At 69.9% G+C, this 54,049-nt stretch carries 58 protein-coding genes and 1 pseudogene (1 of these 59 cut by a window edge); 41 read left to right on the forward strand and 18 right to left on the reverse strand.

What is annotated here, in order from left to right:
* Window positions 1–342 precede the first annotated feature (342 nt).
* The 11 genes from AB0B61_RS33615 to AB0B61_RS33665 all read left to right on the forward strand — a co-directional run bounded on the left by AB0B61_RS33615 (window position 343) and on the right by AB0B61_RS33665 (window position 9,780).
* On the forward strand, window positions 343–951 hold the full coding sequence (locus tag AB0B61_RS33615; protein ID WP_358440527.1) for a TetR/AcrR family transcriptional regulator: 609 nt from the start codon (window positions 343–345) through the stop codon (window positions 949–951).
* A gap of 164 nt (window positions 952–1,115) precedes the next feature.
* The gene (locus AB0B61_RS33620; RefSeq protein ID WP_358440530.1) at window positions 1,116–2,621 is read left to right on the forward strand and encodes a carboxylesterase family protein; all 1,506 of its coding nucleotides are present in this window, start codon (window positions 1,116–1,118) and stop codon (window positions 2,619–2,621) included.
* Window positions 2,622–2,916: 295 nt separating this feature from the next.
* Window positions 2,917–3,450, forward strand: a complete 534-nt coding sequence (locus AB0B61_RS33625) for a PadR family transcriptional regulator (RefSeq protein WP_358440533.1) — start codon at window positions 2,917–2,919, stop codon at window positions 3,448–3,450.
* On the forward strand, window positions 3,447–4,178 hold the full coding sequence (locus tag AB0B61_RS33630) for an ABC transporter ATP-binding protein (protein ID WP_358440535.1): 732 nt from the start codon (window positions 3,447–3,449) through the stop codon (window positions 4,176–4,178). Before AB0B61_RS33625 ends, AB0B61_RS33630 begins: the two co-directional genes overlap by 4 nt.
* 5 nt (window positions 4,179–4,183) lie before the next feature.
* Window positions 4,184–4,564: a hypothetical protein gene (locus AB0B61_RS33635; RefSeq protein WP_358440537.1), complete on the forward strand. Its 381-nt coding sequence runs from the start codon at window positions 4,184–4,186 to the stop codon at window positions 4,562–4,564.
* Between the two features lie 26 nt (window positions 4,565–4,590).
* Window positions 4,591–5,187: a hypothetical protein gene (locus AB0B61_RS33640; protein WP_358440539.1), complete on the forward strand. Its 597-nt coding sequence runs from the start codon at window positions 4,591–4,593 to the stop codon at window positions 5,185–5,187.
* A 72-nt stretch (window positions 5,188–5,259) separates the two neighbouring features.
* Entirely contained in the window at window positions 5,260–6,168 is a 909-nt protein-coding gene (locus AB0B61_RS33645; protein WP_358440542.1) for a class I SAM-dependent methyltransferase, read from the forward strand.
* Window positions 6,169–6,218: 50 nt separating this feature from the next.
* Window positions 6,219–6,344, forward strand: a complete 126-nt coding sequence (locus tag AB0B61_RS33650) for a hypothetical protein (protein ID WP_357957063.1) — start codon at window positions 6,219–6,221, stop codon at window positions 6,342–6,344.
* A gap of 88 nt (window positions 6,345–6,432) precedes the next feature.
* Window positions 6,433–7,395 (forward strand): SagB/ThcOx family dehydrogenase, encoded by a 963-nt coding sequence (locus AB0B61_RS33655; RefSeq protein ID WP_358440544.1) that lies wholly within the window; start codon window positions 6,433–6,435, stop codon window positions 7,393–7,395.
* The gene (locus AB0B61_RS33660) at window positions 7,392–8,423 is read left to right on the forward strand and encodes a TOMM precursor leader peptide-binding protein (protein WP_358440546.1); all 1,032 of its coding nucleotides are present in this window, start codon (window positions 7,392–7,394) and stop codon (window positions 8,421–8,423) included. Before AB0B61_RS33655 ends, AB0B61_RS33660 begins: the two co-directional genes overlap by 4 nt.
* Window positions 8,416–9,780, forward strand: a complete 1,365-nt coding sequence (locus AB0B61_RS33665) for a YcaO-like family protein (protein WP_358440549.1) — start codon at window positions 8,416–8,418, stop codon at window positions 9,778–9,780. Before AB0B61_RS33660 ends, AB0B61_RS33665 begins: the two co-directional genes overlap by 8 nt.
* Window positions 9,781–9,803: 23 nt before the next feature.
* Here the strand turns inward: AB0B61_RS33665 and bla are convergent, their stop codons facing one another.
* From bla to AB0B61_RS33685, 4 genes are all read right to left on the reverse strand, one after another.
* Entirely contained in the window at window positions 9,804–10,748 is a 945-nt protein-coding gene (gene bla, locus AB0B61_RS33670) for a class A beta-lactamase (protein WP_358440551.1), read from the reverse strand.
* Window positions 10,749–10,862: 114 nt separating this feature from the next.
* Complete coding sequence (locus tag AB0B61_RS33675) at window positions 10,863–12,914, reverse strand: prolyl oligopeptidase family serine peptidase (RefSeq protein WP_358440554.1); 2,052 nt, start codon at window positions 12,912–12,914, stop codon at window positions 10,863–10,865.
* Window positions 12,915–12,921: 7 nt separating this feature from the next.
* A complete protein-coding gene (locus AB0B61_RS33680) occupies window positions 12,922–13,746 on the reverse strand; it encodes a MerR family transcriptional regulator (RefSeq protein WP_358440557.1) in 825 nt (274 codons plus the stop codon).
* Window positions 13,747–13,803: 57 nt separating this feature from the next.
* Complete coding sequence (locus AB0B61_RS33685) at window positions 13,804–14,118, reverse strand: hypothetical protein (RefSeq protein ID WP_358440560.1); 315 nt, start codon at window positions 14,116–14,118, stop codon at window positions 13,804–13,806.
* 119 nt (window positions 14,119–14,237) lie between these two features.
* Here AB0B61_RS33685 and AB0B61_RS33690 point away from each other — a divergent pair, with 119 nt between their 5' ends.
* Window positions 14,238–14,408, forward strand: a complete 171-nt coding sequence (locus tag AB0B61_RS33690) for an SDR family NAD(P)-dependent oxidoreductase (RefSeq protein ID WP_358440563.1) — start codon at window positions 14,238–14,240, stop codon at window positions 14,406–14,408.
* A complete protein-coding gene (locus tag AB0B61_RS33695) occupies window positions 14,405–14,776 on the forward strand; it encodes a TetR-like C-terminal domain-containing protein (RefSeq protein ID WP_358440566.1) in 372 nt (123 codons plus the stop codon). The genes AB0B61_RS33690 and AB0B61_RS33695 overlap by 4 nt, the downstream gene beginning before the upstream one ends.
* Before the next feature lie 42 nt (window positions 14,777–14,818).
* Here the strand turns inward: AB0B61_RS33695 and AB0B61_RS33700 are convergent, their stop codons facing one another.
* Complete coding sequence (locus tag AB0B61_RS33700) at window positions 14,819–15,070, reverse strand: hypothetical protein (protein ID WP_358440568.1); 252 nt, start codon at window positions 15,068–15,070, stop codon at window positions 14,819–14,821.
* A 236-nt stretch (window positions 15,071–15,306) separates the two neighbouring features.
* Between AB0B61_RS33700 and AB0B61_RS33705 the strand changes: the two genes are divergently transcribed.
* Together AB0B61_RS33705 and AB0B61_RS33710 are read left to right on the forward strand one after the other, a co-directional pair.
* Entirely contained in the window at window positions 15,307–15,474 is a 168-nt protein-coding gene (locus AB0B61_RS33705; protein WP_358440571.1) for a hypothetical protein, read from the forward strand.
* Window positions 15,471–16,904 (forward strand): MFS transporter, encoded by a 1,434-nt coding sequence (locus AB0B61_RS33710; RefSeq protein WP_358440574.1) that lies wholly within the window; start codon window positions 15,471–15,473, stop codon window positions 16,902–16,904. Before AB0B61_RS33705 ends, AB0B61_RS33710 begins: the two co-directional genes overlap by 4 nt.
* A 233-nt stretch (window positions 16,905–17,137) precedes the next feature.
* Here the strand turns inward: AB0B61_RS33710 and AB0B61_RS33715 are convergent.
* Both AB0B61_RS33715 and AB0B61_RS33720 read right to left on the reverse strand, forming a co-directional pair.
* A pseudogene (locus AB0B61_RS33715) lies at window positions 17,138–17,815 on the reverse strand (aldo/keto reductase); the annotation flags it as partial.
* A 21-nt stretch (window positions 17,816–17,836) separates the two neighbouring features.
* Window positions 17,837–18,880, reverse strand: coding sequence for an NAD(P)-dependent alcohol dehydrogenase (locus tag AB0B61_RS33720; protein ID WP_358440577.1), 1,044 nt, complete (start codon window positions 18,878–18,880; stop codon window positions 17,837–17,839).
* 272 nt (window positions 18,881–19,152) lie between these two features.
* Between AB0B61_RS33720 and AB0B61_RS33725 the strand changes: the two genes are divergently transcribed.
* The 3 genes from AB0B61_RS33725 (at window position 19,153) to AB0B61_RS33735 (ending at window position 21,447) form a co-directional block, all read left to right on the forward strand.
* Window positions 19,153–19,530: a DUF2255 family protein gene (locus tag AB0B61_RS33725; RefSeq protein WP_358440579.1), complete on the forward strand. Its 378-nt coding sequence runs from the start codon at window positions 19,153–19,155 to the stop codon at window positions 19,528–19,530.
* A 118-nt stretch (window positions 19,531–19,648) separates the two neighbouring features.
* Complete coding sequence (locus AB0B61_RS33730; protein ID WP_358440582.1) at window positions 19,649–20,515, forward strand: TIGR03619 family F420-dependent LLM class oxidoreductase; 867 nt, start codon at window positions 19,649–19,651, stop codon at window positions 20,513–20,515.
* Window positions 20,516–20,757: 242 nt separating this feature from the next.
* Window positions 20,758–21,447, forward strand: coding sequence for a type 1 glutamine amidotransferase domain-containing protein (locus tag AB0B61_RS33735; protein WP_358440584.1), 690 nt, complete (start codon window positions 20,758–20,760; stop codon window positions 21,445–21,447).
* Here the strand turns inward: AB0B61_RS33735 and AB0B61_RS33740 are convergent.
* Window positions 21,444–22,382 carry an SDR family NAD(P)-dependent oxidoreductase gene (locus AB0B61_RS33740; RefSeq protein WP_358440587.1) on the reverse strand — a complete coding sequence of 313 codons (939 nt, stop codon included), beginning with the start codon at window positions 22,380–22,382 and terminating at the stop codon, window positions 21,444–21,446. The genes AB0B61_RS33735 and AB0B61_RS33740 overlap by 4 nt on opposite strands.
* Before the next feature lie 185 nt (window positions 22,383–22,567).
* Window positions 22,568–22,990 (reverse strand): hypothetical protein, encoded by a 423-nt coding sequence (locus tag AB0B61_RS33745; protein ID WP_358440590.1) that lies wholly within the window; start codon window positions 22,988–22,990, stop codon window positions 22,568–22,570.
* Window positions 22,991–23,169: 179 nt separating this feature from the next.
* On the opposite strand from AB0B61_RS33745, the gene AB0B61_RS33750 reads away from it, so the two are divergent.
* Entirely contained in the window at window positions 23,170–24,795 is a 1,626-nt protein-coding gene (locus AB0B61_RS33750) for a helix-turn-helix domain-containing protein (protein WP_358440593.1), read from the forward strand.
* A 61-nt stretch (window positions 24,796–24,856) separates the two neighbouring features.
* Here the strand turns inward: AB0B61_RS33750 and AB0B61_RS33755 are convergent, their stop codons facing one another.
* Together AB0B61_RS33755 and AB0B61_RS33760 are read right to left on the reverse strand one after the other, a co-directional pair.
* Window positions 24,857–25,381 carry a hypothetical protein gene (locus tag AB0B61_RS33755; RefSeq protein ID WP_358440595.1) on the reverse strand — a complete coding sequence of 175 codons (525 nt, stop codon included), beginning with the start codon at window positions 25,379–25,381 and terminating at the stop codon, window positions 24,857–24,859.
* Between the two features lie 290 nt (window positions 25,382–25,671).
* Complete coding sequence (locus tag AB0B61_RS33760; RefSeq protein ID WP_358440598.1) at window positions 25,672–26,076, reverse strand: RidA family protein; 405 nt, start codon at window positions 26,074–26,076, stop codon at window positions 25,672–25,674.
* Between the two features lie 126 nt (window positions 26,077–26,202).
* Between AB0B61_RS33760 and AB0B61_RS33765 the strand changes: the two genes are divergently transcribed.
* The 3 genes from AB0B61_RS33765 (at window position 26,203) to AB0B61_RS33775 (ending at window position 28,752) form a co-directional block, all read left to right on the forward strand.
* Window positions 26,203–26,583 (forward strand): helix-turn-helix domain-containing protein, encoded by a 381-nt coding sequence (locus AB0B61_RS33765; protein ID WP_358440601.1) that lies wholly within the window; start codon window positions 26,203–26,205, stop codon window positions 26,581–26,583.
* A 278-nt stretch (window positions 26,584–26,861) separates the two neighbouring features.
* Complete coding sequence (locus AB0B61_RS33770; RefSeq protein ID WP_358440604.1) at window positions 26,862–27,464, forward strand: TetR/AcrR family transcriptional regulator; 603 nt, start codon at window positions 26,862–26,864, stop codon at window positions 27,462–27,464.
* 70 nt (window positions 27,465–27,534) lie between these two features.
* A complete protein-coding gene (locus AB0B61_RS33775; RefSeq protein ID WP_358440606.1) occupies window positions 27,535–28,752 on the forward strand; it encodes a cytochrome P450 in 1,218 nt (405 codons plus the stop codon).
* A 22-nt stretch (window positions 28,753–28,774) separates the two neighbouring features.
* On the opposite strand, the gene AB0B61_RS33780 is transcribed toward AB0B61_RS33775, so the two are convergent.
* Entirely contained in the window at window positions 28,775–29,347 is a 573-nt protein-coding gene (locus tag AB0B61_RS33780; RefSeq protein ID WP_358440609.1) for a TetR/AcrR family transcriptional regulator, read from the reverse strand.
* Window positions 29,348–29,426: 79 nt separating this feature from the next.
* Here AB0B61_RS33780 and AB0B61_RS33785 point away from each other — a divergent pair, with 79 nt between their 5' ends.
* Genes AB0B61_RS33785 through AB0B61_RS33795 form a run of 3 tightly spaced genes read left to right on the forward strand, consistent with a single transcriptional unit; the run spans window position 29,427 to window position 31,636 of the window.
* Window positions 29,427–29,726, forward strand: coding sequence for an antibiotic biosynthesis monooxygenase family protein (locus AB0B61_RS33785; RefSeq protein ID WP_358440611.1), 300 nt, complete (start codon window positions 29,427–29,429; stop codon window positions 29,724–29,726).
* Window positions 29,727–29,780: 54 nt separating this feature from the next.
* Complete coding sequence (locus AB0B61_RS33790) at window positions 29,781–30,725, forward strand: CDGSH iron-sulfur domain-containing protein (RefSeq protein WP_358440614.1); 945 nt, start codon at window positions 29,781–29,783, stop codon at window positions 30,723–30,725.
* Window positions 30,726–30,775: 50 nt separating this feature from the next.
* The gene (locus AB0B61_RS33795; protein ID WP_358440617.1) at window positions 30,776–31,636 is read left to right on the forward strand and encodes an NAD(P)H-binding protein; all 861 of its coding nucleotides are present in this window, start codon (window positions 30,776–30,778) and stop codon (window positions 31,634–31,636) included.
* Here AB0B61_RS33795 and AB0B61_RS33800 read toward each other — a convergent pair.
* On the reverse strand, window positions 31,522–31,920 hold the full coding sequence (locus tag AB0B61_RS33800; protein WP_358441053.1) for an IclR family transcriptional regulator C-terminal domain-containing protein: 399 nt from the start codon (window positions 31,918–31,920) through the stop codon (window positions 31,522–31,524). The two genes, AB0B61_RS33795 and AB0B61_RS33800, sit on opposite strands and share 115 nt — an antisense overlap.
* Here AB0B61_RS33800 and AB0B61_RS33805 point away from each other — a divergent pair.
* From AB0B61_RS33805 to AB0B61_RS33820, 4 genes are all read left to right on the forward strand, one after another.
* Window positions 31,886–32,089, forward strand: coding sequence for a hypothetical protein (locus tag AB0B61_RS33805; protein WP_358440620.1), 204 nt, complete (start codon window positions 31,886–31,888; stop codon window positions 32,087–32,089). The genes AB0B61_RS33800 and AB0B61_RS33805 overlap by 35 nt on opposite strands.
* Window positions 32,090–32,119: 30 nt before the next feature.
* Window positions 32,120–32,533, forward strand: coding sequence for a nuclear transport factor 2 family protein (locus AB0B61_RS33810; protein ID WP_358440621.1), 414 nt, complete (start codon window positions 32,120–32,122; stop codon window positions 32,531–32,533).
* A 44-nt stretch (window positions 32,534–32,577) separates the two neighbouring features.
* The gene (locus AB0B61_RS33815) at window positions 32,578–33,486 is read left to right on the forward strand and encodes a helix-turn-helix domain-containing protein (protein ID WP_358440624.1); all 909 of its coding nucleotides are present in this window, start codon (window positions 32,578–32,580) and stop codon (window positions 33,484–33,486) included.
* Window positions 33,487–33,556: 70 nt separating this feature from the next.
* Window positions 33,557–33,952 carry a VOC family protein gene (locus AB0B61_RS33820; RefSeq protein ID WP_358440626.1) on the forward strand — a complete coding sequence of 132 codons (396 nt, stop codon included), beginning with the start codon at window positions 33,557–33,559 and terminating at the stop codon, window positions 33,950–33,952.
* A gap of 31 nt (window positions 33,953–33,983) precedes the next feature.
* On the opposite strand, the gene AB0B61_RS33825 is transcribed toward AB0B61_RS33820, so the two are convergent.
* Both AB0B61_RS33825 and AB0B61_RS33830 read right to left on the reverse strand, forming a co-directional pair.
* On the reverse strand, window positions 33,984–35,495 hold the full coding sequence (locus AB0B61_RS33825) for a carboxylesterase family protein (RefSeq protein ID WP_358440629.1): 1,512 nt from the start codon (window positions 35,493–35,495) through the stop codon (window positions 33,984–33,986).
* Window positions 35,496–35,628: 133 nt separating this feature from the next.
* Window positions 35,629–36,252 (reverse strand): TetR/AcrR family transcriptional regulator, encoded by a 624-nt coding sequence (locus AB0B61_RS33830; RefSeq protein WP_358440631.1) that lies wholly within the window; start codon window positions 36,250–36,252, stop codon window positions 35,629–35,631.
* A 54-nt stretch (window positions 36,253–36,306) separates the two neighbouring features.
* On the opposite strand from AB0B61_RS33830, the gene AB0B61_RS33835 reads away from it, so the two are divergent.
* The 3 genes from AB0B61_RS33835 (at window position 36,307) to AB0B61_RS33845 (ending at window position 40,650) form a co-directional block, all read left to right on the forward strand.
* Window positions 36,307–36,669 carry a GatB/YqeY domain-containing protein gene (locus AB0B61_RS33835; RefSeq protein ID WP_358440633.1) on the forward strand — a complete coding sequence of 121 codons (363 nt, stop codon included), beginning with the start codon at window positions 36,307–36,309 and terminating at the stop codon, window positions 36,667–36,669.
* 89 nt (window positions 36,670–36,758) lie between these two features.
* Window positions 36,759–37,160 carry a cupin domain-containing protein gene (locus tag AB0B61_RS33840; protein WP_358440635.1) on the forward strand — a complete coding sequence of 134 codons (402 nt, stop codon included), beginning with the start codon at window positions 36,759–36,761 and terminating at the stop codon, window positions 37,158–37,160.
* Window positions 37,161–37,230: 70 nt separating this feature from the next.
* On the forward strand, window positions 37,231–40,650 hold the full coding sequence (locus AB0B61_RS33845; protein WP_358440638.1) for a hypothetical protein: 3,420 nt from the start codon (window positions 37,231–37,233) through the stop codon (window positions 40,648–40,650).
* Here AB0B61_RS33845 and AB0B61_RS33850 read toward each other — a convergent pair.
* Entirely contained in the window at window positions 40,586–41,422 is an 837-nt protein-coding gene (locus AB0B61_RS33850) for a pentapeptide repeat-containing protein (RefSeq protein WP_358440640.1), read from the reverse strand. The two genes, AB0B61_RS33845 and AB0B61_RS33850, sit on opposite strands and share 65 nt — an antisense overlap.
* Before the next feature lie 339 nt (window positions 41,423–41,761).
* Here AB0B61_RS33850 and AB0B61_RS33855 point away from each other — a divergent pair, with 339 nt between their 5' ends.
* The 3 genes from AB0B61_RS33855 to AB0B61_RS33865 all read left to right on the forward strand — a co-directional run bounded on the left by AB0B61_RS33855 (window position 41,762) and on the right by AB0B61_RS33865 (window position 46,628).
* Window positions 41,762–45,544 carry a S8 family serine peptidase gene (locus AB0B61_RS33855; protein WP_358440642.1) on the forward strand — a complete coding sequence of 1,261 codons (3,783 nt, stop codon included), beginning with the start codon at window positions 41,762–41,764 and terminating at the stop codon, window positions 45,542–45,544.
* Between the two features lie 110 nt (window positions 45,545–45,654).
* The gene (locus AB0B61_RS33860; RefSeq protein WP_358440644.1) at window positions 45,655–46,014 is read left to right on the forward strand and encodes a metalloregulator ArsR/SmtB family transcription factor; all 360 of its coding nucleotides are present in this window, start codon (window positions 45,655–45,657) and stop codon (window positions 46,012–46,014) included.
* On the forward strand, window positions 46,011–46,628 hold the full coding sequence (locus AB0B61_RS33865; protein ID WP_358440647.1) for an SRPBCC family protein: 618 nt from the start codon (window positions 46,011–46,013) through the stop codon (window positions 46,626–46,628). Before AB0B61_RS33860 ends, AB0B61_RS33865 begins: the two co-directional genes overlap by 4 nt.
* 162 nt (window positions 46,629–46,790) lie before the next feature.
* Here AB0B61_RS33865 and AB0B61_RS33870 read toward each other — a convergent pair whose 3' ends face one another.
* Window positions 46,791–47,975, reverse strand: a complete 1,185-nt coding sequence (locus AB0B61_RS33870; protein WP_358440649.1) for an MFS transporter — start codon at window positions 47,973–47,975, stop codon at window positions 46,791–46,793.
* Window positions 47,976–48,075: 100 nt separating this feature from the next.
* Between AB0B61_RS33870 and AB0B61_RS33875 the strand changes: the two genes are divergently transcribed.
* Together AB0B61_RS33875 and AB0B61_RS33880 are read left to right on the forward strand one after the other, a co-directional pair.
* Window positions 48,076–49,161 (forward strand): DUF5937 family protein, encoded by a 1,086-nt coding sequence (locus AB0B61_RS33875; RefSeq protein WP_358440651.1) that lies wholly within the window; start codon window positions 48,076–48,078, stop codon window positions 49,159–49,161.
* A gap of 167 nt (window positions 49,162–49,328) precedes the next feature.
* Entirely contained in the window at window positions 49,329–49,712 is a 384-nt protein-coding gene (locus AB0B61_RS33880; protein ID WP_358440654.1) for a DUF4326 domain-containing protein, read from the forward strand.
* 161 nt (window positions 49,713–49,873) lie between these two features.
* Here AB0B61_RS33880 and AB0B61_RS33885 read toward each other — a convergent pair whose 3' ends face one another.
* Entirely contained in the window at window positions 49,874–50,449 is a 576-nt protein-coding gene (locus tag AB0B61_RS33885) for a DUF899 family protein (protein WP_358440656.1), read from the reverse strand.
* A 66-nt stretch (window positions 50,450–50,515) separates the two neighbouring features.
* Here AB0B61_RS33885 and AB0B61_RS33890 point away from each other — a divergent pair, with 66 nt between their 5' ends.
* The 4 genes from AB0B61_RS33890 to AB0B61_RS33905 form a co-directional block, all read left to right on the forward strand.
* Window positions 50,516–51,073, forward strand: coding sequence for a carboxylesterase family protein (locus AB0B61_RS33890; protein ID WP_358440659.1), 558 nt, complete (start codon window positions 50,516–50,518; stop codon window positions 51,071–51,073).
* Window positions 51,074–51,234: 161 nt separating this feature from the next.
* Window positions 51,235–51,990 (forward strand): SDR family oxidoreductase, encoded by a 756-nt coding sequence (locus tag AB0B61_RS33895; protein ID WP_358440661.1) that lies wholly within the window; start codon window positions 51,235–51,237, stop codon window positions 51,988–51,990.
* A 40-nt stretch (window positions 51,991–52,030) separates the two neighbouring features.
* Window positions 52,031–52,723, forward strand: coding sequence for a TetR/AcrR family transcriptional regulator (locus tag AB0B61_RS33900; protein ID WP_358440665.1), 693 nt, complete (start codon window positions 52,031–52,033; stop codon window positions 52,721–52,723).
* A 276-nt stretch (window positions 52,724–52,999) separates the two neighbouring features.
* On the forward strand, window positions 53,000–54,049 hold the 5' portion of the coding sequence (locus tag AB0B61_RS33905) for an alpha/beta hydrolase (protein WP_358440668.1). 363 nt of this gene lie beyond the right edge of the window; 1,050 of the gene's 1,413 nt are visible here — the first part of the coding sequence; the start codon lies at window positions 53,000–53,002; its stop codon lies beyond the right edge, outside the window.

Here is a 54,049-nt window from a genome sequence, read left to right on the forward strand (position 1 = left end):
GAGCGCCCCACTTCTTCTCCAGCACGACGTTGCGGCCCTTGGGACCCAGGGTCACCTTGACCGCGTCGGCCAGCTGGTTCATGCCGCGCTCGAGAGCACGCCGGGCGTCCTCGTCGAACGCGATCATCTTCGAAGCCATTTCCTGCTCCTGCTCTTGATAGGGGCGGTCCGGGACGGCGCCCGCGACGGACGGCCCACCGGCAGGCGGACCTCGCCGTCCCGGCACACCCGGCCGGTTGGCACTCTCCAGGGGTGAGTGCCAGGCGTCCCGTCGCACTCTACCCACAACTTGCGCGACACGCACATAGTGCGTCCCGCGCATCGTCAGATAGAGTCACTTCCATGAACGACGACGCCCCCGACCTCCGGGCGCGCAACAAGCAGGCCACCCGGGAGGCGATCAGCCACGCCGCGCTACGCCTGGCCATCGAGCAGGGCCCCCACGGGCTGGCCCTGGTGCGCGTCCATGACATCGCCACGGCCGCGGGAGTCTCATCCCGTACCTACAACAACTACTTCTCCAGCAGAGCGGAGGCGATCTGCGCCTTCCAGGCCGACCAGGCCGCCCGCGTGGGGCAGGCACTGCGCGCCCGGCCCGCCGGCGAGCCGCTCGACCAGGCCGTCATCGCGGCCGTGGTCGAGCTCTACACCGACCCCGAACCCGACAAGGCCGGGCTGCGCATGATCATGTCGACGCCCGAGCTGGAGGGCGAGGCGCTGAGGGCGTTCACCATGGCGGAAGGCCCGCTCGCCGAGGCGATCGCGGCCCGCACCGGCACCGACCCAGAACGCGACCTGTTCCCCGCCGTCACGGCCGCCGCGGTGGCCGCCGCCATCCGGGTGGCGGGGCGACGCTGGCTCGAGCCCGGCAACACCGAATCCTTCGCCGCGATCCTGCGCGGCGCACTGTCTTGCGTCGTTCCCGCCGCGCCGCCTGGAAGGCCCTCATAGGCCGACAAGGCGGTCGCGAATGTGGCCAACCTGGCCAAGGTGGCTGCCCCCGAAGCCATGCGACAGCGACCCGCTCGATAACGAGGTGCGGCGAACCCACGTTTCGGGCGAAGATGGCCGCGCCTGGCTGTGGGAGCCGGTACCCCCTGGATGAGGAGTGCGCCATGAGCGCCATCGGATCGGCGGACCCGGAGGTCCGGGTGAGCACGGGACGGCTGCGTGGACGGATGGAGGACGGCGTGGCCGTCTTCCGCGGCGTGCCGTTCGCACACCCGCCGGTGGGCAGCCTGCGGCTGGCCGCGCCGGTGCCGGCCAAGGCATGGGACGGGGTGCGCGAAGCCGGAGCGTTCGGTCCGCGGCCGCCGCAGTCCAGGTTGCTGGGCTCGTCCAGCGCGGACGACGCGGACGGCGACTGGCTGACCGTCAATGTCTGGTCCCCCGACCTGGGCGCCGCCCGGCTGCCGGTGATGGTGTGGATTCATGGCGGGGGCTACATGTACGGGTGGTCCGGCGACCCCCTCTTCGACGGCCGCGTGCTCGCCCGGGACGGCGTCGTCGTGGTCACCTTCAACTACCGGGTCTCCGCCGAGGGCTTCGGACATTTCCAGGGCGCACCGGCCAACCGCGGGCTCCTGGACCAGGTGGCCGCCCTCCGCTGGGTGCGGGACAACATCGCGGCCTTCGGCGGCGATCCGGACCGGGTCACCGCCTTCGGAGAGTCCGCCGGAGCCGGGAGCATCGCGGCACTGATGACGATGCCCAGCGCCACCGGCCTGTTCCGCCGGGCGATCGCGCAGAGCGTGCCGGGCCTGTTCTTCTCCACCGAGCTGGCCGCCGACATCGCCGCCGCGGTAGCCGGCGAACTGGGCCTGCCCCCGCGCGCGAGCGAACTCGCCCGCCTGTCGCCGGAGCGGCTGATCGACGCCGGGGATGCGATGTCGGAAAAGATGGGCGGCCACCCGCAGTGGGGCCGCGTCGCGCACGTCCCGACGCTGTGCGCGCCGGTCGTGGACGGCGAAGTGCTGCCCGCGGCGCCATGGCGGTCACTGGCGGACGGGGCCGCCCGCGAGGTGGAGCTGATCGTGGGTCACAATCGCGACGAGTATCGGCTGTTCATGGCCATCAGCGGCGACATCGGCCAGATCACCGCCGACCGGGCGGACACCGCGCTGCGGGTGCTCGCCCCGGACCCGGAGGCTTACCGGGCCGCCTACCCGGGGGCCGACGAGGAGCGGCTGTACGAGCTGGTCCACTCCGACTGGTTGTTCCGGATGCCTTCCGTCCGGCTGGCCGAAGCCCACCAGAAGCACGCTCGCGCCCACCTGTACGAGCTGACCTGGCCGGCCCCCGGCATGGGCGGAGACCTCCTCGGCGCCTGTCACGGGCTCGGCCTGCCGCTGACGTTCGGCAACCTGACCGCCGGCGCGGCAGGACTGTTACTCGGGCAGGAGCCGCCCCCGGCCGCGGCCGAGCTGTCGGCCCGGGTCCGAGCGGCATGGATCGCCTTCGCCACGACCGGAGACCCGGGCTGGCCGGCGTACGAGCCGCAGAACAGGCACACCTGGATCATCGACACCGAGCCGGACGTCGCGGCGTATCCGGAGGAGACCTCCCGTGAGCTGTGGGCCGGACACGCCTTCGACCCCCTCGCGTTGCGGGCGCGGCCATAGCCGTTCCAACCCGAGACTCGAGCATCGTGGCCGACGGCATCACCTACCGGAGACAAGCCCAGATGCTCGGGGCCGAACGGCGGAAACCGGATGTCCTCCCGCCTGAACTGCGGCACCGCCGACCAGTCGTAGGTGAGCGTGCCCTCGGCCGGCGGCGCCCGGTCGGCGGCTTCCTGAACTCAGCCGGTGCCATCGATCGCGGCATGGCTCGTCGGAGCCGCCGGCACCGCGAACACCCTCGTTGACACCTCCCACGGGTAACCGCTATCTATTGGCTAACCGTTAGGGGGGTGGAGTGCAGGACGCAGTGCTGGCGATGCTCGCCAAGGAGCCATCGCACGGGTACCACTTGCACGCTCGGCTGCAGCGGACTCTTGGCCCGCTGGGCGAGTCGATGAACCGCGGTCAGATCTATGTGACGTTGGCCCGGCTGGAAAAAGCGGGGCTCGTCGTCTGTGAGCGGACGGATGGCCTGCCCGAGCGGCCCGAGCGCAAGGTCTATGAGCTGACGCCTGCCGGGCAGCAGCGGGTGTCCGCCTGGCTGGCCGAGGTGGGCTGGCCGAAACCGGATCTGGCGGAGTTCCATCTCAAGCTCGCCGCGGCCGCAGCGGCCCGGCTGGCCGACCCGGTCGAGCTGGTGGCGGCGCAGCGCCGCGAGTTGTTGCGCCGCTTGCGTGAGGTGCAGCAGGCGGCGCTGGCCGAGCCGCCGGGATCGGGTGCCGGCCTGCTGCTGGAAGGGGTCGTACTGCGGTTGCAGGCGGACCTGCGCTGGCTGGATGCCTGCGAGCGGGCCTGGTCCAGGGCCGATGACGAAGTTGAAGGTGGATGAAGGTGTCAAGTGCCGTGGTCCGGGCCTGCGGCCTGGTGAAGACGCATGGTCAGGGGCAGAGCCGGGTCCGCGCGGTGGACGAGGTCGACCTGGAGGTGCCGCAGGGGCAGACGCTGGCGGTGATGGGGCCCAGCGGCTGCGGGAAATCGACACTGCTGCACCTGCTCGGTGGCCTGGAGCGGCCTGCCGATGGAGAGGTGTGGGTGGCCGGTCGGCGCATCGACACCTTGAGCGAACGAGGTCTGGCGCGCCTGCGGCGCCGGTCGGTGGGGTTCATCTTCCAGGCCTTCCATCTGGTGGAGGAGCTGTCGGCGGCCGAGAACGTGGAGCTGCCCGCGCTGCTGGCCGGGTGCTCGCGCCGCCAGGCCAGGCGGCGCGCGAGCCTGCTGCTGGAACGGGTCGGGCTCGCCGACCGTGCCCGGCATCTGCCGTCACAACTGTCGGGCGGCCAGCGTCAGCGGGTCGCCGTCGCTCGCGCGCTGGTCAACGAACCGCTGGTCGTCCTGGCCGACGAGCCGACCGGCAACCTCGACACCGCGGCCACCCTCGATGTGCTGAGGATCTTCGAGGAGCTGCGTGCCGCGGGGCAGACGTTCGTGATCGTCACGCATGACGAGCGGGTGGCGGCCACGGCGGATCGGCTGGTCTCGATGCGCGACGGGATGTTCGTCGACGACACCTGGCTGGCCGGCTCCCACCCGCGCGGGCTCGGCGGGCTGGAGGGCTGAACGTCATGGGCTCCATCGTGCTCGTCGTACGTCTGGTGCTGGCCGACATCCGCCGGCACCAGGTTCAGGCGGTGATGCTCCTGCTCGCGGTGACCGTGGCCACCGCCACGATGGCACTGGGCCTGTCCCTGGGCGGCGTGAGCGACGCGCTGTACGAGCAGACCCGCGCGGCCACCGCCGGGCCGGACGTGGTGGCACTCTCCGGCGACCCGGGCTTCGCCGAGACCTCGGCCCTGGCCGCGCTGGCGGACGCTCCCGAAGTGGTCGCCCACCATGGCCCCTATCGCATCGTCTACGCCAACCTCACCACCCGCGACTGCGCTCGGCATGGAACGCCCCCGACGTCGGCGCCCGGCCCTCGCTCGGCCGGCTGCTGCCCGCGCTGATCGGGCTCGCGTTCGCCACCACGCTGGTGTCGCTGTTCCTGTCGTACGGCGGCGCCCTGCAGTACCGCCCCGAGGGCATCGTCCGGGCGTTGTCCATGCTGCGGGACGCGGGCGGCGGCGGCCGGCGGGGCGCCGGCCCCGTGGCGGTGGGTCCGAGCGCCGCGCAGGTGGCCGTCTCGATGGTCGTCACCAACGTCGTCTCGCTCAGCCCGGTGCTGTTGGTCGTGCGCCGCTGGCTGTTGCCGTTCGGCTCGGTGACCGTCATGTACGCGGTCATGGCGCTCATGCCGGGCGCCCAGACGGGGTTCCGCAACGTGCCGATGCTGTTGTCGTTCGTGGCCGCCGGGGTTGTGAGCGACCTGCTGATCCGCCGGCTGCGGCCGTCGGGTGAGCGGCGCGCCGCCTACTGGGCGTTCGCCGGGCTGTCGGCCTTCGCCACCTGGTCGCTGTACATCGGGGTCGCCTCGGCCACCGGGGGCGGCCTGCCCGCCGTACCCGAGCTGTGGACCGGCGCGCCGATCGTCGCCGGACTGATCGGACTGGCACTCGGGGCGCTGCTCCTGCCCAACGCGGTCACTCTCGCCCCCAGAATGCGACGCGAGCGTCACGGCCACACTAGGTAATCATAACGCTACGGAAAGTCATCGGTCAGGTATGGTCGCGTTGATCACTCACGCTCCCTGAAGGCCTTTCACATGACTGTCACCAAGCTCGACGCCGCCGCACATCGCCGCTGGCTGGGCAAGACCATGGCGCTGAGCTGCGGGCTGTGGGAGGGGACGAACGACCTCGACACCGCCCAGCTCGCGAAATTCGGGCTGCTGAGCGACTGGGCGGAGGTGACCGCCCAGCCACGCGTCCTCGACGTGGGCTCGGGCTACGGCGGCCTTCTGAGCTATCTGAGCCGAGAACGCGGTGTGGCAGCCGCGTGTGGTGTCGACGCCTCCGATCACGCGTGCCGGGAAGCCGAAGGGTTGCGGCTGCCCGGGGTGACCATCCATCAGGGCGACTATCGTGCCTTCACCCCCGACCGGCCCTACGACGCGGTCGTCAGCATCGGGCTCCTGGAGAACGTGGACGGCACGCCCGACCCCTATGCGGAGTTCTTCGCCCACGCGCACGCGTGGACCAGGCCGGGCGCCCGGCTGGCGCTGGAGAGCACGATCCGGGGACACAGCGAGAGCTGGCCGGCCGAGGCCGCACGATACGTCGAGGCGATGCGACGCCTGCGCCTGACCGGCACCGTTCTCACGCTCGACCGGCTCCTGGCCGCCTGCGGGCGTTGGTGGGAGCCGATCCACGTACGGACCCACCGTGACGACTACGCGCGCACCTTCGCGACATGGGCCACCCAGCTGCGCGGGTGCTGCGATCGGCTGGGGAGCGTCGAGCGCGATGAGACGACACTCGCCGACTGGCTGGACTTCACCACGACGGGCATGGCGCTCTTCCAGCAGGGCGCCCTGTCCGTAGCGCACCTCGGACTACGCCGAATAGATCAACCAACGCGCCCGCCGACCGCACCAGGTTCCGCAGGCGTGAAGACACCCGGGCCCCGGCCCGGCCCACGAGCCCCGCGATCAGATATCGCGAGGATCCGGTGAGGCACTCAGTCCGCACCGGCGGCACTCTCACGCATGGAAGGAGAGAGAAGATGCTTTCGACGAGCACCTCGACCGAAACCCTGAGCGCCTGCCCGATCGAGATGGAAGACGGCAAGCTTCTGGTCGCCCCGATCACCAGCAGCAGCAGTTCAGCCGCCGTCGCCATGGAGGAGTAAACGCGAGAAGCGGGTGCCGTGTCCCGGTCCGAGGACCGGGACACGGCACCCGCCGAATCCGGCCCACCTCGTTCAAGGATCGGTGCAGATGGAGAACACGCCGGTGCTGCGCTCCGCGCTCGGCACCAACTTCTTCCGTGCGGTCAGCCCTTGGCTGGACAGCACGGCTTTCCACACCAATCAGCTCCGGCACTCCCATCTCGGGATCTCCCGGTCGGCCTCGCCCGCCGAGGAGTTCCTGTACGCCAGCCGGCTCCGCCGCCACGACCGTGAGCTGCAGCGCTCGGTGGCCGACTACCTCACGACGGCGAGCATGGAGACGCTGAGCCACACCGATGAGGAGAGCATCCCCGCGGCACGCCGCGTCGAGCTGCCGGATCCGGCGCCGGCGCGGATGGCGCTGGATGAGGCGATCGCGGCCCGGCGCAGCACCCGCACGTTCAGCGGCGCCCCGGTGACGCTGCCCGAGACCGCCGCGCTGCTCCGGGCTGCCGGAGCGTGCTTCGGCCACGAGGCGGGCCGGCCGCACCGAGCCGTCCCCAGCGGCGGCGGGCTGTACCCGGTCGAGCTGCACCTCGCCGCACGCGAGGTGACGGACCTGGAGCCGGGCCTGTACCGCTACGCCCCCCGCCTGGACTGCCTGGACCACCACGGCGGCCCCCGGCAACTGGCCGCGCTCCTGCGCTGCGGCCTGGACGAGCTGCCCGACCTACTGCCGATCGACCGAGCGGCGCTCGTCGTGCTGTTCGTCGGGCGCCCATGGCGCTCGATGCGCAAGTACGGCCCGCGCGGGCTGCGGTTCGTGCTGCACGAGGTGGGGGCGATGGCGCAGCATGTCCATCTCACCGCGACCGCGCTCGGCCTGGCCGGCACGGACTGGTCGACCTACTACGACGAGGAGGCCCACGAGGTCCTCCGGGTCGACGGACTGCGGACCGCCTTGCTGCATCTGATCGTCCTCGGCCGGCCGGGCGGCCGGCCACAGCCGCAGGAGAAGAACCGGCCGCATCCGCAGGAGAAGAACCGGCCGCATCCGCAGGAGAAGATGTGACACAGCCCGCATCACCCCGTATCAAGCGGTCGTTCTCGGTCATCGGACATGATCCCGACACGGTCGAGCTCAGGCAGGGCGTGTGGAGCGCCACCTCGCACACCATCACCGACGAGGCCCGGCGCGGCTGGCTGTTCTCGGTGGTGAACGCTCTGGACGGCTCCCGGGAGGTGGCCGAGCTCGCCGCGCGGGCGAACATCGGCATGGAGGAGATGTCCTCGCTCCTGGAGCAGTTGCGGACACTCGACGCGATCGAGGACAGCGCGACGAGCGCACTCGACCACTACCTCGACCACTACGCCGACCTGCTCGCCGGGCCACCGCCGCCCGCCCGTCCGGTACGGGTGATCGGCGACGGCGGAATGGCCGCCCGCGTCACGGAGCTGATCGCGGCCAGCGATCCGGGGATCGACGTGACCGACTCCAGCGACGACCCCGTCCTCGGGGTGCTCGACGACGCCGACACCGGCTGGACCACGCACGGGCTGCGGCTGCACGAAGTCGCCGAGACGTTCGCCTCCTGGGAAGGCGGCATCACCGTGTGGGCCGGTGTCCGGGTGGATCCGGTGGCGGTGAGCCTGTTCAACAGGGTCGCCCTGGAAGTCGGCATGTCCTGGCTGCACGGCACGATCGATGGGCCGTTCCTGTTCGTCGGCCCGACCTTCCACCCGGGCCGCGGGCCCTGCTACACCTGCCTGGAAACGCGCATCACGATGAACCTCGCCGACGGCGCGGGCTACCGCCGATACAAGAACGCGCTCACCACCGCGCAGGCGTCGGGCGGACGCCCGCCCATGCTGCCCGCGCTGTCCTCGCTGCTCTGCTCCCATCTCGCCTTGGAGGCGATCAACCTCGCTCATACGGGCGCCTCCTTCACCCACGGCAAGATGCTGTGCGTCTACCTCCCCACATGGGAGACGACCGTCAGCGAGGTCCTGCAGATCCCCGGCTGTCCGGCCTGCTCACCCGTCGCGCAGCGCGACGAACCCGAGCTCTACTTCCAGGCCAAGGAGTGGCTCAGTGGCTGACCAGGGCACCGCCGCGGGCCTCGTACCGCGGACCACACCGTTCGACACGGGCACCCGGATGCTGGCCCGGCGCATGCTGAACCCCGTGTGCGGCCTGATACCGCGGCTGAAGTTCAGCGCCCGCTCACGTGGCGAACCACGCATCGCCATCGCCGGCGCCGAACTCACCGGCGTGCACGTCCTGTATGATGCCCGGCCGATCCCCCCAGAGCGCCACCACCTGGGCGGGGCCGGCATCCTGCTCGACGAGCCCCTCATCAAGTCACTCGGGGAGTCGGCCGAGCGTTACTGCCACCACTCCTTCCTCGCCCTGCACCGCGACCGGCTCCGCTTCGCCAGTCACCGCGCCATGAGCAGCGGTGGCCACGGGATTCCGGCAGATCAGTGCCTGTCGTTCTTCTCCGACGAGCAGCTCGGCCGCGACGGCTTCCTTTTCGAGCCCTTCGACCCCGACGCCCCGATGAGCTGGCTGCCCGCCGACTCGCTCACCTCGGACGACCCCTATTGGATGCCCGCCCAGCTCACGCTGGTCGGCTACCTGCCGCGGCGTAAGGAGGGCGAGCCCTGGGTGAACGCCGCGGTGACCACCGGCACCGCGACCCACAGCGACCCGGGCAAAGCCCTGCTCGGCGCCCTGGAGGAGCTCATCCAGCTCGACTGCGTGATCGGGCACTGGTACGGCGGTCAGCCCTCCGTCAAGATCCTGCTTGACGGACGCCTGCGGGCCCTCGCCCGGTTGATCGACCGCCACTGGTCGCCGGGCACGCCGCCCCCGGAGTTCCACCTCCTGCCCAGTCCCGACCTGCCCGGCTTCACCGTCGCCTGCGTCTACCGCGACGAGCACCCCGGCAACGCGCCGGTCGTCGCGGGCCTGGGCAGCGACCAGCGCCTGGGCCACGCGATGTACAAGGCCCTCCTCGAAGCCGTCGCGGTGTTCCGCTACGCCAACTGGATGGCCGCCAAGGCCGCCATCGAGGAGTGTGACGTCACCGACAAGGACCGCTTCTTCGATCTCGACGACAACGTGGCCTACTACACGGATCCTGCCAACGCCGCGATCATCGACAAGCGCTTCGCCGTCCATGTGGAGGTCTCGGCGCGTGACCTGCCCCCCGACGCGGCCCCAGACCTCCGCACCCGCGTGAAAGGGCTGGTGGCGGCCTTCGCCAGGACCGGAAAACAGCTCGGCTACCTCGACCTCACCACCCCGGACATCCGCCACCTCGGGCTCACGGTCTGCCGCGTCTGGTCCCCCGACACCCTCAGCCTGTGCCCGCCCAGCGCGCCGCCCCTGCTGCACAAGCGATTCGCCGACTACGGCGGCGCGACCAACCCCGAGCCCCATCCCTACCCTTGAGCACCCCATGACCTCGCGCGAGGTCAGAGCTTGCCGAGTCCCTGGGCCAGGATGGTGGCGGTCTTCGCGATGGTCTTGTTGTCGGTGGGCAGGCCCGGGGTGCGGTTGGTGTAGATCGCCATCACGATGGGAGCGGCGCCCTGCTCGGGCCGGATGACGGCGATGTCGTTCCCGCCGCCGAATCCGTCGGAGTTGGTGCCGGTCTTGTCGGCGATCGTCCAGGTCTTGGGCAGGCCGGCCCGGATGCGCTCGGCGCCGGTCTTGTTGGCGAGCAGCCAGGCGTTGAACTGCTCCCGGTCCTTGGCGTGCAGCGCGTCGCCGATCGCGAGCACGCGCAGATCGCCGGCGATGGCCGCGGGTGTGGTGGTGTCGCGCTTCTCCTTGGGCGTCCAGTCGTTGAGCTCGGGGTGCAGGCGGTCCATCCGGGAGATCGGGTCCTTCAGCGTACGGAAGTACTTCGTCATCCCGGCGGTGCCGCCGATCAGCTTGAGCAGCAGGTTGGCCGCGGTGCCGTCGCTCTTGGTGATGGCCGCCTCGCACAACTGGGCGACTGTCAGGCCGTCCTCGACGTGCTTCTCGGTGACCGGCGAGTTGGGCGTCATGTCGGCGGCCGTCCACTTGATGAGCTTGGTCATCAGGCCAGGCTCGGAGGTGCGCGCCTTGTGCAGCACGGCCGCGCAGAGCGGCGCCTTGAAGGTGGACAGGAATGGAAAGCGCTCGCCCGCCCGGTACGTCACCGTCTTGCCGGTGGCCGTGTCGATGGCGTACGCGCCGATGCGGCCCTTGAAGGACACCTCCAGCGCCCGCAGCTCCTTCCTGACCTTGGCCTCACCCGAGACGGCCGGGGACGCCGCGACGGTCGCGGCCGAGGCCGGGCCCGCGCCGACGGTGGCACCGGACAGGAGGGAGAGCGCCAACGAGGTCGCGGGGAGCGTCGCGGTGACGCGGCGGACGCGGAGGTGTCGCATGCCAAGATCCTTGCTTCTCGTCTGTCAGAAGCTTGGAGCAAAGCAGATGTGATCATCCACTGTCTAATAGCGATATCGGGGCCGTAGCGATATCGAGCCCGATATCGCTACAGGTCAGGTAACGGGTGCCAGGCCCAGCTCCCGCATGACGAACGCCAGCCAGAAGCTCTGTTGCTGAACGATCGTGCTCCAGCTCGTCCCCCCATGGCCCGCGTCGGACCAGACGCGCAGCAGGACGGGATGGGACGAGGTGGTGGCGGCCTGCGCTCTGGCGGCGAACTTGCGGGAGTGCCACGCCGGGCAGCGAGGATCGTTGGCCCCCGCGTCCAGCAGGATCGCCGGGTAGGCCGTGCCCGGTTTCACGTTGTGATACGGCGAGTAGGCCATGAGCACGGGGGCGTCGGCCGGGTCGTTGGGATTGCCGTACTCGGACAGGGTCGCGGCGGTGCCCAGCGGGTCGCGGGCGACGCGCATCAGGTCCAGCTTCGGGGCGCCGCAGACCACCGCCCGCCACAGCTCCGGCCGCTGGGTCACGGCGGCGCCCGTGAGCAGCCCGCCGTTCGAGGCCCCCTGGACCGCCAGCCGGTCAGGGGTGGTGACCCCGTCGGCGATCAGCCGCTCCGCGATCGCGTACAGGTCGTCGAAGGTGTTCTGCTTGGCGTGCCGCCGCCCGCCCTCCCACCAGTCCAGGCCGAACTCCCCGCCGCCGCGCACGTGCGCGTGCGCGTAGATCCCGCCCGCCTCCACGAACGCGGCCAGGGGGCCGAGGTAGGACGCCAGCACGGCGACGTTGAAACCGCCGTACCCCTGGATCAGGGTCGGTTGCGGGCGCGAACGGTCGAGGTCGGCGCGGTGGACCAAGGTGCAGGGCACGCGCGTGCCGTCGGCCGACGTGGCCCATACGCGGGTGGTGACCAGCCCGGTGAGCGTGTGACCCGACCCCTGCAGGGCGGTCAGGGTGCCCGGCTCCAGCTCGTAGTGATAGACCGTGGGGGACTGGGTGTAGGAGGTGTAGCCGAAGGTGATGGCGTCCTGGCAGCCCACGACCTGGTCCATCACCCCCAGCGCGACGACTCCCTGGGCGATGGAGCTGACCGAGCCCTGGCCGGGCAGCGGGACCTCGCCGAGGTCCGTGCCGTCCAGGCCGAGGATCCGGATGCGGGAGACGGTGTCCACCAGCTCACCGAGCACCAGCCGCTCACCGACCAGGGTCACGCCGGTGAGTACGGCATCGCCGCCCGGCACCAGCTCGGTCCAGGTGTCCGGGTCATCGGGGCTGTCCAGCGGGATGCGGACCAGGCGGCCTCGCGAGGCACCCGCCGTGGTGACGGCCACGTAGGAGTCGCCGACGAGCACGCCCTTGTACAGGTGCTCGGCGTCGGTGATGAACTCGCGCCACTCCCAGGGGCCGTCGTCCAGGCGGGTGATGAAGTGCGGCCGGGGCCGTAAATGGTCGACCTGGACCATCGCCCAGCGCCCGTCCCGGGAGATCTTGGGGATGGCGAACATGTGGGGGATGTCCAGCGGCTCGGGCCGGGTCGGCGCCGGCTGCCCCAGCCGGTGGAAGAACAGCCGCCACCGTACCTGCGCCGCCCCTGATTCGTTGGCCATGTAGAAGAATCCACTGCCGTCGGGGAGCCAGGCCACCAGCCCCGGCCGCTGCTGCGGTACGCCGTCCAGCAGCACCTTCCCGGTGTCGATCTCGATCACCTTGAGCGCCGGCAGCTCGCGGCCGCCGGCGTCCAGGGAGTACGCCAGCAGGCTGCCGTCGGGGGAGGGCTGCGGGCTCATGCGCAATGGCGTGCCGTCGGACAGCTCGTTGAGGTCGATCACCATGCGCCATGGACCCATGGGGGCGTCGGCCGTCTCGAAGACCATCAGCTCCTGACCGTCGGGGATGCGCGCGCGGAACCACCGCGGCCCGTATCGCACCGGTACCACCAGGTTGCGGGCGTCCATCTGCTCGATCAGCTCATCGACGCGGGCCGCGAGCGCCTCATGGTGCGGCCAGCCGTGCACGTAGGAGCGGGCCAGCTCGTCCTGGGCCTTCTGCCAGGCCGCCACACCCTCGCCGTCGTCCTCCTCCAGCCACTGGTAGGGATCGTCGAAGACCAGGCCACCGACCTCGTTGTACTCCGGCCGTACCGGCGCCTCGGGGTATCGCATTCTCGTGTCACTCTCCTGATTCGTGTTCGCGGGCCCAGATCACGGCGCGCTGGAGGTAGTCCAAGATGGCGGGCAGACCGTCCGCGTCCAGCCACTCGATCTGGCGGCTGACCTCCGCGCTGACCCCGGCGCTGTTGTCGCGCCACCACGCCGTCCCGGCGGCCTTGAGCCGTTCGTCGAACTGCTCGTCGCGCTGCTCATCGCCGCTCTGGATCGCGGCCGCCATCGCCGTCCAGCGGGCGGTCACGGCCTGCACCTGGGGGTCGTCGACGGGCGTGCCCGCCAGCATGTGCTGGTGGGCCTCCTTGAGCAGGACGAGCCATTCGGCCCGCAGGTCCCGCAGCGTGTCCTCGCCGAGTTGGATCCGGCGCTGGGCCAAGTGGTCTCGAATTTCCTGGCCGAAGTAGGTCTCGTACACCGAGATCTCTTCGAGGGCGGTCATGAAGTCCTCGGGGTCGGGCATGACCGACTGGTCGAGCAGCCCGAGGAGCCCGCCGATCTTCGTCTTGAGCTGCGCCATCCGGGCCGATTGCAGCTCCAGCTCGGCCAGCTGGGCACCGAGCAGGTCGCGCATGGCCGTCAGGTCGTCGGCCGGCCGCCGGAGGACGTTCGCGATCTCCTCCAGCGACAGTCCCAGCCCGCGCAGGGCCCGCACGCGATACAGCTGCCGCAGATCGGCCTCGGTGTAGCGGCGGTGGCCCGACGCGGTCCGCTCGCCGGCCCGGACCAGGCCGATCTCGTCGTAGTGGTAGAGCGTACGGATGGTGACCCCGGTGGCCTTGGCCAGCTCTCCGATGGTCCATCGACGCTCGATACCGTCGTTTCCGGTCACGGAGTCGACGGTAGATCCTCCCGCCACGGGAGGTTCAAGCCAGAGCTCCCGCCCGTCTCAACGTGGCCGGTGGCCGTCGAGGCGGTGGGACGCGGCTACGTGAAGCAGGACGGCGGGCCATGTGCGGGTGCCACCGGGAACGATCTTGGTCGTGGGTTTGATGAGCTCGGTGGCGTGGGCGTGCCGGAGCTGGTGGATGTCGATCTCGACCCCGGCGGCCTGGCAGCAGCCGTCCCACCGGCTGCGGTAGCCCCGCACCGTGTGCGGTGACTTGCCCGCGTTCTTCAAGTCGGTGAGGAAGTCATCCAGATGGCGGGCGAGCGGATGGTCGTGGCCGAGTTGCTCGATGATCACCGGATCCACGGCATCCACGTCTTCTAGTCCGTGGCCGCCTGGCTCCCGAAGAGAAACCAGCTTCCGTCGGGGGCGAGTGGTGGGAGCGATCCTCATCAGCTGAACTGAACGTTCAGTTCACTTACTGGAGGGTGTCCATGAGAATCTGGTTCATCACGGGTGCCTCGCGTGGGTTCGGTCTGGAGATCGCACGCAAGGCTCTGGCCGAGGGGGATGCGGTGGTCGCCACCGCACGGAATGCCGAACAGGTCGAGGTCGAACTTGCGGGCGCCGGTGATCGGCTGCTGGCCGTGCCCGGTCCGGGGTGAGCAAGGCGACCATCTACAAGCACTGGTCCAACCGCATCTGCGTCGCCATCGACGCGTTCGCCCTGCACATGGCCGAGGCGACCCCGGTGCCCGACACGGGCTCGGCGTGCGAGGACCTCCTGCGGCAGCGCTTCCTGGAGGGCCGCCGCGAGCTGATTCGCCAGATGTGGCGACGCGGAGTGCAACGAGGTGAACTACGCACCGACGTCGACGTGGAAGTCGCCCAGGACGTCCTGTTCGGCTCCATTATCTTCCGCCTCGTCAGCGGCCACGCCCCCCTCACACCCACCGAGGCGGAGGCCATCGCGAAGGCCGCCCTCACCGGCCTCCTCGCCCAACCGGCCAGCGACACTGACAGGCTCCGTTGATTGAGTGGGGTCTGAACACGTCGCGGGACTCGGACCTTGCGGTCAGGTCCCGTTTCCCGCCTCGGCGCCCTCGGTATCGGGCAGGTCGGGGATCTGCCTGAGCGCGCGCAGACCTTGGGTGGGGCCGGAGGAGGCGATGGGGCAGCCCAGGCAGTTGAGGTGCGCGTGGCCGAGGCGGCGCTCCAGTTCGGCACGGTTGTAGGCGGCCGACAGCCGCAGCGCGGCCGCCCCATTGCTGGTGTGCTCCTTCCGTCGTATGCCGACACTTGTTGACCTGGCCGCGCTCGATGTCAACAGCTGTTGGCCTACACCCGTTGGCGCGGGAAGACTTTAAAAGAGTTATTCCGCTACTGGACAAATCCCGCTCGCTATGGCCATGCACCGATGAGCATGGAGACATCTATCTCATTGTGCGGATCGCCATTTTATGGCCTCCCCATCGCTAACCCCGCTGACCTGGGATGCGACATCTCGGAAGCAGTTTTTTCGGCTTTTCGAGCGCCTGTGGATTGCCATTAGGGTGCACATTCATGGAATCGACTTTTCGATCGGCCGAAGAACTCGCGGCCGCCACGCGTGCCGGTGAAGTGACCTCGGCGGAACTGGCCGACGAGGCGATCGCCCGCATCGAGCGGGACGACAAGGTGTTCAAAAGCGTGAGACCAGTCATTAACTGCTTTGTGGAGGGATCTGCGTGAAAGCGTTGCTCACCCTGACCTGCGCAGGTCAGTTCATGGTGCTGCTCGACAACACGATCGTCGGCGCCGCCCTGCCCGACATGCAGCAGCGGCTCCACACCGGGCTGACCGGCCTGCAGTGGATCGTCGACGCCTACGTGCTGCTGGTGGCCATGCTGTTGCTGTCGGGCGGCGTCTTCGCCGACCGGTTCGGCCGCCGGCGGGTGTTCCTGGCCGGGCTGGTGGTGTTCACGGCCGCGTCGGTGGTGTGTTCGCTCGCGCCCTCGATCGGCTGGCTGATCGCCGGGCGGGTGGTGCAGGGCGTTGGGGCCGCGGCGCTGAGCCCCGCCTCGCTGGCGTTGCTCGCCGCCGCGTATCCCGCCCCAAGGGAGCGCGTCAAGGCGATCGGGTTGTGGGCCGGGTTCAGCGGCATCGGCCTGGCCGCCGGCCCGCTGGCGGGCGGCATCCTGGTGGACTCCTTCGGCTGGCCCGCCATCTTCCTGGTCAACGTGCCCATCGGGGCGGTCCTGCTGCTGGCCGGGCTGCGAGTGCTGGGGGAATCCCACAACCCGGGCGCGCCGCCGATCGACGTCCCCGGCACGGTCCTGTCCGTCGCGGGCGTGGGCGCTGTGACCTACGGCCTGATCGAGGGCGGTTCCCGAGGCTGGACCTCGCCGGTGATCCTGGGCGGCTTCGCCGCCGGGCTGGCGCTCCTGGCCGCGTTCGTCGTGGTCGAAGGTCGTGTGTCAACGCCGATACTGCCGCTTCGACTGTTCCGTCAGCGGCTGTTCACGGTGTCCAACACGGCCATGGTCGTGGTCGGGTTCGCGCTGATGGGGTCGTCGTTCTTCTTCTCCCAGTTCTTCGTCTACGTCCAGGACACTTCGATTCTGGTCGCCGGGCTGCGGACCCTGCCCGTCTCGCTGGCCATGGTGATCGTCAGCCCGTACGCGGGCCGGTTCGCGGCCAGGTACGGCTTCCGCGTCGTCGTCAGCAGCGGCCTGGCGCTGGCCGGGCTGGGGCTGCTGGCGCTGGGCTTCGTCCACGCCGATACCGGCTACGGGAACGTGTGGTGGCGGCTGGCGGTCGTCGGCATCGGATTCGCTCTGACCATGTCGCCGCTGACCGGAGCCGCCATTCAGTCGGTCAGCCCGCAGGAGGGCGGCCTCGCCTCGGGCATCAGCAGCACCACCCGGCAGATCGGCGCGGTGCTCGGCGTGGCTGTGCTCGGGGCGATCGTCCACACGCGGGAGTCCGGCGGCGCCTCCTTCGAATCCGGCCTCAACAGCGCCTTCCTCGCGGCGGGTGCCGTGACGCTGGCCTGCGCGGTATTCACCGGCCTGTGGCTGACCGCGGCCCGGACGCCGAGGGGCGTCCTGGCCGAACCGTCAGGAGGCCCAGCAATCAGCGAGCCGCCGCTGACAGCTCCTCCCAGTCGGCCCACGTCTTGAGCCGCTCGGCGTAGGCCTGCTGGGTCATCCGCAGCCCTTCGGTGCCGAAAAATACCCGCAGCGGCGAGCGAGCCGCCGGTTATGGGGCGAAGAGGACTTGGGACTCGAGGTCGAGTCGGGTGGTGGAGTTGGCGGCCGGCGGGGTCAGGTTGAGGGTCGTTGTGGCCGATGAGCTTGCCGCCGAACATGAGCCAGTCGGCGAGGTCAGACGAACGACAGGATGCCTGGAACGGTCACATCACCGCGTCTGTTTTCAGCGGCCCGGCGGTGATGCGCACCGTCCGGATCTGGAGCGGTTCTCCCTCGTCAAGGTAGAAGATGTGCATGAACGGGGCACGCACCACCCGGTCCGGTTCAGCCTTCTTGGCCATGGTCGCTTCACCGCGCAGCAGGCGGACCCCGTCGCCCGCGGTCCAGAACTCCAACACCTCGTGGGTGATGTTCAGTGGCTCGTCGATCTTGACGAAGAACGCCTGGATGGCCTCGACGCCGTGGATGTGCTCAGTGCCGAAGTACATGTCGGTGTCCTCGGTCAGCGGCGCGAAGCCCTCGCCGAACTCCAGGGTGTCGATGGCTTCCATGAACTTCAGGACCCAGCCGGGTACGGCCGTCGCTTGTGCGGTGTCTGCCATGGTGATGGTCTCCTGATCAGGCAGTGGCGGGCAGCCCGCGTGATCGCCCCGATGTCCGGCGACAAGGTGGCAGCACGGACCTACCGGCGTTGGGTCGGCGAGGCGCTGGCGCGCCACGGAGAACGGCCCCGACTCCGAGCCCTCGCGGTAGCGCCCGGTGAGCCAGCCGCCGGCCAGCGGGCTGTACGGAATCACGCCCATCCCGTACCTCGCGCACGTGGGCAGCGTGTCGGCCTCGATCCCGCGCACGAGGATGGAGTACGGCGGCTGCTCGCACGTGAACTCCTTCTCGAAAGTGGCTCAGGCCAGGGTCGAGATGTCGATCACGAACCGGTACCGCACGTCGGAAGCAAGGACGCGCTCGTACGCCTCGTTGATCTTGTCGGCCGAGATGACCTCGATCTCGGCCCCGAGGTGGTGCTGGGCGCAGAAGTCGAGCATTTCCTGGGTTTCGCGGATGCCGCCGATCGCCGAACCGGCGAACGACCGGCGGCTCGAGATGAGGGGGAACACGTTGAACGCCAGCGGCTCGGCCGGCGCGCCGACGTTGACCATGGTGCCGTCCACGGCCAGCAGCGACAGGTAGGCGTCGAGGTCGATCTTCGCGCTGATGGTGTTCACGATGAGGTCGAAGGAGCCGGCGAGCTGCTCGAACGTCTCCGGGTCGCTCGTGGCGTAGTAGTGGTCCGCGCCCAGGCGCAGGCCGTCCTCCCTCTTCTTCAGCGACTGCGACAGGACGGTCACCTCGGCGCCCAGCGCGTGCGCGAGCTTGACGGCCATGTGACCGAGCCCGCCGAGCCCGACGACCGCCACCTTCTTGCCGGGGCCGGCGCCCCAGCGGCGCAGCGGCGAGTACGTCGTGATGCCGGCGCACAGCAGCGGCGCGGCGGAGTCGAGCTCGATGCCTTCGGGGATCCGCACGACGAAGTCCTCGGTCACCACGATGTGGGTGGAGTAGCCACCCTGGGTGATCCGTCCGTCTTTGTCGGTGGAGCCGTAGGTGAGTGTGTTCCCCTTGAGGCAGTACTGCTCCTCGCCCTTGCGGCAGCTGGAGCACTCGCGGCAGGAGTCGACCATGCAGCCGACGCCGACCCGGTCTCCGGCGGCGTACTGGGTGACCTCCGGGCCGACCGCGGCGACGATTCCGGCGATCTCGTGGCCGGGGGCGACGGGATAGGGGGCTGTGCCCCATTCGCCGCGTACGAAGTGGATGTCGGAGTGGCAGATGCCGCAGTACTTGATCTCGATGAGGACGTCGCGCGGGCCGACGTCGCGACGCTCGACCCTCGCCGGGGCGAGCGGCTCGGTCGCGGACGTGGCGGAGTAGGAGTTGACGGTGAGCATGTTTCCTTCTATGACTGACCAGCGGCGCGTGGCGACGCCGCCGAAGCGAGCGTGTTGCGAGCTGTTCTGAAGCTGCTCTGAGCAGGGAAAACGTCTCTTTCCCCTCTCCACTGTGCCACTGCCATATGCCGCCCGGCAGGGCGGGTTGTGCCGGGGAGCGGTGTTCAGGGGTGTGACAGGGCCCCCCAGGTGCCGGGTCGGTGGCGCAGGTTTGGGTATCGGTTCTGCGGCAATCGCCGACATGACGAAGGAGAGACGAAGGAGACAAGCCGATGACGACGTGGACGAGCGATGAGCTCAGCAGGATCGAAGCAGCCGACGAGTTGCGGATCGAGCCCCGGCGCGGCGACGGCACACTGGGCAAGCCGGTGCCGATCTGGGTCGTCCGCCATGACGACCACCTCTATGTCCGCTCCTACAAGGCGGGCGCGGGTGCCTGGTTCCGCACGGTCCAGGAGACCCACGAAGGACACATCCGGGCCGGCGGCGTCGACAAGGACGTCACCATCGAGGCGGAAACCGATCCTGACATCGACGACCGGATCGACGCCGCCTACCGCGCCAAGTACGGCCGCTACGGCGCGGCGTACATCGACACCATGGTGGCGCCCGACGTGCGAGCCACGACCCGCAAGCTCGAGCCTCGCTGAACCCACCCAAGATCGCCCGAACTCCTTACCTTGACGCTGGTGGCAACGTTCTAGCCTGTTGGCGACAGGCGGGGGTCATCGCATGCCGACCTTCCGTGGGCTAATCGGAGGAACGACGATGAAGTTCGGGATCAGCTACAACACAGCCTATTTCGGTGTCGACCCCGAGAGGATCATGGCCTTCGCCCGGCATGCCGAGGACAGCGGTTTCGAGTCGCTGTACCTGCCGGAGCACATCGCGCTGTATCCCGGTGCCGCGGTCGGGACCATGGAGCTGCCGCCGTCCCTACCGTACGCCGATCCGCTCGATTGCCTGAGCTTCGTCGCCGCGGCCACGGAGCGGATCCAGCTCGGAACGGGTGTGCTGCTGCTGCCGTACCACCACCCGGTGGTCCTCGCCAAGCGCCTGGCGACGATCGACGTGCTGTCCAAGGGGCGGATGCGGCTGCTGACCGTGGGGCTCGGCTCTCTGCCCGGCGAGGCGCGGGCGGTGGGGGTCGACTTCAGTACCCGGGGCCGGCGCGCCGACGAGGCGATCGATGTCATGCGCTTGCTCTGGGCTGGTGGCGAGGACGGCGTCAGCTTCGCGGGGGAGTTCTTCGCCTTCGACGACCTGTGCCAATTCCCCAAGCCCTTCGGTGTCACCCACCTGCCGATCCACATCGGCGGATCGAGCCGGGCGGCCGCCCGCCGCGCCGGGCGACGCGGCGACGGCTACTTTCCCGGCGGCGCGCTCGGTCCGGACGAGCGCGCCCTCCAGATGGGCCTCGCCCGCTCGACCGCCGTCGAGGCCGGCCGCAGCCCGGAAGCGCTGGAGTACACGCGATGGGGGTCGATCGACATGTCCGACGGGCAGCTCGAAGCCCTTGCCGCACAAGGCGTGACCCGCCTTGTCGTGAACCCCACCGCCCCGGACCTGGACCAGCAACGCGATCAGATGTCCGCGTTCGCCCAGCGCTTCGCTCTCCCCGATACCAGCGCGTGATCTGAACGGCGGGTGCCTGACCTGGCCCCGGAATTCCCGCTGGAGCCGATGGCCTGGAGCGCGTGCTCGACGGTCTGCGCGGTCCCGTGTACGTGCACATCGACCTCGACGTCGAGTAGGCGACGGGGCGCCTGCGGTGCGGCGTGCACCCCCGCCAAGTGGCCTCGATGACACCCGGCATACGCTTTTTCCAGGAAAGACCTGCGCCAACCGCATCAGATGCAGACGGGGGCAGTTGTCCGATGGCGAAGCTACTTTTCGTGATGACCGGAACGGCGTACTGGACGCTCAAGGACGGCACCAGGCACGCGACGGGTTACTGGGCCGAGGAGTTCGCGGCCCCGTACAAGGCGCTCACCGGGGCCGGCCACGAGATCGTGGTCGCCACCCCCAACGGGGTGATCCCGACCGTGGACATGATGAGCCTGCGCCCCGAGATGGCGGGTAGCGCGCAGATCGCACTCGATCTGGAGGCGATCATCCGTTCCGCCGAGGTGATGCGGCGGCCGATCCACCTGGCGGACGCCCGCCTGGAGGATTATGACGCCGTCTACTTCCCGGGCGGTCACGGTCCCATGGAAGACCTGTACGTCGACGCGGACGCCGGCCGGTTGCTGACCGCGGCGCTCGCCTCTGGCAAGCCGCTCGCGATCGTCTGCCACGCCCCGGCCGCGATGCTGGCCACCAGGATCCACGGCGTGTCGCCCTTCGCCGGCTACCAGGTCACCGCGTTCACCAACGAGGAGGAGAACGCGGTCGGGCTCGGCCCGAAGGCCCGCTGGTTGTTGGAGGACGAGCTCATCGACCTGGGGGTCGACTTCACCAAGGGCGAGATGTGGAAGCCCTATACGGTGGTCGACCGCACCCTGCTCACCGGGCAGAACCCCGCGTCGGCAGCCGTCCTGGCCGAACGACTGCTCAAGGTCCTTTAGTTACCGATCATGTCGAGGGACACCTGCCAGAGGCGGGCGGCGGCGTCGGGGTTGACGGCGTACGCCGCGTAACCGCGCCGGAGTCCGGGTGTGTGCGGGACGGCCGGCCGGCAGTCCTCGAAGTACTGTCCGGTCACGCCTTCGACGAGCGGCGAGGCGGCCAGCAGGGTCGAGGTGGCCGCCCCCTGCGGGATGTCCTTGACGGTCACGCCGTCGCTGGATTCGGGTTCGAACGATGCCGGTGGGGCGGTCATGTGCCGCGACAGGCCGGTGCTCCAGATACGGCCGGGGTTGAGCGCGTTGACGGTGATGCCGTCGCCGGCCCAGCGCCTGGCGGCTTCGACGGCGAACAGGATGTTCGCGGTCTTGGATTGGCTGTACGCCTTCCACTCGTCGTAGGGGTGGCGCTCGAAGTTGATGTCGTCCCAGATGATGTCCCCATTGACGTGACCCACGGAGCTCACGACCACGACGCGCGCCCGCCCGGCGGCCTTGAGGGCGTCGTGCAGTCCGACCGTGAGGGCGAAATGGCCGAGATGATTGGTGGCGAACTGCATCTCCCAGCCCTCCGCGGTACGCCGCTCGGGGGTGGCCATGATGCCGGCGTTGTCGACCAGGATGTCGAGCGGTCCCCGCCATGAGGCGACGAAGGCGTCGATCGAGTCGCGAACCGACAGGTCGAGAAATGCCTCCCGTACGCGCGGGTTGCCGGTGGACGCCACGATGTCGGCGGCGACCTTCTCGCCCTGGGCGGTGTCGCGGACCGCGAGGGTGACGTCGGCGCCGGCCTTGGCGAGCGCCCGTGCGGTCGCCACGCCGATTCCCGACGACGCTCCCGTCACGATGGCCTTCTTGGCGGACAGGTCGACGCCCTCGACGGTTTCCTCAGCGGTCGTGGCCGGCCCGAAGGGGATGGTGACGTGGGCGGTGTCCATGCTGATGTTCCCTTACAGAGGATTAACCGGAGCAGACTCCGCTTGGCTTCAATGTAAGCGGAGTAGGCTCCGGTTGCAACCGGCGGATGGACTCCGCGGGAAGCTGGCTGACCGTCCGCCCGTCCGGCGCCCCGGTGATCGGACGGGCGGACGCGGGCTGCGGGATCCGGCGCGGCCCGGCGGGGTCAGTCCTTGTCGTAGTACCAGTCGGTGCAGAAGCTCTCACCGTTGAAGCGGACGCACGCGCGCATGCTGTTGTGCAGATTGCTCAGGTCGTTGGAGAACTTGGCACTGAAGGGGCCGCACTGCGTCCACGTGACGCCGCCGTCGTAGGAGCGGTCGACCCAGGTCTGGTCTCCGGAGCGGTAGCCGCTGCGGGCGGCCGCGAAGGAGTGGTCGCTCAGCCGCTGGTTGACCAGGGCGATCTTCACCGTACGACCGCCGTGGGAGATCGTGCGTGTCCTGACGTCGTGGTCGGCGATCCCGTTACCGGGCCAGCTTCCGCAGTTGGTGTCCGCGGCCGCAGACGGCCCGGTGGCGGCGAGCAGGGGAAGGACGAGCAATGCCGCGACGAGGATCGCGGCGGTCCGGTGACGGGTGGCCGGCATGGAGAACCTCCTCTGTGACTTGACGCGAACTGTTCATGGCGCGCGGCACGCTGCCAAGAGGGAGAGCGGAAAACGGGACGGGTGGGATGCCGGCGACCCCTCTGGCCTGCGGGTTCATCTGCTCTTTGGGATGGTCTGACATGCTTCGGCGGCGGACACGGGAACGCTGAGGAGGTCCGGTGGACGAGCGGAAAGAGCGGGATTTCTCCTTCTTGCTGCGCAGGCTGAAGGAACGCAGCGGACGCAGCTACGAGGACCTGGCCGCCGCGTCCTTCGTCAGCCGCTCGACCCTGCACCGTTACTGCAGCGGCAAGAGCGTGCCCGCCGACATCGGCGTGGTGATGCGCTTCGCCCGGGAATGCGGCGCCGGGACCAAGGAACTGCAGGAGGTGCTTCGGGCCTGGGCGGTGGTGACCGCGGGCGGAGAGAAGGACTCGCCTGAAGAGACGGGAACGCTCGACGAAGAGGAGGTCGTGGGCCATAGGCCGGGAGTCGGCAGAGCTTCGAGATGGATGCGCGTCCTCAGCATCGTCACCGTGCTCGCTGTACTGGCCGGGAGCGGCCCCGCCGCGGGTCCCGGGAAAGCCGTACTGGCGGCGCAGTGGATCTCCGGACCCAGCTGGGTACGGGCACCCGAGCCCGTACCGAGGAAAATGTTCGGCGTCACCATGAACTCCAACACCGGCACCATGCCCGCCTTCGAGGTCGGCGCCGTCAGGTTGTGGGACAGCGGGACGCGGTGGGCGAGCATCGAGCCCCGCCGCGGAGAGTACGACTGGATCACGCTGGACCGCCTGGTGACGGGCGCGCGGCGGGCCGGACTACCCGTGCTTTTCGTCTTCGGCGGCACGCCGTCCTGGGCGGCGCCGCAGGCGCCCCCCGCCCCTTACGGGGACCAGTCCCGGGCCGGGGCGCCCGACGACCTGGGGGACTGGGAGCGGCTCGTACGGGCGCTGGTCGCCCGCTATCGGGGCCGCATCGAGGCCTACGAGCTGTGGGTGATGGGCAACGACGAGCGCTTCTTCACCGGCGGGGTCCCGCTGCTGGTCGAGATGACCCGTCGCGCCGCGCGGATCATTCGGCGGGCCGATCCGCGCGCGACCATCGTGTGCCCCGGCATGGGCCGATTGTGGGACCCCACCGCCCGGCAGGCGCTGGAGCGTTTCGCGGAGCTCGGCGGCTACCGCTACTGCGACGCCGCCGGCATCAAACTGCACCAGCGGCGCGCCTCGGATCCCCCGGAGACGATGCTGGAGATCCTGCACCTGGTCGACCGGACGTTCCACCGGCTCGGCATTCACCCTCCGCTGTGGAACACCGGGACGAGCTATGACATCCCGCTGCAGGGCTCGCTGGACGAACAACGGGCCGTCGACTACGCGGTGCGCTTCTACCTGCTGGGCCTGTACGCCACCAACCTCAACCTGAAACGCATGTACTTCTACAACTGGGGAGGAAGCGCGATCCCCGTCGTGCTGCAGGCGGAGGGGGGAGCGCCGACGCGGGCCGCGCTGGCCGTCGAGCAGTTGCAGCGCTGGCTGGCCCACGCCCGGCTCCGCTCCTGCGGGCAGGGGCTGCCCGTGGGGCTGCCGGCCAACGTCTGGCAGTGTGAGCTCATCGTCGCGGGGCCGGATGGCGAGCACGCCGCCGTCCTGCGGTGGACGCACCAGGGGGAGGCCTCCGTCGCCGTTCCCGGCGCCGGGACCGTGTGGCGGCTCGACGGCTCCAGCGGCCCGGTCCGGCCGGGCGACGCCGTCCAGATCACCGAACGGCCCGTCCTCATCACGTACCGGCCGGGGTCGTGAAGTGGCAGATGAGCCTGACACCTCCTCGGCTGGGGTGTCAGGCTCGGTGACCGCCTCGGGCTCAGAGCTTGCGGATCGATACGGCGTTGTCGCCGATCCCGCCGCCTCGGGGGTACACGCACAGGTAGGTCTGCACGACGGCGACGACGGTCCAGCCGGGCGGCGCCGACTGGACGCCGCAGATGATGAGGGTGCGGCCGGAGGGCAGACCGTTGATGTTGGTGAGGGTCTGCTGGTTGTTGAGGACGCCGTTGGGGGTCTTGCTGATTTCACAGTTGAAGGAGTAGGACAGCGCCGTGGCGTAGAACCCGGCCGGGGGCGGCGGCGTGATGCAGGTGGTCACCGTGCCGCCGGCCGAGGTGTCACTGATGACCTGGAGGGTTTTCGCGTTGTAGTAGATGGTGCCGGGCTGGCCACACTGGTACCAGTCGAAGTAGGCCGTCGGCATCGAACCGGTGGGGATGGGGGCGTTCGCGCAGACGTTCGAGCTGGGGCCGAGCATCCGTGTCGATGCTCCCGCCGGGAAGGGAGAAAGACACATGACGGCGGCCGCCGCGACGACGATGGCGGTCAGCAGTCTTCTCATCGGCGCTCCTGTCGAATCGATGTTGGGGGGAAACATCACGACTCATCATTACTGGGCGCCTGCCTCTGAGAAATGCTCATTGTTGCCCAAATGTGTGATTAGCCCTTTTTTGTCATATATATTGCGCGTTTCGCCGAAAGCTGCGATACTTCCGGCCATAATAAGATACGCGGCTCAGCTATTTAATGTAGTGACCTCAATGCCCGCACACTGTCGGCGGACAGCGGGACGGCGCGGAGCCGCATCTTGGGTTGTTTGGCCTCTTCTCGCAGGTCAGCTGCTCCGAATCCTTAATCGATGATGGCGGTGACCTCGGCTTCGACGAGAATGCCGGGCTCGAAGAGGATCTCGACCCCGATCAGCGCGGCCGGCGGCGTGGCGATATCGAACTCGAGGGCCGCCTGGTCGATTCCCGCTTTGAAGGCGTCGTACATCTCCCTCTTCCAGCCCGCCGCGTACCACGTGAAGCGGACGACGTCGTGGAACGTCGCTCCTGCCGCGTCGAGCGCCTTGGCGACGTTGCGGTAGACCTGGGCGACCTGTCCGGCGAGGTCGCCCGGTGCCACGAGTTCGCCGTTCTCGTCCCAGGCGACTTGTCCGGCGATGTGGACCTGCCTGCTACCCGTCGCCACCGCGACGTGGTGGTAGAGCGGGACCTGGACGTGGTTATCGGGGTTGATCAGCGAGACGGTCATGATATTTCCTATCGATCTTCTGGGATCCCACGGGTCCGCGCCCGTGGTCTCTTGTGGTTACTCAGAAACTATAGGAGAGTGTGCGCTGACGTGGAAGAACGAACTTTTTAGTGACTGGGGAACCAGATGGTGACCAAGCAGCTCGGAGACTCCTCCGATGAAGCGGATCTGCGGCGCGCGGACTCCCTCGCGCGGGAGATCTTCTCGGATGTCGCCAACAAGTGGGCGTTGCTGATCATCGAGGCGCTCGGTGAGCGCACCCTGCGCTTCAGCGAGCTGCGGGACGAGGTCGAGGGCATCAGTCACAAGATGCTCACCCAGAACCTGCGCATGCTGGAGCGCAACGGCCTGGCCGAGCGAAAGGTGCACCCCACCGTGCCGCCACGGGTCGAGTACACCCTCACCGAGCCGGGCCAGGCCTTGCGAGCGACGGTCGACTTGATCTGCGACTGGACCCACCTGTACTTCGGTCACATCGAAGCCGCCCGCCGCGACTTCACCACCTGACCTGCGCGTCAGCGCCGGCGGCGGAACCGGAGGCGACACCCTGCTCGCGCGACGCCCTGGACGAAGTGATCGACACCGCCTCGGGCCCGCGGAACACCCAGGCCAGACGACGACGTGATGGTCGAGCCCAGCGGTCGCCGTCCTGTCCTGTTTCCTGTTCAGCCCGCGCAAAAAGCCGGCGGCCGAGCCCGCCCGGCAGTTGACCTAGCGCTCGTTCGGGCATATATATCGAGAGGTAAACATATGTAGTAGACCCGATATCAGGCGGGAGCACCCCAGTGGCGCGTACCCAGGATCAGCGGCGAGCCGAGACCCGGGCCCGGCTGATCGACGCCGCCGCTGACCTGTTCGCCCGCAAGGGGTTTCACGCGGTGTCCGCCGAGGCGGTGGCCGATGCGGCCGATCGCACGACCGGCGCGCTGTACAACCACTTCGGCGGCAAGGAAGGGCTGCTGCTCGCGCTGCTGGAGGTGTGGAAGGACCAGACCGCAGCCGAGTTGCTCGCCGGGTTCGAGGAGATCACCGAGCTCGACGACCGGCTGGCCGCCCTGTTCGAAGCGCTGACCCTTAAGGACGAGGATCGCGGTGCGTCATGGCTCCTGCTCGAGCTGGAGCTGTGGCTGCACGGCGCGCGCGATCCCGTCATCGCCGAGCCACTGGCCAGGCGTTATGCCGACATCCGTGCCCGGCTCGCCGGCGGGCTGTCCGACTGGGCCGAGACGGCGGGCGTGCCGCTGCGCCGATCGCCGGAGCGGACGGCCACGGCCGTGCTCGGGGTGCTGATCGGCTGCGCGGTCCAGCACCGGCTCGATCCCGCCGCGGTCGAGGAGCGAGCCGTCGTGGAGAGCCTGCGCGACCTACTCGGACTGCCCGACCCCTGAGTCCTTCGACGTCCCGGGCCCGACCGCTCGACCTGCTCGACTCCTAGATTCTCGCGCCGAAAGGGAGCCCATGCGGATCAACCTGCTCGAAGAAACGTGGGAACGCGAAGTTCCGCACGACCAGTTCGCCTACCTTCGCCGGAACGCGCCCGTCCACTGGCACGACGTCCCCGACGACACCGGCTTCTGGGCCGTCACGAAATATCATGACATTAAGGCGATCAGCCGGGACGTACAGACCTGGTCAACCGAGATCGGGACCGCGTTCATCCGTACCCAGACGCCGGAGTTCATCGAGATCGCCAGCATGATGCTGCTGAACATGGACCCGCCCAAGCAGACCCGTTACCGCCGGCTGGTGAGCGCGGGCTTCACGCCCAGGACGATCGCCCGGCTGCGGGGCACCATCCAACGGCGGGCCGAGAAGATCGCGGAAGGCGTACGGGAGCGGGACGGCGAGGTCGAGTTCGTGACCGACGTGGCCGAATATCTGCCGCTGCAGATGATCTGCGACCTGATCGGCGTCCCCGAGGAGGACCACCACCTGATCTTCGAGTGGTCCAACCGCATGGTCGGCTTCCAGGATCCCGACTTCCGCACGACGCCCGAGGACGGCGAGATCGCCGGGGCCGAGATCTTCTCCTACTGCGACAGCCTGGTCGACGACCGCCGCCGCAACCCGCGTGACGACATTCTCACCGCGCTGGTGGAGGGGGAGGTCGACGGCGACAGGCTGACCAGGGAAGAGATCGACTCCTTCTTCGTGATCCTCTGCGTCGCCGGGAACGAGACCACCCGCAACCTCATCGCCCACGCCATGAACGCCCTCATCCTCCACCCGGACAGCTACCGCGACCTGGCGTCCGGCCTCGATGACGAGGGCCTGTGGCGCAGCGCCACCGAGGAGTTCCTGCGCTGGGGTTCTTCGATCCACAACTTCCGGCGTACGGCCACGCGCGACACCGAACTCCGCGGCCAGAAGATCGCCGAGGGGGAGAAGGTGGTGACGTTCTACATGTCCGGCAACCATGACGAGGACGTCTTCGCCGACCCGTACACCTTCGACATCCGCCGCAGCCCCAACGACCACATGACGTTCGGCGGCGGCGGTCCGCACTTCTGCCTGGGCGCCAACCTGGCCCGGCTGCAGATCAACTGCATGATCAGGGAGCTGCTGCGCCGCTTCCCCGAGGCGGAGCACGCGGGGCCGGTCAAGCGGATGCGATCCGATTTCATCAACGGCGTCAAGCACATGCCTGTGCGCTTCTCCATGGCCGGGACGAAGTAGGGCTTCCGAACCTACGTGGCGTTCAATGGCCGCCGAGGGCGTGCCAGATGAGGGCCGCGGTGCGCTCCGGCCAGCGGGGCGGCGGGGTGGGGTCGGCCAGCGCCCGGCCGTACCAGCTGCCGGTGCACATGGTGACGGCGATCTCCAGGTCGGCATCGGCGTCGATGAGACCGCTCCGCTGCGCCGACTGGAGGATGGCGAGGATACGGCGGCGCCGCGGCGCGACCACACGCGCGCGGTAACGGGCGAGCACCTCCGGTTCGGTGGTGTCCTGCAGCATGGTGCCGACCAGGGAGAGCCGGCCCGGCAGGGAGACACCGCGCTGGAAGTCGGCCAGTTCGGCGACCAGCGCGGCATAGGGATCCAGCGGCGGATTCGCCTGCGTCTCTTCGGTCATGCTCGCCACCGCGGCGGCGGCGAGCTCGGCCTTGCCCGGCCACCTGCGGTACAGGGCCGGGCGGCTGGTACCCGCCTCCTGGGCGACGGCGGCCAGCGACATGCGCTCATAGCCGTACACGGCCAGATGGCGCCGGGCGACGGCCAGGATCCGGTCGTCGATGGTGGCGTCCCGCGTTCGCCCGGTCTTTCCCGCCATGATCCCGCCACCTATTCCATTACAATGCTGTAATGTAACGAAAGAATCCCTTGCCTCACTCTATAAAGGGGCCTCCATCGTGGTCATCGAGTACATCCGATATACGGTTCCAGCCGGCCGAGCCGACGAGTTCGAGCAGGCGTACAAGAGGGCGTCGAGCGTGCTCGACGCCGACCCGCACTGTCTGGCTTACGAGATCGCCCGAGGTGTCGAGGAGCCCGAGCACTACACGGTGCGGATCGAATGGGACTCCGTCGAAGGACATGAGCAGGGTTTCCGCCGCAGCCCCGGGTTCGGTGCGTTCTTCGCCGCGGTGAAGCCCTTCTTCTCCGACATCGACGAGATGAAGCACTATGACATCCGCTTCGGGTCCCGATGAACACGGCTGAGTTACTGGCACGGGCCCGCCTGCCCATCCGGTGCTCTCCGCGCCATGATCGACGGCCACCAGGTTCCCGACGCGCCGCGCGAACCCGCGATCGAGGTGTCCACGGACGGACCGTACCGAATCACCGGCGGCATCCCGCTCGGCGGCGACGCCTCCCGGGAGCACTACAGCCTGTGCCGGTGCGGCCACTCACGAAACAAGCCGCTCTGCAGTGGCATGCACTACTACGTGGGCTTCGCCGATCCGCCGCTGTCGGAGTACCCCACGCTCTTCTGGGCCGGCGGTCTGCCCGCGCTGAAGCGGATGACGCACATCTTCTACGAGAAGTACGTCCCGCAGGACGACCTCCTCGGCCCGTTGTTCGCCCGGATGTCGCCGGACCATCTGGAACGCGTCGCCGCATGGCTCGCCGAGACGTTCGGCGGCCCCAAGCTCTACACCGAGCAGTACGGCGGCTACGACCACATGGTCGCCGAGCACGCCGGCAAGTCGCTGACCGAACAGTGGCGAGCCCGATGGGCGCAGCTCATCAGCCAGGCCGCCGACGATGCCGGGCTGCCCACCGACCCGGAGTTCCGGGCGGCGTTCGCCGGCTACATCGAATGGGGATCCAGGATCGCACTGGAGAACTCCCAGCCCGGCGCCACACCGCCGCCGCACATGCCGGTGCCCCAATGGTGGTGGGTGTGCGAAGCCAAACCCGGCTCCCGCGTCTCCGCCCTGGCACCACCCGCGCAACCGGCGCAGGTTCGGCTTCCGGCAGCTGGTGAGCCGGTCGGTTTCGCCGACCACATCAAGCCGCTGTTCCGGGAGGTGGACCGCAAATCGATGAGCTTCGCCTTCGACCTGTGGTCGCAGGAGGACGTCGCCCAGCACGCCGACGCGATCCTGCACCGGCTCCGCCAGGGCACCATGCCGTGCGACGGCGCCTGGTCCGCCGAGCAGGTCGACCTCTTCGCCCGATGGATCACCGAAGGAACCGCGCCGTAAGCCGTAAGGCGAAGCCGGCGTCCTCCTCGACGGAACGGAGCGATCCCGCCATGATCGTCGTCACTGGGGCCACGGGCACCCTCGGCGCACCGCTGGTGCGGGGCCTGCGAGAACGGGGCGTGCCCACGCGTGCCATATCGCGCACCACGGCCTCCCCTGAACCGGGCATCCAGTGGGTCACCGCCGACCTGGACGACATGTCAACGCTGGTCGCCGCGTACGCGGACGCCGACGCGGTGTTCCTGGTCACGCCGGTGCATCCGCGAATGGCGCGGTTCGCCCGCAATGTGATCGAGGCCGCGGTCCGAGGCGGGAATCGGCCGCGGATCGTGCTGCTGGCCGCGGCCGGGCTCGACCAGAACGTGCGAGGCGTCCGTTTCCTGAACGCGCACGCCGAAGGGCTGGCCGCGCTGAGAGCCAGTGACCTGCCCTATACGGTGCTGGCCCCCAATGGCTTCTTCCAGAACCTGCTCACCATGGCGGGCGCGATCCGCGCCGGCACACTCGCGGCTCCCGCCGGCGACGCCGCGATCTCGTTCGTGGACGCCCGTGACGTCGCCGACGTGGCCGCGCACGTGCTGACCACCGACGGGCACGACCGCGCGACCTACACACTCACCGGACCACAATCGCTCACGCACGCCGAGATCGCCGGCCAGCTCGGTGCTGTCGCGGGCTCGACCGTCCGCTACTCGGCGCTGTCACCGGAACAGGCCCGCGACCAGCTGACCGCCGCCGGACTGGATCCCTGGCGGGTGGACGGCCTGATCGAGCTCTACGGCTTCTACGCGAGCGGTCACGCCGCCGCCGTCAGCGACGACATCGAGCGTCTCCTCGGCCGTGCGCCGCGCTCACTCGCCGAGTTCGCCGCCGACCACCGCCAGGCGTTCACACCCTGGGTGAAACAGTGATGCGAGGAACTCGGCGGCGCCCGTTGGGGTCTCCTCCCCAGCCCAGGTTCTTCGAGATCTCGTAGGCCGCTTGGCGGAACGTGTCGATGTGCGCACGCAGTTGCTCCAGCGGCGCGACCGCGCGCAGGGCGGTGATGGAGATGGCGTGAGTGACCTTGCCGCGGGGCGTCGAACACCGGCAGTGCCACGCAGTTGATGTGGTCCTCGCGCTCGCCGTCGTCCTCGGCCCAGCCCCGCTCCCTGGTGAGCGTGAGGTCGGCTTCGAATGCGGCGGCGTCGGTGATGGTCGTGGGGGTCTCCGAGGTGGACCGTGTGGCCGTAGCGCTCGCTCAGGTCGTTCAGGATCGGGTGCGCGAGGGAGCGGGCCTCGACCTGGTCGAGGGCCAGCCGGCCGAGCGCGGTGAGCTGGAAGCCCATGGCGTACGCGATCAGCGAAGTAATGTCGGTTGCTAACTGGGGAGTTCCCCACTTAACCTGACCAGCATGACACTGAGCGCCGACGACCGCGCGGCCATCACAGAGCTGATCTCCCTGCACGGGCACCTGTTCGACAACGGCGAGCTCGACCGGCTGGACGAGCTGTTCACCCCCGACGTCGTCTACGACGCCACCGACTACGGCGTCGGATCACTGGAGGGCGTGGCGGCGATTCTGGACGCCGCGCTCACACTGGGCGCGCGCAACCCCGTGGGCCATCACGTGACCAACGTCGTGCTCACCGAACTCGCCGACGGCAGGGTGCGCGCCCGGTCCAAGGCGATCGCCATCATGGCGGGCGGCACCTGCGGAAGCGCGACCTACGACGATGTCATCTCGTACGGCGAGCAGGGGTGGCGGATCAGCCACCGCAAGATCATCGCGCGGCGAGCGCCCCTCGGGGGTCTCGGCAGCTCATGACCACGGTCAGCCGCCCTGAAGCTTGTCCGCCGTAGTGTGACAAGGTGACCGTTCCCGCCGACCAGATCTCCACCGCCTTGGCGCCGTTCGTGGCGACGCTGGCCGCGTACGATCTCGGGCCGGGCTCGGGCGGCGTTCATCGCGGACTTCCCTCATCCACGGTGTCGATCACGATCCCCGAGGAGGACCCGCTGGAGATCGCCTGGGTCGGGCGGCCCGGCTCACGCAGACGGCTCCGGGCGGTGGTGGCCGGGCTCCATCTGAGCGCGGCCGAGCTGCGGCAAGAGGGGTGCACGCGCGGCGTGTGGTTGACGCTCAGCCCACTGGGCGCCGGCGCGCTGCTGGGACTTCCCTCGTCGGCACTGGCCGGCGACATCGCCGATCTCGCCGACGTCGTCCCGGCGATGGCGGACCTGCCGGAGCGTTTGGCGGCCTGCCGGTCCTGGCCGCAACGTCGCGCCCTCGTCGAACGCTCGCTGCTCACCGGCCTGGCCCGGCACGGCGAGCGTGCCAACAGTCGCGAGCTGCGGGCCACACTCGCGGTCCTGTCCGGGACCACCCGGGTGCAGGAGGCCGCTCAGTTGCTCGGGCGCTCCCGGCGGCACCTGAGCAGTACGGTTCGTACCGAGTTCGGGGTGACGCCGAAGGAGTACCAACGGCTCGTCCGCTTCGAGGCCGCCCGGGGCCGGCTCGTGGCCGCCGCCGGTGGGGGAGGGGACGGTCTGGCGGCGGTGGCCGCCGCGTCGGGATTCGCCGATCAGGCGCACCTCACCCGGGAGTGGCGGGCCATGGCCGGGTGCACGCCCACCGAGTGGCTGCGCGCCGAAGGCCTGACCGTACGGGGTTCGCCGGCCCGCGATCGGCCACCGGGCGAGAAGCGTGCCTCCAACCGGCCACCGGGCGAGGAGCGCGCCTCCAACCGGCTGCCGAGCGAGGAGCGCGCGTCCAGGTGACAGCCGATGCGGGCGCGTTCGTTCCCATATGTTCAAGACCCTTACGCCCACCCGACCTCACCATGGGCACATGACGCCAGATATCCGCATTACCCCTCGTCTCATCGTGCCCGACCCGGACCGCGCGTCGGCGTTCTACCAGGACGCGCTCGGCGCCGAGCAAGTGTTCCGTGCTCCGCAGGGCGACGATGGACGGCCCGCCATCGTCGACCACCGCATCGGCGGTTCGTCCTTCCGCGTCTCGCCGGCCGTCTCGTCGTGGGGCTGGCTCTCACCAAGCGACCTCGGCGGCTCCGCGGTACTCCTGGAGATCGAGGTCGGCGACCCGGACGCGGTCGGCGAACGCATGATCGCCCACGGCGCCGAGGTGCTCGTGCCCATCGAGAACCGGCCCTACGGAAAGCGCTCGGGCCGCGTCCGTGACCCATTCGGCCACCTGTGGATCATCACCGGTGACCTCCGCTGAGCCGACCTTGGACCGGGGTGGGCGCCGGAGGTCAGGGCATTCGTGCCCAGAAGTCGAGGCTGTGCTCGGCCACGTAGTCCGTGCCGCCGATCCGTTCGGGTGCCAGGGATTGAACGTGACCGGTGCTGACGTCGGGCCAGTCCGGCAGGTCCGCGCGGGCGGGATCACCGTGGCGGGCGAAGGTCGTCCAGTACTGGTTCATCCGGTTGGCGAACTCGCGTTGTGCCGCCGACAGCGACGTACCGCCGCCGGGAAAGTCGAATTGGTACGCCAGGGCGCTCGAATGCTGGGCGCCGGTCGGGAACCCCGGGAGCGGCACGAGCGATGGGGCGGCCCGGTCGGCGAACTCGTAGAACCAGGTGCCGGTGTGCGCGGCGAAGGCGCGGCCCAGCTCCCAGGCCGGTCGCGCCCAGGCCCGGTCCGTGGCGATCTGAGCCCAGGCGAGGCTCGGCGTCGGGAAGCCGTCGAGAGGGTAGCGGGCGGCGACCTGATCGGCCGAGTCACCGAACGCCTCGGCCACCAGCCGCGGGTAGCTCTCGGCTGTGACCGGGTTGCCGACGAAGTCGGCGAAGAGCCCGACGAAGAAACGCGCCTCGTCGCGCATGGCACCCAGCATCAGCGGTATCCGGTGGAATCGTCCGGCGGGTATCGCCGTCGAGGGCGACTCAGGCAGGGTGATCCCGCCGAAGGCGGGCCGGATGAAGGAGTCCGAGGCCTGGAGCAGGTCTGTCACCGGGACCCGCCGGAGCTGCGCGAGCGCCGACTCGGGATCACTGCCCGGCGTGACCCAGCCGCGCTCGGCCGCGACCGCGGCGCCGAACTGCTCCAGTTCGGCCATCGGGGCCCACCTCGGCGGGAGCGCCGGAACACCGGGAATGAAGGTGTGCGTCGGCGTCGTGCCTAGTACCGAGAACGGGCTCTGCAGGATCGCTCGGTGGAACAACCCCGCCGACGCGGGTGACACGAGGTGTGCCGCGATCATGAGGGCCCCGTACGATTCTCCGACCAGGGTCACATTCCCCGGGTCGCCGCCGAATTGCGCGATTTCCCGCCGCACCCAGCGCAGTACGGCCTGCTGATCCCGCAGACCGAAGGTGCCACCGCCGGCGAGACCCGGGTAGCCGAAGCACCCGAACACGCCGAGCCGGAAGTTCGGCGCCACGACGACGACGTCGCCGGCTACGGCCAGCCGCTGAGCCTCGTAGGCAGCGGCACTGCCGTTCGTCCCGCCGCCACCGTGCAGCCATACCAGCACCGGGCGGCCGATGCCCTGGGCGGCATCCGGCACGGTGATGTCGAGCGTCAGACAGTCCTCGTCCACGGAGGTGACGTCCGCGAACGACTGGGCCAGCTGCGGCGCCGGGTTTCCGGGCATGGTCGCGTCCCGGACCCCGGACCACGGCTCGACCGGCGCGGGCGGCCGCCATCGCCGGTCTCCGATCGGAGCCGCGGCATAAGGAATCCCCCGGAAGGAGAGGTGGCCGTCAAGTCGGCGGCCGCGGATGTCACCGCTGCTCAGCTGTACGGTCACGTGCTGGGTCATGGTGCGAACTCCGTGGTCAGTGTGCGCGTCGCGAGTTCCCGGCCAAGTGGCGCCGTCCCACCTGATCTCCGTAGCAATATGGTCATATTGCTACGATAACAGTATGACCGTATTGCGATGAAAAGTACCGCAGTCAGGAGAGTGAGCGATCATGATGCCCGGCGAACACCGTGGCGACGACCGGGCGCAACACGTCGCGCGCCGAGAACGCGTCCGCACCCGAGAGGGCGACCTGATCGGCCAGGCCCTGCAAGGTCGCGAGGATCATGCGGGCGGCGAGCACGGTGTCCACGCCGGAATCGACCTCGCCGCGCTTCCTGCCGTCCTCGACCGCCATCGTGACGTATCCGAGCAGGTCACCACCCGCCCGCCGGGCGACCTCGGCGAGAGCGGGGTGATGCGGCGCCTGAGTCGAAAGGCACTGCCGGACGCGATACTCGATCTCCCGCTCCTCGTCCAGCGGCAACAGCTCGACGAGACTGTCGAGCAGCACCTGCGAGACCTGGAGACCGGCATCCGAACCCTCACGGACGCGCGCCCCCACCCGCTCGCTCATGCGACGCACGGTGTCGTCGTAGGCGAAGCGGAGCAGCTCGTCCTTGCCGGCGAAGTAGTGCTGAATGAGCCCGACCGAAACCCCGGCCTCCGCCGCCACGCGCGAGAACGAGACGCCGGCCAACCCCTCCGCGGCGAGCAGACGCTGGAATGCCCGTGCGATCTGGACACGACGCTGATCATGATCGGCAACCCGCGGCACCCCGCTATCGTACAGCCGTATTGTTACCTTCACCCCGGATCAGGAGTTCGGCACATGCGCGCCAACCTGCGCGACGATCTGAAAACCGCTCTCAAGGCCCGCGACCGCATCGCGATCACCGCACTCCGCTCCGCCCTGGCGGCGATCGAGAACGCCGAAGCCGTCGCGGTCGACCCCCCGCCGCCCGGCGCCCCGGAGCACAACGAGCACTTCGCGGGATCGACCGCCGGCCTGGGCGCCGCCGACGTGGAACGTCGCCTCCTCACCGAGGCCGATCTGCTGTCGATCCTCGAGAAGGAAGTGCGGGAGCGCTCGGTCGCCGCGCGGGAGTACGAGCGGCTGGGCCGCGACGGCCACGCCGAACGGCTCCGCGCGGAGGCCGAGGTGCTGAGCCGGTACCTGAAGCCGACCGGCTGAACACACCACGACCGCCCCGTTGGCCTGTCACAAACGGGGCGGCTGTCTTGTCCTCACTCCGGACAATCCCTGTTCAGATGGAGGAACACATGAGCGCACACCAGCCTTCAGGCGTTGAGGTGATCGCGACCCTGCCGGAGGCGGCGGCCCGGATTCCGGCCGGCGCCGAGGCCAGGACCGTCCGGGTCACCCTGCCGCCCGGCGACCCCGGCGCGCCGCCGCACCGGCACCCCGGGCCGATCTTCGGCTACGTGACCCAGGGCGAGATCCTCTTCGAGCTGGAGGGGCAGCCGCCCCGGGTGCTCAAGGCCGGCGACGCCGTGTTCGAGCCCGGGGGCGACGTGATCCACCTCCAGGGCGGCAACAACCTTCCGGACGCGCAGTCGCAGCTGGTGGTGACCTTGTTCGCGCTGCCGGGCACTCCGGTTCTGACCGTGGTCAGCGCGGAGGAGCTCGCCGAACGGCGACACCTACGGGTTACCCAGCCATGATGGCCACCGGCACCGCCTGATATACGAAGAGTCCATCTCCCATCACGTTGGGTGACGGTAGATTTCCCGTGTGGCGAACGCAGCGGATTCTCGTGAGGCCGAGTTCGGAGCCGAGTCGCGGCGGCGGGTCGAGACGGGCCGTTCGCGGTCCCGGCCCGCTGCCGGGTGCCCCTATCCGGGGCTGACGTCCTTCCGCACCGGGGACGCGCGCTTGTTCTTCGGTCGCGAGCGGGCCGTGGCCGATCTGGTGGCCCTGCTCGCCGACCCCGATACGGCGGGTCATCCGGCGATCGTGATCGGCCCGTCGGGAGTGGGCAAGTCCTCGCTGCTGCGCGCCGGTCTGGCGCCGGCCGTGCTGCGGGGCGCGCTGCCCGGTCGCCGGCCGGGCCGGCCGAGCGTGGCGTACCTGACGCCGACCGCCCAGCCGATGCGCGAGCTGGGCGGCGTCGACTCGCGCACGCTGGTGATCGTCGACCAGTTCGAGGAGCTGTTCACGCTCTGCGGCGACGAGGCCGCCCGGCAGGCGTTCATCGCCGAGCTGTGCCACCGGGCGGCGGCCGGTCTCGCGGTGGTCCTGGGCGTACGCGCCGATTTCTACGGCCAGTGCGTGGCCCACCCGCCGCTGCTGGCGGCGCTGCGGGCGCGTTGCCTGCCGCTCGGGCCGATGGCGGCCGGGCAGCTGCGCCAGGCGATCAGCGAGCCGGCCGCCGTGGCGCAGCTGGACATCGAAGCCGGCCTGGTCGAGCTGCTGCTGCGCGACGTGGGCGCCCGCACCAGCGGCGCCTGCGACGCCGGGGCGCTGCCCCTGCTGTCCCATGCTCTGCGGGCGACCTGGCAGAAGCGGACCGGCAGTCTGCTCACCGTCGCGGGCTACGAGCGTACCGGCGGCATCCGGGGGGCGATCGAGGTCACGGCGGAGCAGGCGTACGCGGAGCTCGACCCGGCACAGCAGCAGGTGGCCCGGCACATGATGCTGCGCCTGATCCAGGTCGGCGACGGGACGGCCGACACCCGCCGCCGGCTGGCCCGCCAGGCACTGACCGACGACGGGGACGAGGCCGTCCTGGAGGCGTTCATCCGGGCCCGGCTGCTGACGGCCAACACCGCATGGGTGGAGATCAGTCACGAGGTCCTGTTCGACGCCTGGCCCCGGCTGAAAGGCTGGATCGACGCCGACCGGACGGGGCTGCGGATCCGGCGGCAGCTCGCCGACGCCGCCGAGGCGTGGGAAGGTGCGGGCCGCGACGACGGCCTGCTGATGCGCGGTCCCCAGCTGACCATGCTGCGCGAATGGGCCGACGCGGCACTCGCCGTCGCCCTCACCCCCGCCGAGTGCGACTTCCTGACCGCCAGCCGGCAATGCGGTGAGGCCGAGCAAGTCGAGACGCTGCGGCGTAACCGCAGGCTGCGCCGCCTGGTCCGCTGCCTGGGAATCACGCTGGCGCTGACCGCGGTCGGCATGGTGGTCGCGGTCAGGCAGGCGGCGGAGGCGCACCGGCAGGAACGCGGTTCCCTGGCCGGGCGGCTGTCCGTCGAGGCGGCCCGGCTGGCCGGGCACCGGCCGGAGGTGGCGGCGCTGCTCGCCGCGGCGGCCGTCGAGCAGGACCGCACTCCGCAGTCGCTCGGCGCGCTGATGAGCACGCAGGCGGACGGGTTCGCCGGCCGCCTGGCCGGGCACGGGGCGGCACTGTGGGGGGCGTCCTTCAGCGCTGACGGCTCGACGCTCGCCACCGTCGACCACGGTGGCCGCGCCCTGCTGTGGGACGCTCGCCGCCGGACCGTGACCCATACGCTGGAAGACCTCTCCGCCCGCCTCACCGCCATCGCCGTCAGCCCGGACGGGCGCCTGGTCGCCGGGGCGGGCGATGACAAGCGGCTGCGGATGTGGGACGCCGGGACCGGCAGGAGGCTGGCGACGCGCGAGCTACCGGGCGGTACGGCGATGGGCGGCCTCTCCTTCGATCAGAAGGGCTCGATCCTGGCCGTGGCCGGGACCGGGGTCGTGCTGTGGCGGGCGAGCGACCTGCGGGCGCTGCCGGCTCCGCCGTGGGGGTCCGACGCGATCGAAGGTGCCGCGTTCAGCCCCGATGGCACGCTGCTGGCCGCCGCCGGCCACGACGGAAGACTGCGGCTCTGGCGCACCGACGGCGAGAGCGGGCCGCCGCCGGCTCTCCAAGCGGGCGCGCACGCGTTGCACGACGTCGCCTTCAGCCCGGACGGCACGCGGCTGGCCGCCGCCGGTGACGACGGTGCCGTACGACTCTGGCGTACCTCCGACTGGCACCCGTCGGGGGTGCTCACCGGGCATCGCGGCGCCGCGTGGGATCTCGACTTCCGCGGCGACGGCCAGCTGCTGGCCACGGCGGGTGAGGACCAGCGGATCCTGCTGTGGGACGTGGCAGCGGGCCGCCGGCTGGCCGAGCTGAGCGGCCACAGCGGCGCCGTGCACGCGGTCGCCTTCCCCCGCAGCGGGACGCTGCTGGTCAGCGCCGCCGCCGACACGACCGGGGCCATCTGGGACACCTCGGGCTGGGAGATCCGTGGCTGTCCCGAGCCGGAGACGGTCGCGGCGGCATGGGGACCCTGGGGTCTGGTGACGGGTGGCGCCGACGGCGTCGTTCGCTCCGGCGGACCCGCCGCCGCGACCGGGCAGTGCGAGCAGCTGTCCCTGCCGTACTCACGCCTCCGCGCTCTGGCAAGGGGCGGGAAGGACGGTGACCTGCTGGTGGCCGGCGGTGACAGGGGTTGGATACGGGTCTGGAGCCTGCGGCGCCGTACCGAGCTCTACCGGCTCGACTCCGGGGCCGCAGACCAGCACGGTGTCGCCGTCGACCCCGAAGGCGATCTCGTGGCGGGCGGCTATGGCAACGAGATCCTGGTGTGGCACATCACCGCGGGTCAAGCCGCCAGAGTGGACAAGTGGACGGCGAGCGGGACGGTGGGCTCGCTCGCGTTCGACCCCGGCGTGCGGACGCTGACGACAGGCGAGGACCGGGCCGTCTATGTGCGGCGGCTCGGCGATCCCGCCTCGCGGCGGCTCCTCATGGTCGCCACCGCGCCGATCACGGCGCTCGCCTACAGCGCGGACGGCACCATGCTGGCGATCGGCTCCGACGACGGCACGGTGCGGCTCTGGCAGGTCCAGGGGCGCCGCGAGCTGTTCGCCCTGTCCACCCGCCAGGGCTCCATCCGGGCGCTGGGCTTCGCCGCCGGCCATGGGCGCCTGGCCGTCACCGGAGCGCTCGGCACGGTGCGCTGGTGGGATCTGGACGAAGGGGCGTCGCTGCGCCATGCCTGCGACATCGCCTCCGTGCCCCAGTCGCAGGAATGGGCGCGGCTCGTACCGAACATGAACCCCTTGCCGCCCTGCGCCTTCAGCTCCTCACGTGCGCCGGTATCAGCGCCACGCGCCTCGCCGGAGCGCGTCATCGGCGCGGCCGGGCACCCCGTCGTGGCCGGTCCGGGGCCGACCAGTGGGCCGGGCGCGTGAGCGCGGACGGCAGCTTGGTGGCGCTGTCGCCGCCGGCCGCGTTGAGCTGCGGCTGGGTGAGGAAGATGCTGCCCGTGAGGTCGGCGCCGGCGAGCTCGGCGCCTCGGAGGTCGGCGCCGATCAGGTCGGCCAGCCGCAGGTCGGCGCCACGCAGGTCGGCGCCGATGAGGTAGGCCCCGCGCAGGTCGGCACCTCGCAGGTCGGCGCCCTTGAGCTTGGCCCCGATGAGGTCGGCGCCCCTGCGGTTCTTCCGGCGCGGGGTCTCGCCCCGGACCAGCTCGCTCGTACGCAGCAGCAGCGTGTTGACGCTCTGCCGGTGCGCGGGCACGTCCACGAGCAGGAGGGCGTCGGCGTCGCCGGTGCTGAGACGGCCGGTCTCGTCGAGCGCGGCGCGGAGGTCGTCGTGGAGCTCGCGGGCCGGGTCGAGGGTCAGCGCCTCGGTCAGGTACCACAGCAACTCGTGGAGCTGGCGCACCACCGGGAACACCGCGAACATCCGCGTGGCCGTCTCCGGAGCCCGCCGCCAGTCCTGCCCGACGAAAGTGATCTGGGAGACCTTCTGCCCCGCGCCGAAGCAGTCATAGACCGTGCAGCCCGGGAAGCCGCGCTCCCTGAGGTCGCGGTGGATGCCGCAGCGGAAGTCCGCCTCCAGGTTGGGGCACGGCCGTCCGGCGTCCTTGTCGATCGCGAAGTCGGCCGAGGCCGCGAAGGGCAGCGCCACGCAGCACAGCCCGAAGCAGCTTTCGCAGTCGGCTTTCAGGGATTCGGACAAGAGCAGAAGTCTCCTTCTGGGATACCGGGCTTCCGACAGTACCCCAGCTCCGCGGCCGAGAATCCGGGGGCGCGCCACACTCCGGGGCCCGGCACCGCTCTCAGATCGGAAGCCACGCAACGTCGGCGTGGAGATCGTTTCGCGACCGGACGTCTTCGACGGTGTCAGCGAGCTGATACTGGCACTGTTCGGGCTGATCGTGGTGCCGAGGTCGGGGAGCTCTAGGGCTGGCGAGTTCACGACAAGTCGGGATCTGGCCATGCCTTTCGCATGGACAACGCCAGATCATGACCACTAGGAATTCGGTAGCTTCTCTTACCGATTCGCTGGAGGTCGTCAATGCTGCGTGGGCGAAGGGCGGTGGCCACCGTCGCGGCGGTGCTGGCCGTCTCCGCGCTGTCGGTGCCCGGTTCCCGGGCCGGCGCCGAGGTGGCCGCCTCCGGACTCGCGGCCTCCGGACTCGCGGCCTCCGGGCTCGCGGCGGGTACGACCGGCGGGGAGATCACCCTCATCACCGGCGACCAGGTGCACCTGCGCGCCGTCGACGGCGGGCATCAGGCGGTGACGATCACCCCGGCCCCGCGCGCGGACGGCTCCGTACCGAACTTCCAGGTGCTGGAGGCCGACGGACAGCTGAGCGTCATCCCCGACGACGTCGCCGCCCTGGTCCCGCAGCGTCTCGACGCGGCGCTGTTCGACGTCTCTGAACTGGCCGAGGACGGCTACGACGCCGCGATCCCGCTCATCCTCACCTACGAGGGCAACACCGCCAAGTCCGCCATCCCGGCCGTCAAGCAGCTCCGCACGCTGGAGAGCATCGGCGGCGCGGGAGTGTCGATCGCCACCCATGACGCGGCCCGTTTCGGCGCCGCGCTGGCCGGGCTCGCCGCCGGAACCGCAGCCCGCGCGGCGAGCCCCTTGGCCGGAGTGTCGAAGATCTGGCTCGACCGCAAGGTGGAGCCGGTGCTGGAGAACAGCGTGCCCCAGATCGGCGCGCCCGAGGCGTGGGCGGCCGGCTTCGACGGCACGGGCACGACCGTGGCGGTGCTCGACACCGGCATCGACGCCACCCATGCCGACCTGACCGGGAAGGTGACCGACCAGCGCGACTTCACCGGCGAGAGCGTGAGCGGCGACCCCAACGGCCACGGCACCCACGTCGCGAGCACCATCGCGGGCTCCGGTGCCGTCTCGGACGGCCGCCGCAAGGGTGTGGCGCCCGGGGTGGGGCTGCTGAACGGCCGGGTTCTGGGCGGCGACGGCAAGGGCCAGCTCTCCTGGATCATCGACGGCATGGAGTGGGCGGCGGGGGAGAAGCACGCGCAGGTCGTCAACATGAGCCTGGGCAGCCGCGTCGCGGGCGGGCCGCTCTCCTCGGCCGTGTCGCGGCTGTCCCAGCAGTACGGCACGTTGTTCGTGGTGGCGGCGGGCAACGACGGCTGCGATGGCTGCGTCGGAGCCCCCGGCGACTCCGCCGACGCGCTGACCGTCGGCGCGGTCGACCACGCCGACCAGCTGGCCGCCTTCTCCAGCAAGGGCCCGATCGACGTGGACGGCTCGGTCAAGCCCGACGTCACCGCGCCGGGCGTGGAGATCACCGCCGCCAAGGCGGGCGGCGGCTACGTCACGATGTCGGGGACCTCGATGGCCAGCCCGCACGTCGCGGGCGCCGCGGCGCTGCTGCGGCAGGCCCGGCCCGGCATCACCGGGCCCGAGCTGAAGTCCTTGCTGATGGAGACCGCCAAGCCCATGCCGGGCACGCCCGCCGACGCGCGGGGCACCGGCCGGATCGACGTCGGCGCGGCGCTGAAGGGCGCCGTCGTCGCCTCGGCGGGTTCGGTGAACTTCGGCGGCCTCGCGGAAGGCGGCGGCAAGAGCGTCACGATGACGTACCGCAACCTCGGCAAGGAGCCCGTCGAGCTGGACCTGAAGGCCGGCGGCCCGTTCACCGCCGAACCCGGCGAGGTGACCGTGCCCGCCGCCGGACAGGCCGAGGTGAAGGTGACCCTCAAGGACGCGCCGCCCGGCCGGCTGCGGGAGGAGCTGTCGGCGAGCGTTCCCGGCGGCGCCACCGTACGGACCCTGCTGACCGCGAGCGTCGAGCAGCGGCGCGTCGAGCTGCGGGTGCGCGGGGTGGCCAGGGACGGCCGCAACGCGCGCGGCGGCTTCACGGTGCTGAACCTGGACGAAGGCACCCTGGTCGGGCGCGTCCTGCCCGGCGACCCGGCCCAGCCGTGCACCGAGCAGAAGTCCGGCACCGGCACCTGCCTGCTGGTCAAGCCCGGCACCTACTCCGTACTCGGCCACATCTTCACCATGCCCGCCACCCAGGACAGCACGGCGTCGGGCAAGCCACTGAACGAGAGCCTCGTCGGCGACCCCGAGATGAAGATCACCGGGGACACCGAGGTCGTACTCGACGCCCGCAAGGCCGTCGAGGTCGAGATCCGGACTCCCGACCACAAGACCAAGCGGAACATGGGCGCCGCGGCGCAGCTCGCCTGGTACCGCGCCGGCGAGAAGGGGACGGCGCTGCGCGGCGGCACCAACATCTCGCCCGGCGGGCAGGTCGAGGAGCGGCTGTTCATCCAGCCGACCAAGAAGGTCACCAAGGGCACCTTCACCGTCGCCACCCGCTGGCGGCTGGAGGCACCCGCGATCACCCTGACGAGCCCTGGCCTCGACCTGAACCCCCAGTACTACGACCCGGTCTCCTTCAGCGACTACGCCACCGAATACCCGAAGCTGGACGGCACCGCGCTGCTCCCGGCGGTCGACGCCGGACGCGGCACGGCCGAGGAGATCAAGGCCCGCGACCTGCGCGGCAAGCTGGCGGTCATCCGCCGTACCGACGGCGTGCCCGTCTCGGCCCAGTCCAACGCGGCCGCGGCCGCGGGAGCCAGAATGGTGGCGATCTACAGCGACCATCCGGGGGCGGACATCACCTCGGGCGGCATCGGCGTCAAGCTCACGGTCCCGACCGTCCGGCTGACGCAGGAGGAGGGCCTGAGGCTGGTCGAGCGGCTGCGGCGGCTGCCCGTGCCCGTCCTGGCCAAGGGGATCGTGGCCAGCCCTTACGTGTACGACCTGTACCTGCGCGAGAAGGGCCGGGTGCCGGACTCGCTGCGGTACGTGGTGCGCGACCGGTCCCTGGCCAGGACCGAGGCGGGCTATCACAGCCAGCTCGCCGACGACGTGACGGTGAACGAGGCGCGGTTCGTGTTCGAGCCGTGGGACACCTCGTCGATCTCCACGAACCGGCCGCTGGCCAAGACGCCGCGTACCCAGGTCCAGTACTTCACTCCCGACCCCGACCTGCGCTGGAGCGCCTCGGCGGGCAGTCCCGAGCGGCACTACAACACGATGTGGCCGCACGTGGACACTGCGCGTATCGCTCTGTCGTCGCCGGAGTTCCGCAGTTACAAGGCGGGGGAGCGGGTGGAGCGCACCTGGTTCAAGCAGCCGCTGCTGCCGGGCGTCAACCCGCGCAATCCGCTGCGCAGGGAGGGCGACAAGCTGCGCGTCTCCATGCAGGGCTTCATCGACGCGAGCGGCAACTACGGCGACACCTACACCAGCACGTTCGAGCACGGCATGAAAACCGATTTCCGCCTCTACCAGGGCGACACACTGCTCCAGCAGACCAACTACCTGCCCTCGGGCAGCGTGCCCCTGCCGGCGGAGAAGTCCACGTACCGGATCGAGTACGACGTGCTCAACGAGGCCACCTGGGCGAAACTGTCGACGCGGTCCCGGTCGGTGTGGACGTTCAGTTCGGAGCATGTGGACGCGGGGGTCGCCACGGTGATCCCGCTGATCCTGGCCGGGATCGACGCGCCCGTCGACCTGAAGAACCAGGCCCGCTCGGCCAAGCTCGGCGTGTCCCTCCATCGCCAGGAGGGGGCGGCGCGGAGCGCGCTGAAGGAGGTGTCCCTGGAGGTGTCCTACGACGACGGCGCCACGTGGCGGGCGACCCGCCTGCGCGCGAAGGGCGGCACGGACTCCTACGAGGCCACGCTGGACCGGCGGCCCGGGGGCTTCGTCTCGCTGCGGCTCAAGGCCGCCGACGTCGACGGTAACACCTTCTCCCAGGAGGTCATCCGCGCTTATGCGGCACGGTGACACACAGACCCGCCGGGCGGATGGGTCACCCCCCTCCGGCCCCATCCGCCCGGCGACAACTTGAATGCCAGGTTTGACTTATATAAGTCTGGCTTGAAATACTCCGTCATGTGCATGCATTCGACGTCCTCGGAGACCCGGTCCGGCGCCGGATCCTGGAGCTGCTGGCCGACGGCGAGCTGAGCTCCGGTGAGGTCACCACGGTCATCCAGAGCGAGCACAGCATCTCCCAACCGGCCGTCTCGCAGCATCTGCGGGTGCTGCGGGACAACGGGTTCGCCAGCGTGCGGGCCGAGGGCACCCGGCGGCTCTACGCCGTCGAGCCCGGGCCGCTGCGGGAGGTCGACGTCTGGCTGGAACGCTTTCGCGGGTTCTGGGAGCAGCGGCTGGACGCGCTGGCCACCGAGCTGGCGCGAGGCAAGCGGGAACGCCGCGCTCCCGGCCCATCATCGAGAAACGAGCACACATGATCGACATCATCAAGCAGATCGAATACGTCCACCGGCAGCTGGAAGACGGCGACGAGCTCAAGACCGTGGTGCTGCGCCGCCACTACGACGCCGACATCGAGGACCTGTGGGACGCCTGCACGTCCGCGGAGCGCATCAGCCGCTGGTTCCTGCCCGTCAAGGGGGACCTGCAGCTCGGCGGCCACTACCAGCTCGAAGGCAACGCCGGTGGAAAGGTGCTCGAGTGCGAGCCGCCGCACCGCTTCAAGGTCACCTGGGTCTTCGGCGACGCCCCCGGCCTGTCCGAGGTCGAGGTACGGCTGTCCGCCGATAGCGCCGAGCGCACGCTGTTCGAGCTCCGGCACACCGCCGCCGCGCCGCCCGACATGTGGGACCAGTTCGGACCGGGCGCCGTGGGCGTCGGCTGGGACCAAGGGCTGCTCGGCTTGGCCCTCCACCTGGCGGGCGAATCCATCGCCGATCCGATCGCCTGGCAGGGGAGCGACGAGGGCCGTACCTACAGCACGACGTGCAGCCGGCTGTGGGGGGAAGCCCATGAGGCGGCGGGCGCGCCCGCCGACCAGGCGAAGGCCGCCGCCGACAACACCAGCGCCTTCTACGCCCCGCCGGCCTGAACAGGCGGTGTCCGAGTCGCTCCCTACGGGCGGCGACCTGCCTGGACCGGCTGATCGCCCGTCGCGACATCCTCGCCCCCGGCGACACCAGCCGCTGAGCCGCGTTCCTTGCTTGGTCTCGGCGGTAGCGGCCGTTCCGTAGTGCCTCGTGATCGAGCATGCTCAGCGGGCGACGGCCGAGGCGGAGAGGAGCGTCGCGGCGGCGAGGCTGCCCCAGAGGGCAGCCGGGCCGTGGGGTGCGAGAGCGGTGATGACCGCTGGGGAGACGGCGAGACCGAAGCCCGTGGAGAGCTGGAAGCGGGCGAGGGTGCGTCCCAGGACATGCGTCGGGGCGAGGTCGGTGGCGAGCGCGGTGGCGCTGCCCGCGTAGAGGATCTCGCCGAGGGTGCAGACCACGGACACCGCGGCGACGGCCGGGGCAGCCCAGCCGTGTCCCAGGGAGGTGGCCGCGAGGAAGCCGAGGTAGGACACGGCGAGCACCACGCCGGCGATTGCCAGCACAGACCGGCGAGGGAAGCGGGACATCACGACGGTGACCGGAACCTGCAAGGTCACCACCAGCACCGTGTTGGCGACAAAGATGGCCGCCGACCACACCGGGGACGCGTGCATCTGCGTCACCAGGACCAGAGGGAGCGCGATTTCGGGGACGTTGAGGCAGAAGACGTAGATCACGTTGGCGGCCAGCAGCGCGCGCATCCGGGGTGCGGGCTCGTCGTCCCTGTCCTTGGCCGCGGCATCGGCCGGATGAGCGTGCACATGGACCGACCACGCCAAGGCCGCCGCGGCGAGGTAGGCGAACCCGGTGACGGCTGCCAGCGCCTGCAATGCGGTGGTGCCGCCCGCCAGGCATGCGGTGGCGAGGAGTGCGCCGGCGCCCAGGCCGGCGTTGCGCAGGGCGCGGCCCCCTGCGAGGGCGGCGTCGCGTTCCCGGCCGTGGGCGAGTGTGGCCACGAGGGCGGCGTGGGCGGCCGGCCATGCCTGGTTGCCGATGCCGAGGAAGAGCGCCGCTGTCGCGAACAGCCAGACGTTCCCCGTCGGGGTGGCCAGCAACAGCGCCACGCCCAGGACCCGCACCAGCATCGACGCCGCCACGACCGTGCTGCGTGCGCCCCGGTCCAGCCATCGGCCCACCCCGGGCATGCATACGAGACCCGCGACGACACCGGCTGTCATGGCGGTGCCGGTGACCGGCGCGGACAGCCTGAGCACCATCACCCCGTAGAGCAGCAGAAAGGGCCGCAGCAGGCCGGTGCCGAGCGCGTCCACGGCCAGGGCGGCGGCGTAGCGGGGGCCTCCGGAGGCTCGGAGGAGGGCGCGGGGATGGATGTTGGTGGTGGTTGCCATGGCGCCAACGGTTGTGCCGGGCTGCCGGATGCGGCACGTCGGTTGACGGACATCGTCAACCGGCGCCGTCGCCGGCCGTCCGACCAGCGATGATGGGGGGATGACGGTACGCATCGACATCACCGGGTTACCGGCCGAGCGGCTGCGGTTCGCCGCCTCCCCGCTGGCCGAGCTGACCGCGATGTTGCATGTCCTGGCCGAACCCGGGCATCACCCGCGGCTGGCCGGCTGGGCGGGGGACGTCTGGTCCGGGATGCCGCCGGAGCTGGCCGAGAGGTTGCGGGAGGCGGAGTTCCTCTGGCGTTCCTCACGAGCCGATTTCCTGGTCCCCGCCCGGCCTCGGCAGACTCTCGCCGAGGAGTTGGACGATGTGGATCGGATCGACGACGAGGCCTATGTGACCGCCGCGCTCATCACCACGTGCGGCAGCAATCGAGTCCTCTTCGCCGCGCCGTCGCCGCTCGCCGACGCGACCGCGCGCGAGCGGGCCCTGGACCTGGCCCAGGCCCGCGGCGCGCTCCAAGAGGCATTCGCGGAGCGGCTGCTCGCGGACCCGGCCGCGGTGCGGGCGCGGGTGCGCCACACCTTCGAACAGTGCGCCGAGGCGTTCTTCGATGCCGCCTGGACAGGCGTCGCCGTGCGACTGGCCACCGACCTGCGCCTGAAGAACGACCTGCTGAAGCGCCAGGGCATCGGGGCGGCACTCGCCTCGGTCTCCGGCGCGGTCACCCTGGCACCGGACGGCGAGCGCATCATCGTGGACAAGCTGCAGGACAACGCGACCGCCGCCCACGACAGCGGCGTCACCTTCATCCCAAGTGACTTCGGCCGCCCGCACCTGGTGGTGGTCCACGCGCCTGGGTGGCAGCCGGTGGTGCAGTACCCCGTGGCCGAGCCGAGTCCGTCAGAGCCGGTTTCGCTGGAAACGATCACCCTCCGGCTGGAGGCACTCGCACATCCGGTACGACTGCGGCTGCTGCGCACCTTGGCCCGCGGCCCGCACACCACTGGCGAGCTGGCGCACGCCTGGGAACTCTCGCCCCCGGAGGTCTCCCGCCACCTCGCCGTCCTGCGCCGCGCGGGCCTGCTCACCACCCGGCGGCACGGGCGCTACATCCACTACACCCTCAACCTGCCCGAGATGACGACGCTGGGCACAGACCTGCTGGCCACCGTCCTGCGCTGAGCAGCTGCTCCTCGGTCAGGGCTTGCTCAGCAGGACTTACTTCAGTTCTACTGAAGAGATGGGACGCCGGACACCGGGCCTCGGGCGCTTCACGGACGTCGCGATCTGTTAGCGGGTGCGCCAGTGTTTGCAGCGCTCGGGAGCCCATCGTCGATTCGAGGTGGGGGATGACTCCGGTTCGGATCCGGCGGCGTCGTGCCCCCGGCTGGCGGAAGCCGGCCGGCGCTGTGATCGTCGACCGTACCTCGCGGTGGGGCAATCCCTTCACGGTGGCGCAAGCGCTCGCGGACGGCATCGCCGACGACGATCACGCCGCTCACGAGCTATGTGCCCGGCGGTATCGGTCGTGGATCCTTGGCTCGATTCCGGAGGACCCGGACGTACTCCAGGTGGGAAACCGTCACTTCGATCGACGGTGGATACGCGAACACCTTTACGAACTGCGCGGTCGATCGCTGTGCTGTCCTTGCCCCGAAGGCGAGGCGTGCCATGGCGAGGTTCTTCTGGAACTTGCCAACGAGGAGCCTCCGCCGGAGGCGGTGTCCCAGTAGCAGTGGAGCAGAATCCAACGAACTCGCCCCTGAACCCATGACTCGTGCTCAGGGCGAGGGCTAGATGACTATCAGCTGTCCTGACTGCGCTCGACGGATCAGTTGGCCCGGTCGGACCTTGCGGCTGGCCCGAGGCGGTCGGAGCAGGCCGGGGTCGAGCGTTATGGGGTGTATTCGTCGTGGCGGCGTACCCATGCCATCGGGTAGGGCAGGTCGTCCTCGTTCCGTCCGTGGGGCGTGCGGTCGAGGAGCTGGTAGGCGCTGATCATGGAGTCCGCGCCGCGCGCGTAGCTTGAGTAGGTGTGGTAGACGGTGCCGTCCTGTAGGGCGAACGCGCTCATCCCCGGCAGTTCGGCGGCAGGGTGTGCTTCTGGCCGGAAGTTGTAGGTGGCGCCGTCGGCCTGTTGCTCGGGGGTGAAGGAGACGCCGTAGTCGTGGTTGAAGTCGCTGCCGTGGGAGGAGACCCAGGTGCCTCGATGGCTTCGGGGTAGCGGATGGGTTGTCGGGTTCAGGGCTCTCCTGTGAAGAGGCGATGGTGGGCTCGGTCGCGTGCTGTGTGGAGTGCTCCGTGCGCGGACCCCGGCAAAGCCAGCCTGCCGGGCAGGGTCGCGTGGAGGCCGCCGCGGCGGCCTGGCTAGGAGAAGGAGGTACAGAGAAAGTGTCACCTGATGACCACCGGGTGGCTGCTGTCCGCTCGGCGATTCATCGGAGTCCAGGGAATGCTTGGAGAGCGTCACCGCGAGCGATCAGCCGCCGACACGCCGCGCGAAACACCCGAACCGCACCGGAAGGAATCTCACGCCATGACCGCGACCGCGCCCAAGGCTCCGACTGCACCAGGGGTGCGGTCCTGGTGGGGAATCCCCTTCGCCACCGCCGAGCGATACCGCCGCCCCGTGGTCGCGGATTTCGATCCGGACCGCCCTTATGACCGCAAGGGCGTCGTCTCTGTCCAGCCCGACAGCGGCGACTGGCTCGAAGCGGACAGCGGGATGGGCGAGGACTGCCTGAACCTGAACGTGTGGGCTCCCGAGCAGCCGACCGGGAAGGCGCTTCCGGTGGCCGTGTACCTCCATGGCGGCGGATTCGAGTACGGCGCGAACACGCAGACCACCTCGAACGCCGCCGGTCTCGCCGCGACGGGGCGCGTGGTGAGCGTGTCGGTCAACTACCGGCTCGGCGCACTGGGCGCGCTCTCGCTGTCGCAGTACGGCGGGCGGCTCGCCGAGGCCAGCAACCTCGGCCTGCAGGACGTCATCGCTGGGCCCGCATGGTCGCCCAGCAGCGCCTCGACTCCACCATCCCGCGGTGCCGCCCGGCGTCGGGAAGACCACCATTACCCGGCTCCTCGCCGACGATAGCGACATGGCCTTCGAGCCGGTGTCGCCCACCTTCTCCGAGGTGGCCGAACCACCCCAGGCCACCGGGTAAGTTGATCGACTTGCCTTAGGGGTGGTGCGGGCCTTACCTTCATGTGGTGAGTCCATCGACTTACCTTACGACTCGGCAAGGAACAACCAACATGAATCGTCTTGCGGGCAAGCGCGCCCTCATCACCGGCGGCACGAGTGGGATCGGTCTGGAGACCGCGCGGCGTTTTATCGCGGAGGGGGCCGACGTGCTGGTCACAGGCGTAACCCCGGCCAGCATCGACAAGGCGCGGCAGATCCTCGGGGACAAGGTGCCGGTGGTGCGGGCCGATGCCCGCGATCTCGATGCGCAGCGCGGCCTGGCGGAGCGGGTGCGTGAGCACTTCGGGGAGCTGGACGTGGCGTTCCTGAACGCCGGCGTCTCGGACTGGCGGCCGTTCGAGGACCACACGGAGGACAGTTTCGACCGGCTCTTCGACATCAACGTCAAGAGCGTCTTCTTTCTCACGCAGGCCCTCATGCCCGTGCTGGCCAACCCGTCCTCGGTCATCCTCAACGCGTCCAGCAGCGCGCACGGCGGCTATGGCCACTCGAACGCCTACGCCGCGACGAAGGCGGCTGTCGGCTCCCTGATGCGGTCGTGGAACGCGGACCTGCTCAGGTCGCACGGCATCCGGTTCAACGCGGTCAGTCCCGGCCCGGTGGACACCCCGCTGTACTCTAAGCTCGGGATCGAGGACCCCGCGCAGCAGACGGCGGTTCTGGAGGCGATCAGCTCCGGCATCCCGCTGGGCCGCATGGGTATGCCCGAGGAGGTCGCGGAAGCCGTCGTATACCTGGCCTCCGATGTCTCCGCCTTCACTGTGGGCCAGGACCTTATCCTGGACGGCGGCCAGACCGTCCTCTGACAGCGAGGACGCGGCTGGGAGACGGGCGAGGGGCGTGGGTATGACGGTGGCGGACCGTGACCGAGCGGAAACCGGTGGCGATACGTGCCAGGCCGGGTATCACGCGCAGATCAAAGCGGAGAACCGCGCGCGCATCATCAGCGCCGCCCGCGACCTCTTCCTCGCCCGGGGATACGACAAGACCTCCCTGGCCCAGATCGCCAAGGAGGCCCGCGTCTCCACCGGCACCCTCTTCAAGAGGTACCCCTCCAAGGCTGCGCTGTTCGCGGCCGTCACCTCCGAACAGTGGCAGCTGGATGTGCAGTACGCCGAACCACCCCCGCCCGGTGATCCCCGGTACGGCCTGGATCACATCGGCCGCGACTACGCCTGCCTGGTCTCGCGGCCCGGCACGGCGGCGCTGTGCCGCCTCATCATCACCGAACTTCCCCAGATGCCGGAACTCGCCGACATCGTCGGCACCGGCTTCGCCATCGACCGCGGACCCTTCTTCGACCGGCTCCGCGACTACCTGGACGCCGAAGCGCAGGCCGGCACACTCGACTTCCGTTCGGCCGACGGACAGACACAGCCGGCATCCGCAGTGGCCGAACAGTTCCTCGGCATGATCTGCGGCCAGCTCCTGTGGCCTCAACTCGTACGGACCGACTTCGTCCCGCCCGACCCCACCGACACCACGATCGTGGACGAAGCCGTCGCCCTCATGCTCACCCGCTATCGCGCCGGATCCTGAACCCCCGACTACCAGTTCACGCTGCCAGGACCCCGATACGTCGCCCTACCGGGACAGAATAGCCAGGCGGATCGTCCTTCAGCTCAGCACGGAGCACACATTGCCGCAGCTCAGCGGCGGGTTCGTTGGAACCTGCTCCATTACTACTGGGACCCCGAGGCCTGAAGCCCGCGCCGTCAAGTTTAGGCGCGCCACGCACCCGGAGACGCGGGGGCGCGTGAGGATCTATCGAAAGGTGGACGACCGGCGGCAGGCCTTACGGCAAGGCTGAGGGCCATGAAGAAGACGATCCTCGCCGTGCTCAGCACGATGCTGCTCTCCACGGTGGCCGCAGCACCGGCGACAGCGACGGCAGGCGCCAAGCTTTCCTGGCAGGACTGCGGAGACGGCCTGCAATGCGGCCGGATCACCGTGCCCGCCGACTGGGCCGCCCCCAAGGGCGAGCAGATCACGCTGGGGCTCGCCAAGCTGCCCGCCCGGGACCCGGCCGCCAAGAAGGGGACGCTTGTCCTCAACATGGGCGGCCCCGCCCAGCAGATCTCGGTCCTGCGCGTGGCGGAGAAGGCCTTCGCCTACCTGACCCAATGGTTCGACGTGGTGGTCTTCGACCCGCGCGGATTCGAGGCCAGCACCGGGGTGCGCTGCCCCGACCCGGCGCCGTGGGCCACGAACGCGGAGTGGGTGTTCCCCGACCGCGCCACCTACGCCCGGTACACGGAGCAGAACCGTCGCTTCGGCCTCGGCTGCGCCGAGGCGGCCGGCCCGCTCGCGGGCAACCTGGACTCCGGTCAAGGGGCCCACGACCTGGAGGCCGTCCGGGTGGCGCTGGGCGAGCAGAAACTCCACTATTACGGCAACTCCTACGGCACCGTCCTCGGCGTGGCCTACGCCGAGAAGTTCCCCTCCCGCGTCGGCCGCATGTACCTGGACAGCCCGATCGACCACACCAACCGATCGTGGGCCGAATGGCTTCTACCCAAGGCGAAGGTCAAGGAGGACAACCTCCATCGCTTCGCCGAGTGGTGCGCCACCGACCGGAGCTGTGCGCTCCACGGCCGCGACGTGCTCAAGGTGTGGGACGAGGTCATGGACCGCGCCGCCAAGCGGCCGATCCCCGCGCCCGGCGCCGGAGCCGGAGCAGCGGCCGGTGCGACCCTGATCGCCTCGCGCGCGACTGTCACGTTCGACGCGACGTGGCCCGAACTGGCCAAGTCCCTGGCCGAGGCGTACGCCGGCGACGCCACCCGGTTCGCCAAGCCGTCCACCGGCGCGGCCGATCCGGACTTCAGCAGGATCACGATGTGCGCCGATTTCCCCTACCCGACC

This window comes from Nonomuraea sp. NPDC049158 (assembly GCF_040648335.1).
Taxonomy (GTDB): domain Bacteria; phylum Actinomycetota; class Actinomycetes; order Streptosporangiales; family Streptosporangiaceae; genus Nonomuraea.

What these genes read in the sequence shown, in the direction of transcription:
- AB0B61_RS33615 (WP_358440527.1), top strand. Translation starts at nt 343, where the DNA reads ATGAACGACGACGCCCCCGACCTCCGGGCGCGCAACAAGCAGGCCACC.
- AB0B61_RS33620 (WP_358440530.1), top strand. Translation starts at nt 1,116, where the DNA reads ATGAGCGCCATCGGATCGGCGGACCCGGAGGTCCGGGTGAGCACGGGA.
- AB0B61_RS33630 (WP_358440535.1), top strand. Translation starts at nt 3,447, where the DNA reads ATGAAGGTGTCAAGTGCCGTGGTCCGGGCCTGCGGCCTGGTGAAGACG.
- AB0B61_RS33635 (WP_358440537.1), top strand. Translation starts at nt 4,184, where the DNA reads ATGGGCTCCATCGTGCTCGTCGTACGTCTGGTGCTGGCCGACATCCGC.
- AB0B61_RS33645 (WP_358440542.1), top strand. Translation starts at nt 5,260, where the DNA reads ATGACTGTCACCAAGCTCGACGCCGCCGCACATCGCCGCTGGCTGGGC.
- AB0B61_RS33650 (WP_357957063.1), top strand. Translation starts at nt 6,219, where the DNA reads ATGCTTTCGACGAGCACCTCGACCGAAACCCTGAGCGCCTGCCCGATC.
- AB0B61_RS33655 (WP_358440544.1), top strand. Translation starts at nt 6,433, where the DNA reads ATGGAGAACACGCCGGTGCTGCGCTCCGCGCTCGGCACCAACTTCTTC.
- bla (WP_358440551.1), bottom strand. Translation starts at nt 10,748, where the DNA reads ATGCGACACCTCCGCGTCCGCCGCGTCACCGCGACGCTCCCCGCGACC.
- AB0B61_RS33675 (WP_358440554.1), bottom strand. Translation starts at nt 12,914, where the DNA reads ATGCGATACCCCGAGGCGCCGGTACGGCCGGAGTACAACGAGGTCGGT.
- AB0B61_RS33690 (WP_358440563.1), top strand. Translation starts at nt 14,238, where the DNA reads ATGAGAATCTGGTTCATCACGGGTGCCTCGCGTGGGTTCGGTCTGGAG.
- AB0B61_RS33705 (WP_358440571.1), top strand. Translation starts at nt 15,307, where the DNA reads ATGGAATCGACTTTTCGATCGGCCGAAGAACTCGCGGCCGCCACGCGT.
- AB0B61_RS33720 (WP_358440577.1), bottom strand. Translation starts at nt 18,880, where the DNA reads ATGCTCACCGTCAACTCCTACTCCGCCACGTCCGCGACCGAGCCGCTC.
- AB0B61_RS33725 (WP_358440579.1), top strand. Translation starts at nt 19,153, where the DNA reads ATGACGACGTGGACGAGCGATGAGCTCAGCAGGATCGAAGCAGCCGAC.
- AB0B61_RS33730 (WP_358440582.1), top strand. Translation starts at nt 19,649, where the DNA reads ATGAAGTTCGGGATCAGCTACAACACAGCCTATTTCGGTGTCGACCCC.
- AB0B61_RS33735 (WP_358440584.1), top strand. Translation starts at nt 20,758, where the DNA reads ATGGCGAAGCTACTTTTCGTGATGACCGGAACGGCGTACTGGACGCTC.
- AB0B61_RS33740 (WP_358440587.1), bottom strand. Translation starts at nt 22,382, where the DNA reads ATGGACACCGCCCACGTCACCATCCCCTTCGGGCCGGCCACGACCGCT.
- AB0B61_RS33745 (WP_358440590.1), bottom strand. Translation starts at nt 22,990, where the DNA reads ATGCCGGCCACCCGTCACCGGACCGCCGCGATCCTCGTCGCGGCATTG.
- AB0B61_RS33755 (WP_358440595.1), bottom strand. Translation starts at nt 25,381, where the DNA reads ATGAGAAGACTGCTGACCGCCATCGTCGTCGCGGCGGCCGCCGTCATG.
- AB0B61_RS33760 (WP_358440598.1), bottom strand. Translation starts at nt 26,076, where the DNA reads ATGACCGTCTCGCTGATCAACCCCGATAACCACGTCCAGGTCCCGCTC.
- AB0B61_RS33765 (WP_358440601.1), top strand. Translation starts at nt 26,203, where the DNA reads ATGGTGACCAAGCAGCTCGGAGACTCCTCCGATGAAGCGGATCTGCGG.
- AB0B61_RS33775 (WP_358440606.1), top strand. Translation starts at nt 27,535, where the DNA reads ATGCGGATCAACCTGCTCGAAGAAACGTGGGAACGCGAAGTTCCGCAC.
- AB0B61_RS33780 (WP_358440609.1), bottom strand. Translation starts at nt 29,347, where the DNA reads ATGGCGGGAAAGACCGGGCGAACGCGGGACGCCACCATCGACGACCGG.
- AB0B61_RS33790 (WP_358440614.1), top strand. Translation starts at nt 29,781, where the DNA reads ATGATCGACGGCCACCAGGTTCCCGACGCGCCGCGCGAACCCGCGATC.
- AB0B61_RS33795 (WP_358440617.1), top strand. Translation starts at nt 30,776, where the DNA reads ATGATCGTCGTCACTGGGGCCACGGGCACCCTCGGCGCACCGCTGGTG.
- AB0B61_RS33810 (WP_358440621.1), top strand. Translation starts at nt 32,120, where the DNA reads ATGACACTGAGCGCCGACGACCGCGCGGCCATCACAGAGCTGATCTCC.
- AB0B61_RS33820 (WP_358440626.1), top strand. Translation starts at nt 33,557, where the DNA reads ATGACGCCAGATATCCGCATTACCCCTCGTCTCATCGTGCCCGACCCG.
- AB0B61_RS33825 (WP_358440629.1), bottom strand. Translation starts at nt 35,495, where the DNA reads ATGACCCAGCACGTGACCGTACAGCTGAGCAGCGGTGACATCCGCGGC.
- AB0B61_RS33835 (WP_358440633.1), top strand. Translation starts at nt 36,307, where the DNA reads ATGCGCGCCAACCTGCGCGACGATCTGAAAACCGCTCTCAAGGCCCGC.
- AB0B61_RS33840 (WP_358440635.1), top strand. Translation starts at nt 36,759, where the DNA reads ATGAGCGCACACCAGCCTTCAGGCGTTGAGGTGATCGCGACCCTGCCG.
- AB0B61_RS33855 (WP_358440642.1), top strand. Translation starts at nt 41,762, where the DNA reads ATGCTGCGTGGGCGAAGGGCGGTGGCCACCGTCGCGGCGGTGCTGGCC.
- AB0B61_RS33865 (WP_358440647.1), top strand. Translation starts at nt 46,011, where the DNA reads ATGATCGACATCATCAAGCAGATCGAATACGTCCACCGGCAGCTGGAA.
- AB0B61_RS33870 (WP_358440649.1), bottom strand. Translation starts at nt 47,975, where the DNA reads ATGGCAACCACCACCAACATCCATCCCCGCGCCCTCCTCCGAGCCTCC.
- AB0B61_RS33875 (WP_358440651.1), top strand. Translation starts at nt 48,076, where the DNA reads ATGACGGTACGCATCGACATCACCGGGTTACCGGCCGAGCGGCTGCGG.
- AB0B61_RS33880 (WP_358440654.1), top strand. Translation starts at nt 49,329, where the DNA reads ATGACTCCGGTTCGGATCCGGCGGCGTCGTGCCCCCGGCTGGCGGAAG.
- AB0B61_RS33890 (WP_358440659.1), top strand. Translation starts at nt 50,516, where the DNA reads ATGACCGCGACCGCGCCCAAGGCTCCGACTGCACCAGGGGTGCGGTCC.
- AB0B61_RS33895 (WP_358440661.1), top strand. Translation starts at nt 51,235, where the DNA reads ATGAATCGTCTTGCGGGCAAGCGCGCCCTCATCACCGGCGGCACGAGT.
- AB0B61_RS33900 (WP_358440665.1), top strand. Translation starts at nt 52,031, where the DNA reads ATGACGGTGGCGGACCGTGACCGAGCGGAAACCGGTGGCGATACGTGC.